This window comes from Pseudomonas sp. GD03903 (genome assembly GCF_029840045.1).
Lineage (GTDB): Bacteria > Pseudomonadota > Gammaproteobacteria > Pseudomonadales > Pseudomonadaceae > Pseudomonas > Pseudomonas pseudonitroreducens.
This window is the reverse complement of the sequence record NZ_JAOCBT010000026.1, coordinates 1-54,964: the sequence shown is the minus strand read 5'-3', so window position 1 is coordinate 54,964 and position 54,964 is coordinate 1. Positions and strand designations below refer to the sequence as shown.

General features: G+C 64.6%; 53 protein-coding genes and 1 pseudogene (1 of these 54 cut by a window edge). 28 read left to right on the top strand and 26 right to left on the bottom strand.

Annotated features, from left to right (window positions below):
- On the top strand, positions 1-548 hold the 3' portion of the coding sequence (ispD, locus tag N5C91_RS28095) for a 2-C-methyl-D-erythritol 4-phosphate cytidylyltransferase (protein WP_279833565.1). It extends 151 nt beyond the left edge of the window; only the last 548 of its 699 coding nucleotides appear in the window; the start codon falls outside the window, past its left edge; its stop codon occupies positions 546-548.
- Positions 549-953: 405 nt separating this feature from the next.
- On the opposite strand, the gene yedF is transcribed toward ispD, so the two are convergent.
- The 3 genes from yedF to N5C91_RS28080 all read right to left on the bottom strand — a co-directional run bounded on the left by yedF (position 954) and on the right by N5C91_RS28080 (position 3,356).
- The gene (yedF, locus tag N5C91_RS28090; RefSeq protein ID WP_279833563.1) at positions 954-1,202 is read right to left on the bottom strand and encodes a sulfurtransferase-like selenium metabolism protein YedF; all 249 of its coding nucleotides are present in this window, start codon (positions 1,200-1,202) and stop codon (positions 954-956) included.
- On the bottom strand, positions 1,168-2,394 hold the full coding sequence (gene yedE / locus N5C91_RS28085; protein ID WP_279833561.1) for a selenium metabolism membrane protein YedE/FdhT: 1,227 nt from the start codon (positions 2,392-2,394) through the stop codon (positions 1,168-1,170). The genes yedF and yedE overlap by 35 nt, the downstream gene beginning before the upstream one ends.
- 68 nt (positions 2,395-2,462) lie before the next feature.
- Positions 2,463-3,356: a LysR substrate-binding domain-containing protein gene (locus tag N5C91_RS28080; RefSeq protein ID WP_279833560.1), complete on the bottom strand. Its 894-nt coding sequence runs from the start codon at positions 3,354-3,356 to the stop codon at positions 2,463-2,465.
- A gap of 216 nt (positions 3,357-3,572) precedes the next feature.
- Here N5C91_RS28080 and N5C91_RS28075 point away from each other — a divergent pair, with 216 nt between their 5' ends.
- From N5C91_RS28075 to rpoS, 8 genes are all read left to right on the top strand, one after another.
- On the top strand, positions 3,573-4,685 hold the full coding sequence (locus N5C91_RS28075) for an S-(hydroxymethyl)glutathione dehydrogenase/class III alcohol dehydrogenase (protein ID WP_279833558.1): 1,113 nt from the start codon (positions 3,573-3,575) through the stop codon (positions 4,683-4,685).
- Between the two features lie 50 nt (positions 4,686-4,735).
- Positions 4,736-5,587, top strand: coding sequence for an S-formylglutathione hydrolase (fghA, locus tag N5C91_RS28070; RefSeq protein ID WP_279833557.1), 852 nt, complete (start codon positions 4,736-4,738; stop codon positions 5,585-5,587).
- Between the two features lie 59 nt (positions 5,588-5,646).
- On the top strand, positions 5,647-6,120 hold the full coding sequence (gene ispF / locus N5C91_RS28065; protein WP_236173075.1) for a 2-C-methyl-D-erythritol 2,4-cyclodiphosphate synthase: 474 nt from the start codon (positions 5,647-5,649) through the stop codon (positions 6,118-6,120).
- Positions 6,117-7,175 carry a tRNA pseudouridine(13) synthase TruD gene (gene truD, locus N5C91_RS28060; RefSeq protein ID WP_279833554.1) on the top strand — a complete coding sequence of 353 codons (1,059 nt, stop codon included), beginning with the start codon at positions 6,117-6,119 and terminating at the stop codon, positions 7,173-7,175. The genes ispF and truD overlap by 4 nt, the downstream gene beginning before the upstream one ends.
- A complete protein-coding gene (surE, locus tag N5C91_RS28055; RefSeq protein ID WP_236173073.1) occupies positions 7,163-7,921 on the top strand; it encodes a 5'/3'-nucleotidase SurE in 759 nt (252 codons plus the stop codon). The genes truD and surE overlap by 13 nt, the downstream gene beginning before the upstream one ends.
- Before the next feature lie 25 nt (positions 7,922-7,946).
- Positions 7,947-8,582, top strand: a complete 636-nt coding sequence (locus tag N5C91_RS28050) for a protein-L-isoaspartate(D-aspartate) O-methyltransferase (protein WP_088418250.1) — start codon at positions 7,947-7,949, stop codon at positions 8,580-8,582.
- A gap of 90 nt (positions 8,583-8,672) precedes the next feature.
- Entirely contained in the window at positions 8,673-9,503 is an 831-nt protein-coding gene (locus N5C91_RS28045; protein ID WP_279833586.1) for a peptidoglycan DD-metalloendopeptidase family protein, read from the top strand.
- Positions 9,504-9,598: 95 nt separating this feature from the next.
- Positions 9,599-10,603 carry an RNA polymerase sigma factor RpoS gene (gene rpoS / locus N5C91_RS28040; protein WP_236173182.1) on the top strand — a complete coding sequence of 335 codons (1,005 nt, stop codon included), beginning with the start codon at positions 9,599-9,601 and terminating at the stop codon, positions 10,601-10,603.
- Positions 10,604-11,037: 434 nt separating this feature from the next.
- On the opposite strand, the gene fdxA is transcribed toward rpoS, so the two are convergent.
- Together fdxA and mutS are read right to left on the bottom strand one after the other, a co-directional pair.
- Positions 11,038-11,361 (bottom strand): ferredoxin FdxA, encoded by a 324-nt coding sequence (gene fdxA, locus N5C91_RS28035; RefSeq protein WP_015476292.1) that lies wholly within the window; start codon positions 11,359-11,361, stop codon positions 11,038-11,040.
- Positions 11,362-11,426: 65 nt separating this feature from the next.
- Entirely contained in the window at positions 11,427-14,006 is a 2,580-nt protein-coding gene (mutS, locus tag N5C91_RS28030) for a DNA mismatch repair protein MutS (protein ID WP_279833552.1), read from the bottom strand.
- A 425-nt stretch (positions 14,007-14,431) separates the two neighbouring features.
- On the opposite strand from mutS, the gene N5C91_RS28025 reads away from it, so the two are divergent.
- The 4 genes from N5C91_RS28025 (at position 14,432) to recX (ending at position 17,419) form a co-directional block, all read left to right on the top strand.
- Positions 14,432-15,127: a CatB-related O-acetyltransferase gene (locus N5C91_RS28025; RefSeq protein WP_279833551.1), complete on the top strand. Its 696-nt coding sequence runs from the start codon at positions 14,432-14,434 to the stop codon at positions 15,125-15,127.
- Positions 15,128-15,295: 168 nt separating this feature from the next.
- Positions 15,296-15,808 (top strand): CinA family protein, encoded by a 513-nt coding sequence (locus N5C91_RS28020; RefSeq protein WP_236173071.1) that lies wholly within the window; start codon positions 15,296-15,298, stop codon positions 15,806-15,808.
- 85 nt (positions 15,809-15,893) lie between these two features.
- Complete coding sequence (gene recA / locus N5C91_RS28015; protein ID WP_236173070.1) at positions 15,894-16,949, top strand: recombinase RecA; 1,056 nt, start codon at positions 15,894-15,896, stop codon at positions 16,947-16,949.
- A gap of 5 nt (positions 16,950-16,954) precedes the next feature.
- A complete protein-coding gene (recX, locus tag N5C91_RS28010; RefSeq protein WP_279833550.1) occupies positions 16,955-17,419 on the top strand; it encodes a recombination regulator RecX in 465 nt (154 codons plus the stop codon).
- Positions 17,420-17,470: 51 nt separating this feature from the next.
- Here recX and N5C91_RS28005 read toward each other — a convergent pair whose 3' ends face one another.
- Both N5C91_RS28005 and N5C91_RS28000 read right to left on the bottom strand, forming a co-directional pair.
- Positions 17,471-18,544: an LOG family protein gene (locus N5C91_RS28005; RefSeq protein ID WP_279833548.1), complete on the bottom strand. Its 1,074-nt coding sequence runs from the start codon at positions 18,542-18,544 to the stop codon at positions 17,471-17,473.
- 166 nt (positions 18,545-18,710) lie between these two features.
- Positions 18,711-20,132, bottom strand: a complete 1,422-nt coding sequence (locus N5C91_RS28000; RefSeq protein ID WP_236173067.1) for an MBL fold metallo-hydrolase — start codon at positions 20,130-20,132, stop codon at positions 18,711-18,713.
- Between the two features lie 125 nt (positions 20,133-20,257).
- Between N5C91_RS28000 and N5C91_RS27995 the strand changes: the two genes are divergently transcribed.
- Positions 20,258-22,663, top strand: coding sequence for a xylulose 5-phosphate 3-epimerase (locus N5C91_RS27995; RefSeq protein ID WP_279833544.1), 2,406 nt, complete (start codon positions 20,258-20,260; stop codon positions 22,661-22,663).
- Positions 22,664-22,703: 40 nt separating this feature from the next.
- Here the strand turns inward: N5C91_RS27995 and N5C91_RS27990 are convergent, their stop codons facing one another.
- Both N5C91_RS27990 and N5C91_RS27985 read right to left on the bottom strand, forming a co-directional pair.
- The gene (locus N5C91_RS27990; RefSeq protein WP_045210039.1) at positions 22,704-22,919 is read right to left on the bottom strand and encodes a DUF3820 family protein; all 216 of its coding nucleotides are present in this window, start codon (positions 22,917-22,919) and stop codon (positions 22,704-22,706) included.
- A gap of 9 nt (positions 22,920-22,928) precedes the next feature.
- On the bottom strand, positions 22,929-23,336 hold the full coding sequence (locus N5C91_RS27985) for a quorum-sensing-regulated virulence factor family protein (RefSeq protein ID WP_236173065.1): 408 nt from the start codon (positions 23,334-23,336) through the stop codon (positions 22,929-22,931).
- Positions 23,337-23,638: 302 nt separating this feature from the next.
- On the opposite strand from N5C91_RS27985, the gene N5C91_RS27980 reads away from it, so the two are divergent.
- The gene (locus N5C91_RS27980) at positions 23,639-24,355 is read left to right on the top strand and encodes a DTW domain-containing protein (protein WP_279833541.1); all 717 of its coding nucleotides are present in this window, start codon (positions 23,639-23,641) and stop codon (positions 24,353-24,355) included.
- Between the two features lie 184 nt (positions 24,356-24,539).
- Here the strand turns inward: N5C91_RS27980 and N5C91_RS27975 are convergent, their stop codons facing one another.
- The gene (locus N5C91_RS27975; protein WP_236173062.1) at positions 24,540-25,424 is read right to left on the bottom strand and encodes a DMT family transporter; all 885 of its coding nucleotides are present in this window, start codon (positions 25,422-25,424) and stop codon (positions 24,540-24,542) included.
- Positions 25,425-25,689: 265 nt separating this feature from the next.
- On the opposite strand from N5C91_RS27975, the gene erdR reads away from it, so the two are divergent.
- Together erdR and N5C91_RS27965 are read left to right on the top strand one after the other, a co-directional pair.
- Positions 25,690-26,340 carry a response regulator transcription factor ErdR gene (gene erdR, locus N5C91_RS27970; protein ID WP_236173061.1) on the top strand — a complete coding sequence of 217 codons (651 nt, stop codon included), beginning with the start codon at positions 25,690-25,692 and terminating at the stop codon, positions 26,338-26,340.
- A gap of 107 nt (positions 26,341-26,447) precedes the next feature.
- A complete protein-coding gene (locus tag N5C91_RS27965; protein ID WP_024765290.1) occupies positions 26,448-26,819 on the top strand; it encodes a diacylglycerol kinase in 372 nt (123 codons plus the stop codon).
- A 96-nt stretch (positions 26,820-26,915) separates the two neighbouring features.
- Here the strand turns inward: N5C91_RS27965 and N5C91_RS27960 are convergent, their stop codons facing one another.
- Complete coding sequence (locus N5C91_RS27960) at positions 26,916-27,842, bottom strand: LysR family transcriptional regulator (protein ID WP_236173060.1); 927 nt, start codon at positions 27,840-27,842, stop codon at positions 26,916-26,918.
- 223 nt (positions 27,843-28,065) lie between these two features.
- Here N5C91_RS27960 and fpr point away from each other — a divergent pair, with 223 nt between their 5' ends.
- Positions 28,066-28,842 carry a ferredoxin-NADP reductase gene (gene fpr, locus N5C91_RS27955; RefSeq protein WP_045210043.1) on the top strand — a complete coding sequence of 259 codons (777 nt, stop codon included), beginning with the start codon at positions 28,066-28,068 and terminating at the stop codon, positions 28,840-28,842.
- Positions 28,843-29,020: 178 nt separating this feature from the next.
- Here the strand turns inward: fpr and N5C91_RS27950 are convergent, their stop codons facing one another.
- The gene (locus tag N5C91_RS27950; RefSeq protein ID WP_279833537.1) at positions 29,021-29,434 is read right to left on the bottom strand and encodes a VOC family protein; all 414 of its coding nucleotides are present in this window, start codon (positions 29,432-29,434) and stop codon (positions 29,021-29,023) included.
- Positions 29,435-29,494: 60 nt separating this feature from the next.
- On the opposite strand from N5C91_RS27950, the gene N5C91_RS27945 reads away from it, so the two are divergent.
- Positions 29,495-29,797 (top strand): putative quinol monooxygenase, encoded by a 303-nt coding sequence (locus N5C91_RS27945; RefSeq protein ID WP_236173058.1) that lies wholly within the window; start codon positions 29,495-29,497, stop codon positions 29,795-29,797.
- An 8-nt stretch (positions 29,798-29,805) separates the two neighbouring features.
- Here N5C91_RS27945 and tsaA read toward each other — a convergent pair whose 3' ends face one another.
- On the bottom strand, positions 29,806-30,504 hold the full coding sequence (gene tsaA, locus N5C91_RS27940) for a tRNA (N6-threonylcarbamoyladenosine(37)-N6)-methyltransferase TrmO (RefSeq protein ID WP_279833533.1): 699 nt from the start codon (positions 30,502-30,504) through the stop codon (positions 29,806-29,808).
- Positions 30,505-30,743: 239 nt separating this feature from the next.
- Positions 30,744-31,517, bottom strand: a complete 774-nt coding sequence (locus N5C91_RS27935) for an SDR family oxidoreductase (RefSeq protein WP_236173057.1) — start codon at positions 31,515-31,517, stop codon at positions 30,744-30,746.
- Between the two features lie 173 nt (positions 31,518-31,690).
- Between N5C91_RS27935 and N5C91_RS27930 the strand changes: the two genes are divergently transcribed.
- Positions 31,691-33,274 carry a glycosyltransferase family 39 protein gene (locus tag N5C91_RS27930; protein WP_279833531.1) on the top strand — a complete coding sequence of 528 codons (1,584 nt, stop codon included), beginning with the start codon at positions 31,691-31,693 and terminating at the stop codon, positions 33,272-33,274.
- Here N5C91_RS27930 and N5C91_RS27925 read toward each other — a convergent pair.
- The 3 genes from N5C91_RS27925 to rimO are packed head-to-tail and all read right to left on the bottom strand — an operon-like array spanning position 33,222 to position 35,435.
- Positions 33,222-33,590: a DUF2784 domain-containing protein gene (locus tag N5C91_RS27925; protein ID WP_236173055.1), complete on the bottom strand. Its 369-nt coding sequence runs from the start codon at positions 33,588-33,590 to the stop codon at positions 33,222-33,224. The two genes, N5C91_RS27930 and N5C91_RS27925, sit on opposite strands and share 53 nt — an antisense overlap.
- Before the next feature lie 7 nt (positions 33,591-33,597).
- The gene (locus N5C91_RS27920) at positions 33,598-34,059 is read right to left on the bottom strand and encodes a DUF1456 family protein (RefSeq protein ID WP_236173054.1); all 462 of its coding nucleotides are present in this window, start codon (positions 34,057-34,059) and stop codon (positions 33,598-33,600) included.
- A 53-nt stretch (positions 34,060-34,112) separates the two neighbouring features.
- Positions 34,113-35,435 (bottom strand): 30S ribosomal protein S12 methylthiotransferase RimO, encoded by a 1,323-nt coding sequence (rimO, locus tag N5C91_RS27915; protein ID WP_236173053.1) that lies wholly within the window; start codon positions 35,433-35,435, stop codon positions 34,113-34,115.
- 244 nt (positions 35,436-35,679) lie between these two features.
- On the opposite strand from rimO, the gene N5C91_RS27910 reads away from it, so the two are divergent.
- Positions 35,680-37,584 carry a potassium transporter Kup gene (locus N5C91_RS27910; protein ID WP_236173052.1) on the top strand — a complete coding sequence of 635 codons (1,905 nt, stop codon included), beginning with the start codon at positions 35,680-35,682 and terminating at the stop codon, positions 37,582-37,584.
- Positions 37,585-37,809: 225 nt separating this feature from the next.
- Here N5C91_RS27910 and N5C91_RS27905 read toward each other — a convergent pair whose 3' ends face one another.
- From N5C91_RS27905 to N5C91_RS27890, 4 genes are all read right to left on the bottom strand, one after another.
- Positions 37,810-38,076: a DUF2790 domain-containing protein gene (locus tag N5C91_RS27905; RefSeq protein WP_236173051.1), complete on the bottom strand. Its 267-nt coding sequence runs from the start codon at positions 38,074-38,076 to the stop codon at positions 37,810-37,812.
- A 271-nt stretch (positions 38,077-38,347) separates the two neighbouring features.
- On the bottom strand, positions 38,348-38,578 hold the full coding sequence (locus N5C91_RS27900) for a cbb3-type cytochrome c oxidase subunit 3 (protein ID WP_279833530.1): 231 nt from the start codon (positions 38,576-38,578) through the stop codon (positions 38,348-38,350).
- Position 38,579: 1 nt separating this feature from the next.
- Positions 38,580-40,007 (bottom strand): cytochrome-c oxidase, cbb3-type subunit I, encoded by a 1,428-nt coding sequence (ccoN, locus tag N5C91_RS27895; protein ID WP_279833528.1) that lies wholly within the window; start codon positions 40,005-40,007, stop codon positions 38,580-38,582.
- Between the two features lie 150 nt (positions 40,008-40,157).
- Positions 40,158-40,592, bottom strand: a complete 435-nt coding sequence (locus N5C91_RS27890; protein ID WP_279833527.1) for an NUDIX hydrolase — start codon at positions 40,590-40,592, stop codon at positions 40,158-40,160.
- A gap of 120 nt (positions 40,593-40,712) precedes the next feature.
- Here N5C91_RS27890 and rluB point away from each other — a divergent pair, with 120 nt between their 5' ends.
- Entirely contained in the window at positions 40,713-42,137 is a 1,425-nt protein-coding gene (gene rluB, locus N5C91_RS27885) for a 23S rRNA pseudouridine(2605) synthase RluB (protein ID WP_279833525.1), read from the top strand.
- Between the two features lie 178 nt (positions 42,138-42,315).
- Here the strand turns inward: rluB and N5C91_RS27880 are convergent, their stop codons facing one another.
- The 5 genes from N5C91_RS27880 to N5C91_RS27860 form a co-directional block, all read right to left on the bottom strand.
- Positions 42,316-43,242 carry a GGDEF domain-containing protein gene (locus N5C91_RS27880; protein ID WP_236198482.1) on the bottom strand — a complete coding sequence of 309 codons (927 nt, stop codon included), beginning with the start codon at positions 43,240-43,242 and terminating at the stop codon, positions 42,316-42,318.
- 266 nt (positions 43,243-43,508) lie between these two features.
- On the bottom strand, positions 43,509-44,252 hold the full coding sequence (locus tag N5C91_RS27875) for a YciK family oxidoreductase (protein WP_236173049.1): 744 nt from the start codon (positions 44,250-44,252) through the stop codon (positions 43,509-43,511).
- A gap of 118 nt (positions 44,253-44,370) precedes the next feature.
- Positions 44,371-45,048 (bottom strand): N-acetylmuramic acid 6-phosphate phosphatase MupP, encoded by a 678-nt coding sequence (gene mupP, locus N5C91_RS27870; protein WP_279833520.1) that lies wholly within the window; start codon positions 45,046-45,048, stop codon positions 44,371-44,373.
- A complete protein-coding gene (ubiG, locus tag N5C91_RS27865) occupies positions 45,045-45,743 on the bottom strand; it encodes a bifunctional 2-polyprenyl-6-hydroxyphenol methylase/3-demethylubiquinol 3-O-methyltransferase UbiG (RefSeq protein ID WP_017517979.1) in 699 nt (232 codons plus the stop codon). Before ubiG ends, mupP begins: the two co-directional genes overlap by 4 nt.
- Positions 45,744-45,875: 132 nt before the next feature.
- Positions 45,876-47,201, bottom strand: coding sequence for a TRZ/ATZ family hydrolase (locus N5C91_RS27860; RefSeq protein ID WP_236173047.1), 1,326 nt, complete (start codon positions 47,199-47,201; stop codon positions 45,876-45,878).
- A gap of 155 nt (positions 47,202-47,356) precedes the next feature.
- Here N5C91_RS27860 and mtnA point away from each other — a divergent pair, with 155 nt between their 5' ends.
- The 6 genes and pseudogenes from mtnA to N5C91_RS31900 all read left to right on the top strand — a co-directional run.
- Positions 47,357-48,433, top strand: coding sequence for an S-methyl-5-thioribose-1-phosphate isomerase (gene mtnA, locus N5C91_RS27855; RefSeq protein ID WP_236173046.1), 1,077 nt, complete (start codon positions 47,357-47,359; stop codon positions 48,431-48,433).
- Between the two features lie 233 nt (positions 48,434-48,666).
- A complete protein-coding gene (gene gyrA / locus N5C91_RS27850; RefSeq protein WP_236198484.1) occupies positions 48,667-51,441 on the top strand; it encodes a DNA gyrase subunit A in 2,775 nt (924 codons plus the stop codon).
- Between the two features lie 14 nt (positions 51,442-51,455).
- The gene (serC, locus tag N5C91_RS27845; RefSeq protein ID WP_236173044.1) at positions 51,456-52,541 is read left to right on the top strand and encodes a 3-phosphoserine/phosphohydroxythreonine transaminase; all 1,086 of its coding nucleotides are present in this window, start codon (positions 51,456-51,458) and stop codon (positions 52,539-52,541) included.
- Complete coding sequence (gene pheA / locus N5C91_RS27840) at positions 52,541-53,638, top strand: prephenate dehydratase (protein ID WP_236173043.1); 1,098 nt, start codon at positions 52,541-52,543, stop codon at positions 53,636-53,638. The genes serC and pheA overlap by 1 nt, the downstream gene beginning before the upstream one ends.
- An 87-nt stretch (positions 53,639-53,725) precedes the next feature.
- Positions 53,726-54,838 (top strand): histidinol-phosphate transaminase, encoded by a 1,113-nt coding sequence (hisC, locus tag N5C91_RS27835; protein WP_236198486.1) that lies wholly within the window; start codon positions 53,726-53,728, stop codon positions 54,836-54,838.
- Positions 54,831-54,964 (top strand): annotated as a pseudogene (locus tag N5C91_RS31900) (prephenate dehydrogenase/arogenate dehydrogenase family protein); the annotation flags it as partial. The gene hisC and the pseudogene N5C91_RS31900, both read left to right, overlap by 8 nt.

The window sequence follows — 54,964 nt, the reverse complement described above, 5'->3', positions numbered from 1 at the left end:
GGCTGGTAGTCTGCCTGGCTGCCGACGATCCCTGGTGGCCGACCCTGCCAAGCGCTTCCAACGAGCGGATCCAGCGCGCCGATGGTGGCCGCGAACGCGCCGATTCCGTGCTCAACGGCTTGTTGCGCCTCACCGAACTGGGCGCCACGCCGGACGACTGGGTGCTGGTGCACGATGCCGCCCGGCCGAACCTTGCGCGAACCGATCTGGATCGCCTGCTGGACGAGTTGGAATTCGACGCCGTAGGTGGCCTGCTCGGTGTACCCGCGCGCGATACCTTGAAGCGTGTTGGTACTGATGGTCGGGTAGTCGAAACCATCGATCGCAGCGTGGTCTGGCAGGCCTACACTCCGCAGATGTTTCGCCTCGGTGCGCTGCATCGTGCGCTCGCCGATGCGCTGGTGGCCGATGCGGCCATCACCGACGAGGCTTCTGCCATGGAGTGGGCGGGCTATGCGCCGCGCATGGTGGAAGGGCGGGTGGACAATATCAAGGTCACCACTCCGGAAGACCTGCAACGCCTGCAGCGCAACTTCGCCAAGCACTGATTCCTGCTCGCCGGCCCTCGACCGTTCGCGGCATATCCAGCCTCTGTAGGCGCGAGCTTGCTCGCGAACAAAGTTTCCGGCGACTTCAGTGCTGGGCAGGTTCGCGAGCAAGCTCGCTCTTTACCGGCTGCGCGCCGGGCTGGACCGTAGGAGCAACTGTCTTTCTCGGGAAGCCCGTGCCGATGCTTTCCCCTCGCCCCTGCCCTCTCCCAGGGGGAGAGGGAGCTGTCCGTGCCGGCTGTTGCCGGCCTTTCACCCTGCACCGAACGGTCCCCTCTCCCCTGGGGTTAGGGTGAGGGCCGCCCCAAGCGCACAAGCGTCTCGTAGGAGCGGACTTTGTCCGCGATTGGCTTCCGGCGCGATTCGGGCTCATCGCGGGCGGAGCCCGCTCCTACAAAAGCACCCTCAGCCCAGCAGCGGGACCTCGATCAGGAAGCGGAACAGCGCGCCATGCTGTTCAACCGCCAGGCAGTGATAGCCATGGCGCTTGGTGTCTTCCGGAATACCATGCACCGACTGCGAGCAGTCGGTGATCACTTCCAGCAGATCGCCTGGCTTGAGCGTCTCCAGGGTTTCCAGGGTGGCGATGGCGTTGTACGGGCAGTGCTCGCCGCGCAGATCAAGCGACAGCGTCGGCGTCTTGGTTTCGGACATCGTTGGCTTTCCGTTTACGAGTGAAGCGCTGTGCGTTGAGCTGCACCAGCAGCATGCACAGGGCGAGGCCGGCGAAGGTAATCAGCAGGCCGCCGCCGGGGCCGAATTCCTGCAGCAGGTTGAGCTTGGGATAGGGCAGGGCAAGGCTGGTGCCGAGCTGGTCCCAGAACACCGCGACCAGTGTGCCGCCGATCACGTTGCCGACGCCGACCACCCAGAAATGCACCTGGCCTTCCATCGAGCGATACATCCAGCCGGTCTCGCAGCCGCCGGCCAGCACGATGCCGATGCCGAACAGCACGCCGCCGATCACGGCGTTCGGACCCATCCAGAAGATCTTCGGCGGCAGGCCGTTGTGGATCGCCGCGAAGGTGCCGACACAAGCAGCAGCCATGCCCAGCAGGATGCCGAATGCTGCCTGGGTCCGGCCGGTGGTCCAGAGATCGCGCGCGGCGCTGGTGAAGCAGATCTGCGCGCGTTCGATCAGGCCGCCGAACAGCAGGCCGAACAGGCAGGCCATGCCCAGCACCAGGGAGACCTCGAAGCGCCAGGCGGCGAACAGCGCAGCGATCGCCAGCACGCCCAGGCCCAGGCGCCACTGCAGTCTGGCGCGATGAGCCAGGGCTTCGGCACTCGGCAGGGCGGCGGCCTTGCCGCCAACCTTCAGCGGAATACGCAGGAACGGCAGCAGGCTGATCTTCACGCCGAACCAGGCGCCGATTACCGTCGAGAACATGAAGGCCCAGGCGTGCACCGAGAACATCGGGATACCGGTGAAGAAAGCCGCCAGGTTGCAACCCATCGCCAGGCGCGCGCCGAATCCGGCGATCACCCCGCCGATAAGGCCCTGCAGCAGGCGGCGCTTGCTGGTAGGCCAGCGCAGGCTGACGTTGCCGGCCCAGAGCGCGCAGGCCAGCGCGCCGAGGAACATGCCAATGATCATCACGCCATCGACACGATCCAGCGGCGTGCCCTGCAGGCCGATGATCTTGAAGTAGCTCCATTCCTGGGGCTGCAGGCCGAACCAGGACAGCACGTGGCCGCCCCAGCGAGTGAATTCACCGGTCACCGCCCAGAAGGTGCCGGTCATGGCGAAGTAGTAAGCCGAGATGACGCCCAGGGCGACCAGGGTCGGCAATGGCGACCAGAAGCGCAGCAAATAGCGCTCGCGGAAGGAAGAAAGGGCTGACATGTCGTCGTCCTTGATCCGAAGGGTGGGAAACCGCCCATTCTAGCCAAGGCCTCGTCCGCGCGCTTGCTTCAGGGCAATGCGGCGGGCTGCAGGAACTGCAGGCCTTGCTTGAGATGATCCACCAGTTGACGGACCTTGGGCGACAGGTGTCGCTGCTGTGGATACAGCGCCCAGACCCCGGTATTGGGCGGTCGATGTGCATCCAGCAGGGATATCAGGCTGCCGCTGCGCAAGTGCTCCAGCACGTAGTAATCCGGCAATTGGCACAAACCGAAGCCACGCAACGCGGCGTCCAGCACCGCCTGGCCACTGTTGCAGCGCCAGTTGCCTTGCACCCGGTGCTGGGTTTCCCGGCCATCCTCGAGAAAACTCCACTGGTCGCTGCTGCCCACCAGGCAATTGTGCTGTGCCAGCTCGCCGGTACCCTGTGGCGTGCCGTGGCGTGCGAGGTACTCCGGCGTGGCACAGAGGTACATCACCCGCGGCGCCAGCCGCGTCGCCACCAGCCGCGAATCACTGAGGCGGCCGAGGCGGATCGCCAGGTCGAAACCTTCGTGAAGCAGGTCGAGCTGGCGGTTGGAGAGTTCGATCTCTACCCGCAGTTGTGGGAACTGCGCCATGAACTCATTGACCAGCGGCACCACGAATCGCTCGCCGTAGGCGACCGCACAAGTCATGCGTAACAGCCCCTTGGGTTCGGCGGACAAGTCGCTGACTGCGCGCAGGGCTTCTTCCCGCGCGTCCTGCAGGCGTCGGCAATGCTGCAGGAAGGTCTGGCCGGCTTCGCTGAGCGTGACTTTGCGGGTGTTGCGGTAGAGCAGGCGGGTCTGCAGTCGCTCTTCCAGTCGTGCGACCTGGCGGCTGACGTGGGACGAAGACACCCCGAGGCGCTCGGCGGCGGCGGTGAACTGACCTGTTTCGGCGACGGCGACGAATTCGTCCAGCCCTTCCCAGCGATGCATCTGGATTGTCCCTGTATGGCAATAATGTTTTGATTATTGCCTGATTATTCCCTGAAACAGGGTTTTCTACACTTCCAAGGCTTTGGGGTGCGCTTCTTACATGCCGTCCCGAACGCTCCCCGACGTGGCCCCGGCCCGTCCCGGTTTCTCGGCCAGCGCGCCGAATCCGTCCGCCACAGGCGGGCGTTGTCGTTTCCTTTGTTCAGGAGTTTCCCGATGATCAAGTCCCGTGCCGCCGTCGCCTTCGCCCCCAACCAGCCGTTGGAAATCGTCGAAGTGGATGTGGCGCCGCCGCAGAAGGGGGAGGTGCTGGTGCGTATCGTTGCCACCGGCGTCTGTCACACCGACGCATACACCCTGTCCGGCCAGGACTCCGAGGGCGTGTTCCCGTGCATCCTGGGGCACGAGGGTGGCGGCATCGTCGAGGCAGTGGGTGAGGGCGTGACATCGCTGAAGGTCGGTGATCACGTGATCCCGCTGTACACCGCCGAATGCCGTGAGTGCAAGTTCTGCAAATCCGGCAAGACCAATCTCTGCCAGGCCGTGCGCGCCACCCAGGGCAAGGGCCTGATGCCCGATGGCACCAGCCGCTTTTCCTACAAGGGCGAGCCGATCTACCACTATATGGGCTGCTCGACTTTCTCCGAGTACACCGTGCTGCCGGAAATCTCCCTGGCGAAGATTCCTGAGGAAGCTCCGCTGGAAAAGGTCTGCCTGCTCGGCTGCGGCGTCACTACCGGCATCGGCGCTGTGCTGAATACCGCCAAGGTGGAAGAAGGCGCTACCGTCGCCATCTTCGGCCTGGGCGGCATCGGCCTGGCGGCGATCATCGGTGCGAAAATGGCCAAGGCTTCGCGCATCATTGCGGTGGACATCAACCCGGCGAAGTTCGATATCGCCAAGGAACTGGGTGCTACCGATTTCGTCAATCCGAAGGACCATCAGAAGCCGATCCAGGAAGTGATCGTCGAAATGACGGATGGCGGCGTGGACTATTCCTTTGAGTGTGTGGGCAACGTCCAGTTGATGCGTGCGGCGCTGGAGTGCTGCCACAAGGGCTGGGGCGAATCCACCATCATCGGCGTCGCTGGCGCCGGCCAGGAAATCAGTACGCGTCCGTTCCAGCTGGTCACCGGTCGCGTCTGGCGCGGTTCCGCCTTTGGCGGCGTGAAGGGCCGCACCGAGCTGCCGAGCTATGTGGAGAAGGCGCAGAAGGGCGAGATTCCGCTGGATACCTTCATCACCCACACCATGGGCCTGGAGAAGATCAACGAAGCCTTCGACCTGATGCACGAAGGCAAGAGCATCCGCTCCGTCATCCATTACTGATCGCGTGGCCGGGGCTTCGTGGCCCCGGCTTCACGGAAAAGGAGGACTCCATGACGGATTCCATCGAACTGATCAGCAGCCAGAAAAGCTTTGGCGGCTGGCACCAGCGTTACCGCCACCGTTCCGAAACCCTCGGCTGCGAGATGGTATTCGCGGTCTACCTGCCGCCCCAGGCCGAGCCTGAAGCGGGCTTGCCGGTACTGTACTGGCTGTCCGGCCTGACCTGCACCGACGAGAATTTCATGCAGAAGGCCGGCGCTCAGCGCATGGCTGCCGAGCTGGGACTGGTGATCGTCGCGCCGGACACCAGCCCGCGCGGGCCGGAAGTGCCGGGTGACCCGGATGGTGCGTGGGATTTCGGTCTCGGTGCGGGCTTCTACGTCAACGCCACCCAGGAGCCCTGGGCGCGGCACTACCGCATGCACGATTACGTGGTGCAGGAACTGCCGGCGCTGATCGAGGCGAACTTCCCGGTTTCCCGCAAGCGCGGCATCAGCGGGCACTCCATGGGTGGCCATGGTGCCCTGATCTGCGCCCTGCGCAATCCGGGGCGTTACCTGTCATTGTCGGCCTTCGCGCCGATCACTCATCCGAGCGACTGTCCGTGGGGCCAGAAGGCACTGGGCCGTTTCCTGGGAGAGGACCCGGCCGCCTGGCGCGAATGGGATGCCGTGGAGCTGCTGGCGGGTGCCGTAGAGCGCCTGCCGATACTGGTGGATCAGGGCGATCGCGACGACTTCCTCGCCGTCCAGCTCAAGCCCGAAGCCTTGCACGAAGCCGCCGCTGCGGTCGGTCACCCGCTGCAACTGCGCCTGCAGCCTGGCTACGACCACAGTTATTACTTCATTGCGAGCTTCATCGAAGATCACCTGCGCCACCACGCCGCAGCGCTCTGTGGCTGACACCCTCGGTGCGGTGATCCGGTAGAATCGACGCCCTGACATCTACAGGGCGTTTTTTCATGCGTATCGGACATGGTTACGACGTGCACCGCTTCGGCGAGGGCGATTTCATCACCCTTGGCGGCGTGCGTATTCCCCACAAGTTCGGGCTGATTGCCCACTCCGACGGCGACGTGCTGTTGCACGCGCTCGCCGATGCCTTGCTGGGCGCCTGCGCGCTGGGCGATATCGGCAAGCACTTCCCCGACACCGACCCGCAGTTCAAGGGGGCCGACAGTCGCGCCTTGCTGCGCCACGTGCTGTCGCTGGTGGAAGCCAAGGGCTGGAAAGTGGAAAACGTCGATACCACCATCATCGCCCAGGCGCCGAAGATGGCGCCGCACATCCAGAGCATGCGCGAGGCCATCGCCGCCGACCTGAAGGTTGAGCTGGAGCAGGTCAATGTCAAGGCCACCACCACCGAGAAGCTTGGCTTCACCGGCCGTGAAGAGGGCATTGCGGTCCACGCCGTCGCTTTGCTGGGGCGCGCATGACCGAGTTGGAACTGCTGGGCCCGCGCGCCCATGGCGATGCTTGCGGAAGCGCTGTGCTCAAGGCAGTGGCGGAAGACTTCCAGGTCGACGAAGTGCTGGACATCCCGCTCTCCGGTGATGGCGAACACCTCTGGCTGTGGGTCGAGAAGCGTGGCCTGAACACCGAGGAAGCCGCCCGCCGTCTGGCGCGCGCTGCCGGTGTGCCGGTAAAGATGATCAGCTACGCCGGGCTCAAGGACCGCCAGGCGCTGACCCGCCAGTGGTTCAGCCTGCACCTGCCTGGCAAGTCCGATCCGGACCTGGCCGCCGCCGAGGACGACAGCCTGCGTATTCTCGAACGCAACCGCCACCGCCGCAAACTGCAGCGGGGCGCGCATTCGGCCAACGGCTTCACCTTGCGCCTGACTGAGTTGAAGGCGGATCACGAACAGCTCGAGGCGCGCTTGAAAGCGATCACGGCCCTGGGCGTACCGAACTACTTCGGCACCCAGCGCTTCGGCCATGACGGTGGCAACGTCTTTGACGCCCGGGGCTTCGCCGAGCGCGGCAAGCTGCCGGAACATCGCAACATGCGTTCGCGGTTGCTTTCGGCGGCGCGTAGCTACGTTTTCAACCAGGTACTGGCACGCCGCGTGGCAGAAGGAACCTGGAACCAGGCGCAGGTCGGCGATCTGCTGGCGTTCACCGACAGCCGCAGTTTCTTCCCCGCTGGCGAAGCAGAATGTTCTGATCCACGCCTCGCGGCGCTGGATCTGCATCCCACCGGGCCGATGTGGGGCGAGGGCGATTCCCCGGCGACGAACCATCCCGGAGACATGGAGCGCGCTGTCCAGCAGGCTGAGATGGCGCTTTGCCAGTGGCTCGCCGGTGCGGACATGGCGCACGAACGGCGCATTCTGCGCCTCCCCATCCCGGGCCTTACATGGCATTATCCCGCCCCTGACATTCTGCAACTGGAATTCGTCCTGCCGGCTGGCTGCTTCGCCACCGTGGTAGTGCGCGAGCTGATCGACCTCGTGCCGGCAGGGCAGACGGAAAGCCCATGCGCATATTGATTGCCAACGACGACGGGGTCACTGCACCCGGTATCGCCGCGCTTCACGACGCGCTGTCCGATTATGCGGACTGCATCGTGATCGCCCCGGAAGCCGATCGTAGCGGAGCGAGTAGTTCGCTGACGCTGGATCGGCCGCTGCATCCCCATCGCCTGGGCAATGGTTTCATCAGCCTCAACGGTACCCCGACCGACTGCGTGCACCTGGGCCTCAACGGCCTGCTCGAAGAAGTGCCGGAAATGGTCGTCTCGGGTATCAACCTCGGTGCCAACCTGGGCGATGACGTGCTCTATTCGGGTACCGTTGCAGCGGCCCTGGAGGGGCGCTTCCTGTCCCGCCCGGCCTTCGCCTTCTCGTTGTGCTCGCGCCTGACGGACAATCTGCCGGCCGCGATGCACTTCGCCCGCCTGCTGGTGGAGTCCCACGAGAAGCTCGACCTGCCGCCGCGCACCGTGCTCAACGTGAATATCCCCAACCTGCCGCTGGAGCGCATCAAGGGCATCCAGATGACTCGCCTGGGGCACCGTGCTCGTGCCAAACCGCCGGTCAAGGTGGTCAATCCGCGCGGCAAGGAAGGCTACTGGATTGCCGCTGCCGGCGATGCCGAAGACGGCGGCGAGGGCACTGATTTCCACGCCGTCATGCAAGGCTACGTGTCGATTACGCCGCTGCAGATGGACCGGACCTTCCGGGAGGCGTTCAATGTCCTTGGCGACTGGCTCGGAGGGCTCGACCATGGCCAATGAATTGTCGCGCCGCGGCGGCATCGGCATGACCTCCCAGCGTACCCGTGAGCGGCTGATCCAGCGTCTGTACGAAGAGGGCCTGTCCAACGCCCACGTACTCGAAGTGATCCGCCGTACACCGCGTCACCTGTTCGTCGACGAGGCGTTGTCGCACCGCGCCTATGAAGACACCGCGCTGCCCATCGGGCACAACCAGACCATCTCGCAGCCCTTCATGGTGGCGCGGATGACCGAATTGCTGCTGGCCGCCGGCCCGCTGGACAAGGTGCTGGAGATCGGCACCGGCTCTGGCTACCAGACCGCCGTATTGTCGCAGCTGGTGGAGCGGGTGTTCTCCGTCGAGCGCATCCAGGCCCTGCAGGACCGCGCCAAGGAACGACTTGCGGAGCTAAACCTGAGAAATGTTGTCTTTCGTTGGGGCGATGGCTGGGAAGGCTGGCCCGCCCTGGCGCCTTACAACGGCATCATCGTCACTGCGGCAGCGGCCGAGGTCCCGCAGGCATTGCTGGACCAGTTGGCGCCAGGGGGGCGACTGGTAATTCCGGTCGGTGGCGGCGAGGTGCAGCAGCTGATGCTGATTGTCCGCACCGAGGATGGCTTCCAGCGCCAGGTGCTGGACTCCGTACGCTTCGTACCGCTGCTCAACGGTCCGCTAGGCTGAGAGCAAGCGGGCAAGACTGCGGTAACTGCCGGCCAGTGAGGCTGGACGTCAATTCATGGATAAGGGGGATGGGTGAGCTTGACAGCGACCCTGTATCAACGGAACTGGATCAAGGGCCTGGGCCACGCTGTGGTGGCGATTGCCGTCTGTTCCCTGCTGGCGGCCTGTTCTTCGACTTCGCGCAGCACCACGACCGTGGTGGACCGCAACGCCCAGCAGAAGCCGACTGTCACCAGCGGCCAGTACGTGGTGCGTCCCGGTGACACGCTCTATTCCATCGCTTTCCGTTACGGCTGGGACTGGAAAGCCCTTGCCGCGCGCAACAACATCTCGGCGCCGTACACCATTCGCCCGGGTCAGGCCATCCGCTTCGATGGCGGCTCGTCGACAACGCCATCCGTCGCGAAAAACACAACGCCTGTCGCTCCGGTAGTCGTCAACAAACCGACATCCACGCCTGCGACCGCCAGCAAACCGACCACTCCCGTCGTTACTACTCCCGCGCAGCCGCCCGCCACTGGCGGAACTCCGGCAGTGGCAGGAGGGGCTGCGGGGGGCTGGATATGGCCAACCAATGGCACTCTGATTGGGCGTTTTGCATCAAACGGCAGTTTGAATAAAGGGATTGATATAGGCGGGCAATTGGGCCAGCCTGTCCTGGCTGCGTCTAATGGCACGGTGGTGTACGCCGGTAGTGGTTTGCGGGGCTACGGCGAACTCGTGATCATCAAGCACAGTGATACCTACGTAAGCGCCTACGGTCACAACCGGAGGTTGCTGGTGCGGGAAGGGCAGCAGGTCAAAGTCGGGCAGAACATTGCCGAGATGGGCTCCACAGGGACTGACCGGGTGAAGCTGCACTTTGAGATTCGCCGCCAGGGTAAACCTGTAGATCCGCTGCAATACCTGCCAAGTCGTTGATGCTGGCTGTTCCCCTGCGTGGGTGAGCGGGCCTAGGTGTCCTAAGGATAAGGACGCACCTGGGCTTGTTGTCGAACTCAGCAAGGGATAACGACATGGCACTTAAAAAAGAAGGGCCGGAGTTTGACGTAGATGATGAAGTGCTCCTGCTGGAGCCTGGCATCATCCTTGAAGAGTCGCTTGCCGAAGAGCAGGTATCGCTTCGAGTCACTCCTAAAGCCACCTCACTCTCCTCTCTCAAGCAACACAAGCACATCGACTACAGCCGCGCGCTCGACGCGACCCAGCTGTATCTGAATGAAATCGGTTTCTCGCCGCTCCTGACTCCGGAAGAGGAAGTCCACTTTGCGCGTCTCGCGCAGAAGGGCGACCCAGCCGGTCGGCGGCGAATGATCGAAAGTAACCTGCGTCTGGTGGTGAAGATCGCGCGACGTTACGTCAACCGCGGCCTCTCCCTGCTCGACCTGATCGAAGAGGGTAACCTCGGGCTGATCCGCGCGGTGGAGAAATTCGATCCCGAGCGTGGTTTCCGCTTCTCCACCTACGCAACCTGGTGGATTCGTCAGACCATCGAACGGGCCATCATGAACCAGACCCGCACCATCCGTTTGCCGATCCACGTGGTGAAGGAGCTCAACGTCTATCTGCGGGCTGCTCGCGAGCTGACCCACAAGCTGGACCACGAGCCGTCGCCCGAGGAAATCGCCAATCTGCTCGAGAAGCCGGTCGACGAGGTGAAGCGGATGCTCGGTCTGAACGAGCGGGTCACTTCGGTGGATGTCTCTCTCGGTCCGGATTCGGACAAGACCCTTCTCGATACCTTGACCGATGACCGTCCCACCGACCCCTGTGAGCTACTGCAGGACGACGATCTCAGCGAGAGCATCGACCTGTGGCTGTCGGAACTGACCGACAAGCAGCGCGAGGTGGTGATTCGCCGCTTTGGTCTGCGCGGCCACGAAAGCAGCACCCTGGAGGAGGTCGGCCAGGAAATCGGTCTGACCCGCGAGCGGGTCCGGCAGATTCAGGTCGAAGCCCTCAAGCGTCTGCGTGAGATCCTCGAGAAGAATGGCCTGTCGAGCGACGCACTGTTCCAGTAGCGCGCTGGCCGACAATAAAAGAGCCCGGATGATTCCGGGCTTTTTTATGCGTCGCGATGTAAGCATTCGCTTACACAGTGTGTGAGTGTTCAGCTTGAAATGTCGCCAGCCTCGGCGACTAGTATCTATATCATGTTGTTTTTTAAGGATTTTATTTTATATCGGAGGCGCGGAGATGGTCGGGTGCGCGGAAGTGACCCAGTTGCCGTGGCACGGCAGGCGGGTAATATCACCCCTGCGTACACGGAAAGACGCAGGCCGGTAAGGATGTCGGCCAGGACCCACCGCAGGAAGCGGTTCATCAGGACGATGAAGAAGGGAAGAAAGAGTGGGCGGGTTATCCCGCCCCTTTTTTTGCCCGCAGAAAAGTGAAATCCCAGATGCAGAAAGGCCCGCACCAGGCGGGCCTTTTCTATTTCTGGAGGCAGTAGAACTCAGCGCTCCAGGTACTGCATCTTGTTCGGCTTGCCATCCCACTCTTCGGCGTCCGGCAGGGAATCCTTCTTCTCGGTGATGTTCGGCCATACATCGGCCAGATCCTTGTTCAGCTCGATGAACTCCTGCATACCATCCGGGACTTCGTCTTCGGAGAAGATCGCCTGTGCCGGACATTCCGGTTCGCACAGGGCGCAGTCGATGCACTCATCCGGGTGGATGACCAGGAAGTTCGGGCCTTCGTAGAAGCAGTCCACCGGGCATACTTCCACGCAGTCGGTGTATTTGCACTTGATGCAGTTGTCGGTGACGACGAAGGTCATTTCTAATTTTCTCCTCAGGCGGGCGGCTAAGCGCGCGCGATTCTAGCAGCTTGTCCCGCGGTCCGTCAGACCCGCATCTTCCATGCATATAACAATTCGAGAGCTTGACGCGGTGTCAGGTCATCAGGGCTGACACGCATCAGCTCTTCGACGATCGGATGCGGCAGGCTGGCGAACAGGTCACTTTGCAGTGGTGCCGGGCTTTTCGGGTCGGTCGAGCGTGGTGACTCGTGGGGTAGGCTGGTGGTTTCCAGGCGGGACAGATGCTCGCGGGCGCGCTGAATTACCGCACCCGGTACGCCTGCCAGTTGCGCCACTGCCAGGCCGTAACTCTGGCTGGCCGGGCCGGGCAGAACGTGGTGCAGGAAGACGATGCGCTCGTTGTGCTCGGTGGCGTTCAGGTGAACGTTGGCCACTGCCGGTTCGCTTTCGGGGAGAACGGTCAGCTCGAAATAGTGAGTTGCGAACAGGGTAAAGGCACGCAGCTTCGCCAGATGCTCGGCGGCGGACCAGGCGAGCGACAGTCCGTCGAAGGTGCTGGTGCCACGGCCCACTTCGTCCATCAGCACCAGGCTGCGGTCGCTGGCGTTGTGCAGAATATTCGCGGTTTCACTCATTTCCACCATGAAGGTGGAGCGGCCGCCGGCAAGGTCGTCGGAGGAGCCGATGCGGGTGAAGATGCGGTCCACCAGGGACAGCTCACAGCGTGCGGCCGGGACGAAACTGCCGATATGTGCCAGCAGCACGATAAGCGCTGTTTGCCGCATATAGGTCGATTTACCGCCCATGTTCGGACCAGTAATCACCAACATGCGGGTGTCTTCGTCGAGGTTCAGGTCGTTGGCGACGAAGGGCGTATTCAGTACTTGCTCGACCACCGGGTGGCGGCCCTGCTCGATGAGAATGCCGGACTCTTCGACGAAGCGGGGGCGGTTCAGGTCGAGATTCAGTGCACGTTCGGCGAGGTTGGCCAGCACGTCCAGTTCGGCCAGTGCGGCAGCCGTGTCCTGCAGTGGCGCCAGTTGGCCGATCAGCAGTTCCAGCAGTTCTTCGTAGAGTTGCTTCTCACGGGCGAGGGCGCGGCTCTGGGCCGATAGCGCCTTGTCCTCGAAAGCCTTCAGCTCCGGCGTGATGAAGCGCTCAGCGCCCTTCAGGGTCTGGCGGCGGATGTAGTCAGCGGGAGCCTGTTCGGCCTGCACGCGGGGCAGTTCGATGTAGTAACCGTGGATGCGGTTGTAGCCAACCTTCAGGTTCGGCAGGCCAGTACGAGCCTTTTCGCGGGTTTCCAGGTCCATCAGGTACTGGCCGGCGTTCTCGCTGAGCATCTGCAGCTCGTCCAGCTCGGCGTCGTAGCCGCGGGCGATGACGCCGCCGTCTCGGATCACCGCTGGCGGGTTCTCGATCACGGCCCGGGCCAGCAGGTCGGCCAGCTCCGGGTAGGTGCGGATGCTGCTGGCCAGTTCGCCCAGGTGCGGGGCTTCGAGTTCAAGCATGCCGTTCTGCAGTTGCGGCAGCGCGGCGAGGGCGTCGCGCAGTCGGGCGAGATCACGCGGGCGGGCGTTGCGCAGGCCGATTCGGGCAAGGATCCGCTCGACATCGCCGATTTCCTTCAGCTGTGGCTGGAGGGTCTCGAAGCGGTAGCGCTCCAGCAAGCAGGCGATGGAGTCCTGGCGGGCTTCGAGGACGGCGCGGTCGCGCAATGGGCGATTCAGCCAGCGGGTCAGCAGGCGGCTGCCCATGGCGGTCTGGCAGCGATCGACTACCGATTGCAGGGTATTGTCGCGGCCGCCGGCAAGGTTGGTATCCAGTTCCAGGTTGCGGCGGCTGGCGCCATCGAGGATCACGGTGTCGTCGATGCGCTCATGACGCAGGCTGCGCAGGTGCGGCAGGGCGGTACGCTGGGTTTCCTTGGCGTAGGTCAGCAGGCAGCCCGCGGCACCAATGGCCAGTGTCAGTTCCTGGCAGCCGAAGCCCTTGAGGTCCTGCACGCCGAATTGCTGGCACAGGCTCTTTTTCGCCGTGTCGCGATCGAAGTCCCAGGGCGCGCGGCGATGCGAGCCACGGCGTTTCTCCGCCGGCAGGCCCTGGGGCCAGTCGTCGGGGATCAGCAGCTCGGCGGGATTCAGGCGCTCCAGCTCGGCCAGCAGGGTTTCCCAGCCTTTTATTTCCTGGACGTTGAAACGGCCGCTGGTGATGTCCAGCACGGCCAGGCCGAACAGGCGCTCATCGCCCAGCACGGCGGCAATCAGGTTGTCGCGGCGCTCGTCGAGCAGCGCTTCGTCGCTGACTGTACCGGGAGTCAGGATGCGTACGACCTGGCGCTCCACTGGCCCCTTGCTGGTGGCCGGATCACCGATCTGTTCGCAGATCACTACCGATTCGCCGAGCTTCACCAGCTTGGCCAGGTAGCCCTCTGCAGAATGGAAGGGGATGCCGGCCATGGGAATGGAATTGCCGGCGGACTGCCCGCGTGCGGTCAGGGTGATGTCCAGCAGCTTGGCGGCCTTCTTGGCGTCCTCGTAGAACAGCTCGTAGAAGTCGCCCATGCGATAGAACATCAGTTGGTCCGGGTGCTGGTTCTTCAGCCTCCAGTACTGCTGCATCATCGGGGTATGGCTGGATAGGTCGATTTTTTCGTGCTGCATCAGTGAGTTAGGCGCTTGTGCATGAATGTATGGGGTGCAGAGATGGCGGGCCGATGGCCTTGCCGAATGGCTTTGACGTCCGGTGCTTGCATCCATTCGCACAGTACTGGCCATTCTCGGTAGGCTCAGGCCTGGCAGATTCGTCTGCATCGAGATGGGCGCAAGGTTATCACGTGCGGGGGGCTGGCCTGCCAGGCAACGTGAACATCCGGCTTGCTGCCGGTAAAGGCTGCTGGTGGATGATTGTCTGGGGCCAAGGGGGCGCACAGGGATACATGGGACAGTGATGTCAATATGGTTACCAAGTTGACACAAACTGAATAAGATGCGGCGCAAACAGCAATCCAGAACGACTATTTCCGGCCATGGATAACGCATCCACCCTATCCCGCACCCATCTGAGCGAACCAATGACGCAAGCGCAAATGCTGACCTACCTGGCAACTGCCAGGACAGCAGTGAGCGTCAGACTGCTGCGGCTGCTGCTTGGCCCCAAGGCAGCGAAAAAGCGAACGGCGACCTTGACCAAGCGCCTGGTGCGGAAGCTGCCGAAGGTCGAGAGGGGGAGGGCCGAGTTCCTGGCGCGCTACCCTCGCTACGAGGTGGGGCCGGGCACTTATGGGATGCCGATCATTCAGTCCTACAAGGGTGACCCGCACTTGCGCATCGGCGCGTACACCTCGATAGCCGGGACTGCCAGGATCCTGCTGGGTGGGCGCCACCGTGCCGACTGGATGACCAGCTATCCCTTCAATGTGTTCGAACCCACCCTGACGCATATCGAGGATGGTTGTGGCCAGGGCGATGACGTGATCATCGGGAATGACGTCTGGCTTTGTACCGCCTCCACGATTCTGGGCGGAGTCACCATTGGTGATGGTGCTGTGGTTGCCGCCGGGGCGGTGGTGACCAGGGATGTGCCTGCCTACGCGATTGTTGCCGGCGTCCCCGCCAAGGTCGTCAGCTGGCGTTTCCCCGAGGAAGTACGCGCCGGATTGCAGGAGTTGGCCTGGTGGAACTGGCCCTACGCGAAAATCGTGAAGCATGGTGCCGAGCTTTGCCAAGGGGAGTTTGGCACGCTGCTGGCGGCAGCACGTGGCGAAGGGCTGGGCGAGACCTGATAGGCATCTCTTGATGCACCGGCGAGCTGTTGGTTCGGGCGTCCGTACACAACGTTCCCGGCGATGATGAGTGGATCGTCGTAGCCTGGATTCCGGGCGTTTGTCTTCAACTGGGCAAAACTCCTGGTGTACGGTATCCGCCTGGTCTCATTGATCCCGGAGCGCCCTGTGCCCGTTACCGACTCCCTCATTACCGATCTCTCGGCGCGCTTGGGTGCCCGGCTTGCTGCCAACGGCCTGCGCGTTACGACTGCCGAATCCTGCACGGGGGGCGGGATTGCCGAAGCAATCACGCGCATCTCCGGCAGTTCGGCCTGGTTCGAAGCAGGCTATGTCACCTACTCCAACCGTCAGAAAACACATCAGCTGGATGTGCCGGCAGGGTTGTTCCCGAAGGTCGGTGCAGTGAGCCGCGAAGTGGTTGAGGCCATGGTTGCCGGCGCCTTGCCTCGCAGTGGGGCGGATATTGCCGTAGCCGTCAGCGGTATTGCCGGACCGGACGGCGGTTCTGCCGAGAAGCCGGTGGGCACCGTCTGGCTGGCCTGGAGGAAAGGAGAACAGGTGTTCAGCGAACGGCGTCTGTATGCCGGTGATCGGGAAGCTGTACGCCGGCAGACCGTGGCAACCGCTCTGGAAGGGCTGTTGCGACTGGCGGACGGGGAAAATCCGCTTCAGGGGTAGGCGAGCGGCTTGCCCTGTGGAATAATACTGTCTACTTATACAGTTGTTCGTGGCCGCCCGGCCGCCTGACTTCGCGAGGACTTCAATGGACGACAACAAGAAGCGCGCCCTGGCCGCGGCCCTGGGACAGATCGAACGCCAATTCGGCAAAGGCGCGGTCATGCGCATGGGCGACCATGAGCGCCAGGCTATCCCCGCCATCTCCACCGGCTCGCTGGGTCTGGATATCGCGCTGGGTATCGGCGGTCTGCCGCGTGGCCGTATCGTTGAAATCTACGGCCCGGAATCCTCGGGTAAGACCACCCTGACCCTGTCCGTCATCGCCCAGGCGCAGAAAATCGGTGCCACCTGTGCCTTCGTCGACGCCGAACACGCCCTGGACCCGGACTATGCCGGCAAGCTGGGTGTCAACGTTGACGATTTGCTGGTTTCCCAGCCGGACACCGGCGAACAGGCCCTGGAAATCACCGATATGCTGGTGCGCTCCAATGCCGTTGACGTGATCATCGTCGACTCCGTGGCGGCCCTGGTACCCAAGGCCGAAATCGAAGGCGAAATGGGCGATCAGCACGTCGGCCTGCAGGCCCGCCTGATGTCCCAGGCGCTGCGCAAGATCACCGGCAACATCAAGAACGCCAACTGCCTGGTCATCTTCATCAACCAGATCCGCATGAAGATCGGCGTGATGTTCGGCAACCCGGAAACCACTACCGGTGGTAACGCGCTGAAGTTCTACTCCTCCGTCCGCCTGGATATCCGCCGTACCGGCGCGGTGAAGGAAGGCGACGAGGTGGTCGGTAGCGAAACCCGCGTCAAGGTCGTGAAGAACAAGGTCGCTCCGCCGTTCCGTCAGGCCGAGTTCCAGATCATGTACGGCCGCGGCATCTACCGCACCGGCGAGATCATCGACCTGGGTGTACAGCTGGGCCTGATCGAGAAGTCCGGTGCCTGGTACAGCTATCAGGGCAGCAAGATCGGTCAGGGCAAGGCCAACGCCGCCAAGTTCCTGGAAGACAATACCGAGATCTGCAACACCCTCGACAAGGCCATTCGCGAGCAACTGCTGACCAACCAGACGCCGCCGACCAAGGCCGAGCTCGCTGCGGCGGAAGCCGAAGCAGAAGCTGAAGCCGATCTCTGATCGCGATGGCCGTTGAGCTCGATAACCCCGTCGCCGTGCGACGGGTGGCCATGGACCTGCTGGCAAGACGCGAGCATGGCCGGGCAGAGCTCTCGCGCAAGCTGCGGCAACGCGGCGCCACGCAGGATCTGATCGACCCCGCCCTCGACCGTCTGGCCGAGGAGGGGCTGCTCAATGAAAGCCGCTATCTGGAGAGCTACATCGCCAGCCGTGCGCGGGCCGGTTACGGTCCGATGCGGATTCGCGAAGAGCTGTCGCAGCGCGGTTTGCCGCGCGGCGAGATCGACGCTGCACTGAGTGAGTCGGGCGTCGACTGGAGCGAAAACCTGCGTGAGGTCTGGCGCCGCAAATTTGCCCGACTGCCACAGGACGCTCGCGAGAGGGCCCAGCAGGGGCGGTTTCTGAGCTATCGAGGCTACTCGATGGAGGCCATCAGCCGGCTGCTGAGTGGTCGACGATCCGATGATTGAAACGAACAAGGCACCCAATCGGGTGCCTTGTTCGTTTTCCGGGCCGGGAAATCAGCGCTCCCAGTTTTCCGGCTGGTTGATGAAGTTCAGCAGCTCCCGCAAACGCCCCTGAGCGCGGCCATTGAAGGCGAAGGCCAGGCGGGTGAGATGGGAGAATTCCGGCTCGTCCAGTTCCGACTCACTGTAGGGCTGCTGGTGAAATCCGCCGCTCACGCACAGATTGCCGAACTCGCGCTCCAGCAACTGCAAGGCACGGACGCTCAGTGGGTGGTTCAGGCGGATCACGAAGCGATCCTTGAGCCAGCGGCTGGAGTGGAAGTTGCTGTAGAACTGGGCGATTTCCTCGGCGGCTTCCTCGGCGCTGTGCACCAGCGTCATCAGGCTCATGTCGCTGGGCAGGATGTAACCGTTGTCTTCGAGTTGCTCCTTGATGAACTCCAGGGCGTGGTCCCAGTAATGCCCGCCCGGCTGGTCGAGAAGGACCACCGGCACCAGCGGGCTCTTGCCGGTCTGGATCAGGGTCAGCACTTCCAGCGCTTCATCCAGCGTGCCGAAGCCGCCGGGGCAGAGCACCAGGGCATCGGCTTCCTTGACGAAGAACAGCTTGCGCAGGAAGAAGAAGTGGAACGACAGCAGATTGCTGGTTCCGTCCACGGTGCGGTTGGCGTGCTGCTCGAAGGGCAGGGTGATGTTGAAACCGAGGCTGTTTTCCAACCCGGCACCCTCGTGAGCCGCGGCCATGATGCCGCCACCGGCACCGGTGATGACCATCAGGTCGTAGCGCGCCAGGGTTTCGCCCAGCTCGCAGGCCAGGGCATAGACGGGATGATTGGCCGGCGTGCGTGCCGAGCCGAATACGGTGACTTTGCGGCGACGCTTGAACTGCTCCAGGGTGCTGAAGGCGTGCTCCATTTCGCGCAGGGTCTGCAGCATGATCTTGGCGTCCCAGCGGTTGCGGTCGGCCTGGGCCATGCGAGCGACAGTGGTGAGCATTTCGCGGTACAGCGGCAGGTTCTGACTGTTGCCAGGTGCAGCCAGTTCGGCCAGTTCCTCGATCTTTTGTGCGAGGTCAGTGCCGCTGGTCTGGAAATGTCTGGAGAGGTAGTCGTCGGGCTCATAGGGCATGTTGATACTCCTTGTTCATCAACCCCTGATCGCCTGTCCATGGGCGGCGCCGGCCACGCGAGGTGGCTCTGGCAGGGATGCATTGGCGCTTCGCCGCACGCACAGGGTTCAGCAGCAGGCCCGCCCAGTCTGGCACACGGGGTGTGACAGTCGGTGGGCCTCGATATCAGATGGCGATCCGGTCTCCGGGCTCCGGAATATTGGCCGTCCAGTTCAGGCGATCCTGGAGTGCACCCTTGAGTACATCCATCTTTTCTCGCTCGCCATGTATCAGGTATAGCTCGGGTTTGTGCTCGAAGTGGCCAACCCACTGAATTAATTGTGATTGTCCCGCGTGCGCAGAGAATCCGCCGAGGGTGTGTATCTGTGCTTTCACGCTGATGCGCTGGCGCAGGATACGTACGCTTTCGGCGCCATCGACGATGGCGCGGCCCAGTGTGCCCTTGGCCTGGAAGCCGGGGAAGACGATGTGGCATTCCTTGCGCCAGAGGTTGTGCTTGAGGTGGTGGACGATGCGCCCGCCAGTGCACATGCCGCTGCCGGCGATGATGATGGCTCCGCTCTTGATGCGGTTCAGCGCCATCGATTCATCGGCGCTCTGGGTCGTGTGCAGGATCGGCAGCCAATCGCCGACTTTGGCGGTGCCGGTGCCGCGCATGTATTCACGGTCGACGTCGGCGATCTCGCCGATGTGTTGCAGGTAGATGTTGTTGGCCCGGGCCGCCATCGGGCTGTCGAGGTAGACGACCTGCTGCGGCAGGCGGCCTTCCTGGTAGAAGCGCCCGAGGTAGTAGATCAGGTCCTGGGTACGGCCTACGGCGAAGGACGGGATCAACACGTTGCCGCCCTCGTTCTGCGCGCGCTGCAGGATGCCGGCTAGTTCCAGCAGGGTTTCGTTGGCGTCACGGTGATCGCGGTCGCCGTAGGTGGACTCCAGCAGGACTACATCGGCGCGAGTCAGCGGCGTCGGCGTGCGCATCAGCGGTGAACAGGTACTGCCCAGGTCACCCGAGAAAACCAGGCGGCGGGTCGAGCCGAATTCATGGATCTCCAGTTCGACGATGGCCGAGCCGAGGATGTGTCCGGCGTTGTGGAAGGTCACGCGAATACCGCGTGCGACATCCACCGTGCTGCCGTAGCTGACGCGGCGGCGCTGGTTCAATGCACGGGAAGCATCTTCGATGGTGTACAGCGGCTTGACGGGCGGCTTGCCCAGGCGCGAGCGCCACTTGTTCTCCCACTCGGCGTCCTTTTCCTGGAGGTGCGCCGAGTCCATCAGCATCAGCTCCAGCAGGTCGCAGCAGGATTCGGTGGCGTAGATCGGCCCCTTGTAGCCTTCCTTCGCCAGGCGTGGCAGCAGGCCGCTGTGGTCCAGATGGGCGTGGGAGAGAACGACCGCGTCGAGTTCCTTCGGGTCGAAGGGGAATGGCGTGCGGTTGCTCGCCTCGTTGTCGCGGGTGCCCTTGTTGCCGCTGCGCCCCTGGCGCATCCCGCATTCGAGCAGCACGCGGACGCCGTCGCGGGTCTCCAGGAGGTAGCAGGAGCCGGTGACTTCCTGGATCGCGCCGATGAAGGTGAGAAGCGCCATGTCATCTCCTTGTCGGAATTCTCTTTCAGCCTTGCCCGAATGGTCGGGGCGGTCGTTGATACATGTCAGCGCCCGTCCGATCTGTGGCGACCTAGACTTTCTGCCATAGCCAAGGGAGAGCCGATATGTCACAGATCCTGCCAAGCCCCGAGGAGCTTGCCGCCCATGCGGCAGCCGAGCCCGAATATGCCGGCTGGCTGCGCGGCCGTGGTCCGCTTCAGCATAGCGTGCAGACCCAGGCGGCGGTCTTTCGTGTTGCTCATCAATTGGTCCAGTACGGCCTGCAGCCGGACCTGGCCAGTGTCTACCGGCTGTTTGGCGCGCTGGATCGGCTGACCTGCGCCGGCCTCTGGCTGGTGGCCCACATGACCTACGCCAGACGTGTGCGCCTCGATGGCGCGCCCTTGCAGGCCGAGGACTTCAAGTCCCAGCCGGAAGGGCATACCGGCGGTGCGCTGAACATGGTGCCAGCCTATGCCGGCTACCTCGCCCTGAATGCCCTGAGCGGCAAGACCCGCGGTTGGCTGATGGGGCAGGGGCATTGTGTGGCGGCGATCGATGCGCTCAATGTGCTGACCGGCAATCTGCATCCGGAGCAGGCCGCTGCCTACGGAAACGGCGAGGCCGGGCTGGACCGGCTGGTGCAGGATTTCTACAGCTACGCCCAGGCGCCTGAAGGCAAGGTTGCCGCGCCACTGGGCAGCCATGTCAATCCGCACACTGCCGGCGGTATCGCCGAAGGCGGTTATCTCGGTTTCGCCGAACTGATGTATGCACACATGCCATTGCCGGGCGAAACCCTGGTGGCCTTCCTCTCCGACGGCGCCGCCGAGGAACAGCGTGGCAGTGACTGGATTCCCCGCTGGTGGCGTGCCGAGGATTGCGGCACGGCGTTGCCAGTGATGATCGCCAATGGCCGGCGCATCGAGCAGCGCACCGAGTTGGGCACCCACGAAGGGCTGGAGGGCTTCAAGCTGCACCTGCGGCGCTGCGGCTTCGACCCGGTGAGCTTCGACGGTCGCGATCCGGCGGCCTTCGTCTGCGCCCTGTGGGAAATGGAAGAGCGCCTGCAACACCGCGTCGATGAGAAGGAGCGCGGCATCCTGCGTTATCCGCTGCCGATTCCCTACGGCATAGCCGAGACCACCAAGGGTTATGGCTTCTACGGCGCCGGCAGTAACGCTGCTCACAACCTGCCGTTGCCCGGTAACCCCAGCGACGACGCCGAGGCGCGCGAGTTGTTCAACCAGCATGCGGCGCCGCTGTGGGTCGAACCGGAAGAGCTCGCCGAAGCCTGCGGTCTGTTCGCCGCTTCGCGCAGCGGCCGGGTGCTGGAGCGGGACAACCCGCTGGCCGTGCGGCGGCCCATCGAACCTTCGATTCCACCGTTGCATTACCGTAATGACGAGTGCTCGCCCATGGCGGCGCTGGATCGCTTCTATGTCGACCTCTGCAACGCCAACCCGGACCTGCGCGCCCGCGTCGGCAACCCGGACGAGTTGGCGAGCAACCGCCTGGGCGGCGTACTGAAGGCGCTGCGGCACCGGGTGAGCGAGCCGGAAAGCGAACTGGAGGCGGTGGATGGCCGGATCATCACCGCGCTCAACGAGGAGGCGGTGGTCTCCGCCTGCCTGGCCAACCAGGGCGGACTGAACCTGGTGGCCAGCTACGAGGCCTTCTGCGTGAAAATGCTCGGGGCGGTGCGCCAGACGCTGATCTTCGCCCGCCAGCAAAAGGAAGTCGGGCGCCCGGCGGGATGGCTCGGCTGGCCGCTGGTGGCGACCTCGCACACCTGGGAGAACGGCAAGAACCAGCAGTCGCACCAGGACACCACCTTCTGCGAAGCGCTGCTGGGCGAGATGAGCGACATGGTACGGGTGGTCTTCCCGGCTGATCACAACAGCCATCTCGCCCTGCTGCCGGATATCTACCGCAGCCGTGGGCAACTGGCTTGCATCGTCGCGCCCAAGCGCGAGCGGCCAGCGGTATTCACCCAGGCCCAGGCTGAGCAGTTGGCGCGTGATGGTGCGATCCTGATGGACGAACACCCAGGCGCCGAGCCGCTGCTGCTGATCGCCAATGGCAGCTACCAGTTGGCCGAGATGCGTCGCGCCGCGTTGCGTCTGGAGGAAGCCGGCTACCCATACCGACTGGTCTATCTACAGGAGCCCGGCCGCTTCCGTGCGCCGCGCGATAACTGGGAGTTGCAGGCGCTGGCGGACGAGTCCATCGCCATGCGGCTGTTCCCCGATCATTATGAGCGCCGCGTGCTGCTCACCCACATGCGCCCGGAAGTGGCGCGTGGGCACCTCTGGCCGATCCTGCCGGATGCACTGAAGACGGCAGTCCTGGGGTATCGCAACCAGGGCGGGACGCTGGACGAGGCTGGCATGCTGTTCGCCAACCGCTGCAGTTGGGCCCATGTGCTGGCGGCCTGCGCGCGGCTGCTGGATGTGCCCCGTAGCGCCCTGCTGACGCCGGACGAAGCGGCGGCAGTGGCCGGCAAGGAAAACCCCGCAGTGCTGCGTTGATCGACGCTGGCGCAACCGCCTCAGGGCGGTTGCACGGGCCTCAGCGCTTGAGAGCCTTGATCAGGTCGTCGAGGCCGTCGATCTTCAGTTCCAGGGTCAGTTGCATCAGACGGCCCAGTTCGCCGGCCGGGAACTGGCCCTTCTTGTGGAACCACAGCAGGTACTCGTCCGGCAGGTCCACCAGCATGCGTCCCTGGTACTTGCCGAAGGGCATCGGCGTGCGCGCGATCTTCAGCAGCATTTCCTTGTCGAGCATCGGCGCGGCTTATTTCTTCAGCTTGATCTTGCAGCTGCCGGCGTCGAAGCGCTCGGTGGCGACCGGAGCGTTGGTCTTGTACTCGGTGAAGCTGTAAGTGAGGATCGCGCCCTCGGCCAGCAGTTGGCGGTAGGCGGTGTTACTGCAGACGCTGTCGCCCAGTTGGCTGCGTACGCTGTCGGGATTCTCGCGCATGCGCTCGGCATGGCTGGCGCGCACGCTCAGGTGGTTGATCAGCTGCGGACCGTCGACGGTGTAGCCCTGGTCGAGGATGTCTTCGTTGATGGCGCGCGGGGTGCCTTCGCTGCTTTCCTTGGCGACCTTTTCCAGGGTCTGGGTCAGTTCGAAGTCCTTCTTCGACGCGGCGTGCGCGACGGGAAGAACGAGGCAGAGGGCGAGGGCGGTGAGGCGCAGCATGGGCATCTCCTGACAATGGTGCCGATTCGACCGTGGCGAGCCTTCCGGGTTCGCTGGTCATTACAGCCGACTATTGTCCCCGAAAATGGCTCTCCTGCCGAGATTCCATTGCCGCAGGCCGCTGCCCGGCTTGCCGGGCGGCCAACCTCGTCAATGGATGGCGCAAAGGTTTCGAAGCTTTTATCGCCACTCGAGCGCGCGCAGGGAGGCAGATTGTGGCTCTGGTACAATCGGCGGTCCGCAACCGCCGTCCCAATCGAGCCTTCGATGTACCGTCCGACTTTCCATTTTCCGGTGGCCCGATGAGCCACGCCGTCGCCCGCCTGCGCGATGCACGCCTGGCGCGCTGCCTCAAGCCGTTCTTCGCCCGTGGTTCACGTTCGCCGCGCTGCCCTGGTTGCCGTCTGCGGCCGAACTACTGCATGTGCAGCCTGCGCCCGCAGGTCGAGTCAAACTCGGCGATGTGCCTGGTGATGTTCGATACCGAGCCGCTCAAGCCCAGCAATACGGGTTGGCTGATTGCCGAAACCGTGCCCGAGACCTGGGCCTTCGGCTGGTCGCGGATCGAGGTCGACCCGGCGCTGCTGGCGCTGCTCGACGATCCGCAGTGGCAGCCCTATGTGGTGTTCCCCGGTGAATTCGTCCAGCCAGAGCGCGTAGTCACCACGGTGGCGCCGCAGGGCGGCAAGCGCCCGCTGTTCATCCTGCTCGACGCCACCTGGAACGAGGCGCGCAAGATGTTCCGCAAGAGCCCCTATCTGGACCGCTTCCCGGTGCTGAGCATCACTCCCGATGCCCTGTCACGCTATCGCCTGCGCCGTTCCAAGTTCGACGAGCATCTGTGCACCGCCGAAGTCGCGGCGCTGTGCCTGGGGTTGGCCGGCGACCGCCGCGCCGGCGATGCGCTGGATGCCTATCTGGACGTGTTCAGCGAGCGCTACCTGGGTTCCAAGCGCCAGCAGCCGCTGGACGAGCAGAGCCCGGCGCACCAGGCGTTGAGGCCGTTTACCCAGCGCTGAATTCACTGACACGCTTTTCCAGGGTTACTCCGGCAATGGGGCGATCGTAGGAGCGGACTTCGTCCGCGATAGGGTGGGGCTGGCACCAACTGGTTGGTCGGAGCGGGGTTGAGTCGATCGCGGACAGAGTCCGCTCCTACGACAGTCGACACGTACGTGCTTCGTGTGTAGGAGCGGGGGCGCTTCAGACCGCCTTCACCTCGGCCTTCTTCGGCCAAAGCTGTGCGACCAGCATGCCCGCCAGCATCAGCGCGCAGCCGAAGTAACCGCGCAGATGCAGCGTCTCGTCGAGGAACAGTGCGCCAGCGATGGCGGCGAATACCGCTTCCAGCGAGAGGATGATCGCCGCGTGGGAGGCGATGGCGTGCTTCTGCGCGATGACCTGCAGGGTGAAGCCGGTGGCGACGCCGAACAGGCCGCCGTAGATCAGCGCGGGAGCCGCCTGGACGATGGCATCGAGGTGGATTTCCTCGAACACCAGCGCCAGGATCATGCTCACCACCGCGCAGGTAACGAACTGCAGGAAGGCCAGGCGGATCGGGTCGTAGCGGCTGGCGAACAGGCCCACCAGCAGCACGTGGCCGCCCCAGACGAAGGCGCCGGTCAGTTGCAGCCAGTCACCTGAGGCGACGTGGAAGCCCGGGCCGATGCTCAGCATCGCCATGCCGGTCACGGCCAGCGCCGCGCCCAGCCAGGTGCCCATGCCGGCGCGATGGCCGATCAGCAGGCCGAGCAGCGGCACGATGATCACGTACAGGCCGGTGATGAACCCGGAGTTGGTCACGCTGGTGAACATCAGGCCGACCTGTTGCAGGTTGATCCCCACGGTCAGCGCGGTACCGATGGCCAGCCCTGCGAGGAGCATGCCGCGGTTGAACGGCTGGGCACCGCGCTTGCTCGACCAGGCCAGCAGCGGCAGCAGCGCCACGGCGCCGAGGGTAAAGCGCAGGCCGGTATAGAGGAACGGGCCGATGGCATCCATCCCGAGGCGTTGCGCGACGAAGGACACCCCCCAGATCATCGCGGTGAACAGCATCAGGAAATCGGCGCGCAGCGCATGGCTTTTCATCTTGTTCTCGTAACGGGCAGGAAAAAAAGCGGAACTCTGCCGTAACGCCGGGCCTTTGGAAAGGGGCGCGGACTGTCGGCGGGCACAGTGGCAAGGGCGTTCAGGCCACGCTGTAAGTACTGTCCGGCGATGTATTCGCGGCGGACACCAGGGCTGGTCTTTGCGTACAATGCGTCGAGTAGTGCTCTATCCGTGCTCCGACCTTTCCTGCGCAAGTCTGGCTGTTATCCACGGCGGACTTCGGCGCGGCCTTCAAGGAAAATTCATGGCTTCCTACGAGATCCTGATCGCTGACGATCACCCGCTGTTCCGCAGTGCCCTGCACCAGGCCCTGACCATTGGTCTCGGCCCCGAGGCGCGACTGTCGGAGGCCGCGAGTATCGCGGAGCTGGAGGCGCGCCTGAACGAGAAGGCCGACTGGGACTTGGTGCTGCTGGACCTGAATATGCCCGGCGCCTACGGCTTCTCCGGGCTGGTGCTGCTGCGCGGGCAGTACCCGCAGATTCCGGTGGTGATGGTCTCCGCCCAGGAAGACGCCGCCGTGGTGCAGCGCTCCCGTGAGTTCGGCGCCAGTGGTTTCATTCCCAAGTCCAGCGAACTGAGCGTGCTGCAGCAGGCTGTGCGCGCGGTGCTCGATGGCGATGTCTGGTGGCCGCCGCAGGTGGACGCGGTGACCGAGATGAGCGAAGACGTGCGCGCCGCCAGCGCCGGTCTGGCCAGCCTCACTCCGCAGCAGTTCCGCGTGCTGACCATGGTCTGCGAAGGCCTGTTGAACAAGCAGATCGCCTTCGAGCTGAGCGTTTCCGAAGCCACGGTGAAGGCCCACGTGACGGCGATCTTCCGCAAGCTGAATGTGCGCACCCGCACCCAGGCGGCGCTGCTGCTGGCGCAGATGGAATCGGTGCCGGGGGCCTGAGGCCGTCACAACCCGGATCAGAGGCTGTCACATTCTGTAATGGCCTTGACTCCTTTTTGACGATCGCTGGTATAGAGTGCCGCGACCTTTGCCTGTGAGAACCACACGTGTCCGCCTCCCCCTTCAAGGGCCAGACCGGCCTGAAACGCATCTTCAACGCCGCCGGCTACTCCCTGGCCGGTTTCGCCGCCGCCTTCAAGGGTGAAGCGGCCTTCCGCCAACTGGTGCTGATCAACGTCATCCTGATCCCGCTGTCGTTCTTCTGCGACGTGACCCGTGGCGAGCGCGCGCTGATGATCGCAGTGTGTCTGCTGGCGCTGATCGTCGAACTGCTCAACTCCGCCATCGAGGCGGTGGTGGATCGCGTCTCGCTGGAACGCCATCCCCTCTCGAAGAATGCCAAGGACATGGGCAGTGCGGCCCAGTTCGTCGCGCTGACCATCATCACCGTGACCTGGGCGGGCATCCTGCTCGGCTGACGGCCTGTAGGAGCGAGCTCGTTCGCGAACCGCCTGACACTGTTGTCGCCGGCGTGAAGCGTTCGCGAGCAAGCTCGCTCCTACTAAAAGCCCAACTCAGGGAATCATCGGCAGGACGATATCGTCGCTGCGCGTCACCCCGGCGGTTTCGCTGCGGCACAGTTCGAGGAACTCGCGCATGGTCGCGGTCTGGTACTTCTGCCGGTGCCAGATGAAGTAGAACTGCCGACGCAGGTCCAGGTCCGGGGTTTCCACCGGCACCAGGCTGCCGCGGCGGAACGCGTCGCGCAGGGCCAGGCGCGAGATGCAGCCGATCCCCAATCCCGACTCCACCGCGCGCTTGATCGCCTCGGTGTGCTCCAGCTCCAGCCGTACGTTCAGCGGTTCCACGTGGTGGCGCATGGCCTGGTCGAAGGTCAGGCGCGTGCCCGAGCCCTGTTCCCGCAGGATCCAGGCTTCCTCCGTCAGCCGTTCCAGGCTCGCGCGGCCTTCACGGGCGAGCGGATGTTGCGGCGCGCAGAACACCACCAGTTCGTCTTCCATCCACGGCTGCACCTCGATGTCCGGGTGCTGGCAGTCGCCCTCGATCAGCCCCAGGTCCAGTTCGTAGTGCGCCACGCGCTGCACCACGTGGGCGGTGTTATGCACATGCAGGCGCACCCGGCAGTCGGGCTGGCGCTGCATGAAGGTGCCGATCAGCAGGGTGGCGAGGTAGTTGCCGATGGTCAGCGTGGCGCCCAGGTCCAGCGAGCCGAAGGCACTCTTGCCGTTGAGCATGTTCTCGATCTCGCTGCCGCGGTCGAGCAGGGCCACGGCCTGGGGTAGCAACTGGCGGCCAAGGGCGTTGAGGGTCAGGCGCTTGCCGGAGCGGTCGAACAGCTTGCAGTCGAACTGTCGCTCAAGCTCGCCCAGCGCCGTACTGGTGGCCGATTGCGACATGGACAGCCCCGCAGCGGCGCGGGAGACGCTTTCCTGCTGGGCGACGGCGACGAAGACTTCGAGCTGGCGCAGGGTGAATTTCATGGACGATGGCTCCGAAAAGGCTGCGCGACATTTCGTCGCCCCGGTGCTGAAATGCGCGGAAGGTATCCTTTTGCGGCGACATGATGCGGCCTTATCTGCGTTTTGGATTAGCAATATCCAGATAATTTATTTTGCGGATATTGTCGCCGCCTATAAAATGTCGCGCAATTGCGCTACGTCCGGGATCTGCTGGGGTGCGCCACGTTTCTCCTAGGAGTCCTTGATGAGCAACCTGTACACCGAGCGCGTTCTCAGCGTGCACCACTGGAACGACACCCTCTTCAGCTTCAAGACCACCCGTAACCCGGGTCTGCGCTTCAAGACCGGTCAGTTCGTGATGATCGGTCTGGAAGTCAACGGTCGTCCGCTGATGCGCGCGTACAGTATCGCTAGCCCGAACTACGAAGAGCACCTGGAGTTCTTCAGCATCAAGGTCCCGGACGGTCCGCTGACTTCGCGCCTGCAGCACCTGAAGGAAGGCGACGAGCTGATGGTCAGCCGCAAGCCCACCGGCACCCTGGTGCTGGACGACCTCAAGCCCGGCAAGCACCTGTACCTGCTGAGCACCGGCACCGGCATGGCGCCGTTCCTCTCGGTGATCCAGGACCCGGAAGTCTATGAGCGCTTCGAGAAGGTCATCCTGGTCCATGGCGTACGTTGGGTCAGCGAACTGGCCTACGCGGACTTCATCACCAAGGTTCTGCCGGAGCACGAGTACTTCGGCGACATGGTGAAAGAGAAGCTGATCTATTGCCCGCTGGTCACCCGTGAGGAATTCCACAGCATGGGCCGCCAGACCGACCTGATGCGCAGCGGCAAGCTGTTCGCCGACATCGGCCTGCCGCCGATGAACCCGCAGGACGACCGCGCGATGATCTGCGGCAGCCCGAGCATGCTCGACGAGACCAGCGAAGTGCTGAACGGCTTCGGCCTGCAGATCTCCCCGCGCATGGGCGAGCCTGGCGACTACCTGATCGAGCGCGCCTTCGTCGAGAAGTAAGCCGAGCAGTCAGCAGCGCCGTTCAAACCAAGAACGCCGCGATTCCCCAAGGGATCGCGGCGTTTTTTGTGCCTGGATTCCACCCTGAGATGCGGCTCTTTGTAGGAGCGAGCTTGCTCGCGAACCTGCAAGGCACGGAGCGTCTGCGTTCGCGAGCAAGCTCGCTCCTACAGGTGCCTCATGCCAGGCGCTGGCCCGACACCGCCGGGTGATACAGCGGCTGCACTTTGTTCCCCGCCGGGTCCAGCAGGTGGAAGCTGCGCGTGCCGTCGCCATGGTCGAAGGGGCGGTCCAGCAGCGTCACGCCGCGTGCCTTGAAGTATTGGTACCAGGCATCCAGCTCTTCCACGCTGTCCACCACGAAACCGTAGTGATCCATGGTCTGCAGCCCGTTGGCGGCACCGAAGCCGCGGCCCAGCGAGAGGTTGTCGTTGCCGCAGGTGAGGTACACCAGGTCCTCGTTGGCACGGTTCAGCACTTTCATGCCGAGCACATCGACGTAGAAGTGCTCGCGCTCTTCCAGGTTCGGCACCAGCAGGGCTAGATGGCGCAGGCCGTTGAGGCGACCGGGGCGGGCGGGGAGATCGGACATGGACGCGGTTCCTTTTTTGTATACAATTTGATTTCAAATTTAAAACAAAAGGAACGCCCTGTGTACAGTCTGTTCATCAAGACCCGTGTGAAGCCCGGCACCGCCGAGGATTTTCTCCACGCCATCAAGGCCAATGCCGCCGCTTCCGTGTCCAGCGAGCCGGGCTGCCTGGTCTTCGATGTGTCCCAGGATCGCCTCGATCCGGACGTGATCTACCTCTACGAGATCTACCGCGACGACGCGGCCTACGAGGCGCACACGCAGACCGCGCACTTCCGCGACAGCCGCCCGCTGGTGGAGCCGCTGATCGTCGAGCAGGAGTGTTTCGAGAGCGACGTGATCGCCCTCAACCCGGTGGACTGAAGCAGGTTTCAGTCGGCGGCGCGCTGCACATCCAACACGCAGATTTCGCCGTCGGTGGGGTAGTGCCAGTGCACATCCAGGTCCCACAGGCGCACGCCGTAGCGGCGCTCGGGCGGCGGCTTCTGGTAGGCTGGGCGCGGGTCCTGGGCGAGGCACTGCTCGACCAGTTCGGCTACCGGCTGGCCAAGACGCAGGCCGTGTTCATGGGCCTGGCGCAGGGCTTCGTCGTTCCAGTGCACGGCGATGGGGGCGGGCGGGGCGTCGGCGATGGCGTTGCGTGCATCGACCACGATGTCCGCGTAGGGCACGTACGGCTTGATGTCGATCACCGGCGTGCCATCGAGCAGGTCGATGCCGGACAGCCAGAGCCGGCCGGGCTCGACCTTTTCCAGCTTCACCACGGATTGGCCGAGGCCGTTGGGGCGGTGGGTGGCGCGGGTGGCGAAGACGCCCATCGACTGGTTGCCGCCCAGGCGCGGCGGTCGCACCTTCAGCCGTGGCTTGTGTTCCAGCGCCTGGTGGAAGAGGAAGATCAGCCAGACGTGGCTGACCTGCTCCAGGCCCTCCACCGCGTCGCCCGTGTCGAACGGCGGCAGCAGTTGCAGTACGCCGGTCGCGGCCGGAGCCAGTTGCGGCTGGCGCGGGATGGCGAACTTCTCCTTGAAGCAGGAGCGGACGTAGCCGATGGGCGAGAGGGTGTGGGACATGGCGGCACAGGCTGTTGCAGGGGCCGCCATGGTAACCGAATCCTCGGGTATCCGAGCTTGTGCAATACCTAGAACAGAGCAAGGCGCAACGACCAACGGGAGTAACAGCCGCAGGCTGGCCCGAAGGGTAAGCGCCAGCGAATCAAGCCGGCAATGGCGTGCAGTCTACCTGTCGCAAATGAGCAGTCAGCGCCGGCTTTCAACGCGCCATGACGACGCGCAGCAGGTTCAGGACAGGCTCAGCCGAGGTGGAAGCCACCATCGATGGGGATGATGTTGCCGGTCATGTAGGCGCCGGCGGCGCTGGCCAGGCTGATCGCCAGGGCGGACATTTCCTCTTCACGACCCCAGCGGCGCATGGGGATTACGGCGGTATCCTCGGCCATGGCCTGCTCATCGTTGGCGATGTGGCGGGTCATCTTGCTGGGGAAGCGACCGGGGGCGATGACGTTGACGTTGATGTGGTCTTGCACCAGTTCGCGGGCCAGCATGCGCGACAGCTGGTGCAGTGCGGCTTTGCTCGGACCATAGGCATAGGCGTTCTCGCCGTGGGAGGTGACGCCGGCCACCGAGCCGATGTTGATCACCCGCGCCGGGCTCTGCGCGCTGCCGGCCTTCTTCAGCAGTGGCAGCAGTTGCTGGATGCAGCTGAACACGGCGGTGACGTTGAGCTGCATGACCTTTTCCCAGCCCGCGGCCGGGTAGCTTTCCAGCGGCGCGCCCCAGGTGGTACCGGCGTTGTTCACCAGGATGTCGAGGTGGTCCAGGCGCTCGTTCAGCTCCAGGGCCAGGGCACGGGCGCCTTCCTCGGTGGCGAGGTTGGCCGGCAGGCCGATGCACTCGCCGTACTGCGACAGTTCGGCAGCAGTGTCGGCGCAGGCGGCGCCGTCACGGGCGCAGATGATCACTTTGGCGCCGGCTTCGAGCAGGCCCTGGGCGATCATCCGGCCGATGCCGCGGGTGCCGCCGGTGACCAGCGCGGTCCGTCCGGCGAGGGAAAAGTACGGGTGCATGAGCCTCTCCTGGCTGGTTTTTCGCCACACCCTAGCGGGATCGCCGAGGCACTCCGAGCATTATCCAATCGGGAAATGCCGGCGCATTACGCGATGGCTGCATTTTCTTAACCTGCACATAACCATCGCTGCCCTAGTGTCCCGCGCACGTTCGAGAGGCCGGGGGCTGGGTGATGCTGGGTTGGAGCAAAGATCGCAAGGCGTTGGTGCTATTGCTGGGCGTCACGCTGGTGCTACTGCTGTTCGGGCTGGGCTGGCGCGAGGTCTGGGGCCCGGAGGTGCGCTGGGCAGATATCTCGCTGCAGATGCTGCAGTCGGGCGACTACTTCGATCCCTACTTGCGCGGTGCGCCGTATTACGACAAGCCACTGCTGTCGTACTGGCTGATCACCGCGCCGGCCAGCCTGTTCGGCCTCAATCACTGGACCTTGCGCATCAGCACCGTGCTGGCGGGCCTGGGCAGCGTCTGGCTGACCTGGTGGCTGGGCGAGCGCCTGCTGCGCAAGGGCACCGGGTTGCTGGCCGGCTGGCTGCTGGCGACCACCTTCTATTTTCTGTTCTGGGCGCGGGTGGCGACGGCGGACATGCTCACGGTGTTCGGCGTGCTGGCGGCGCTGGCCTGGTACTGGCGCGACCCGCACGACACGCGATTCAGGAGCTACCTGGGCTTCTTCCTGATCCTGTCGCTGACCTCGCTGTGCAAGGGGCTGATCGGTTTCGTCCTGCCGGGGCTGGTGCTGCTGCCGCACCTGCTCAGCGAGGGGCGCTGGCGCCGACATTTGAACCTGCGGCTGTTGGCGGCGCTGGTGGTGGCCGGCGGCGTGTATGCGATTCCCTTCGTGCTGTCGCACTTCTATGGCCAGCCCAGCTATGGCGAGAGCGGACTGGCACTGGTATTCCGCGAGAACGTGGTGCGCTTCTTCCAGCCCTTCGACCACGAGGGGCCGATCTATACCTACCTGCTTTACCTTCCCGCCTACACGCTGCCCTGGGCGCCGTTATGGGTACTTGGCCTGTGGTTCGCAGCGCGCCGCTGGAAGCAACTGCAGCCCAATGCGCGCTGGCTGGTCTGGGCGTTGTTGCTGCTGTTCGCGTTTTTCACTGCCAGCGGTGGCCGGCGCAGTTACTACGTGCTTCCGCTGGTGCCGTTCGCGCAATTGCTGGGTGCGTGGTGGGTGATCGAGCGGCGGCATGAGCGCGGGCTCGCCGGCCTGGGGCGCGTCTGGCCGCGGGTGGTGGGGGCGGGCGCAGGCGTGATGCTACTGGTGCTGGGCGTGGCCTATCCGTGGAGCAATGGCGGCGGCGGGGTTCCGCTGTTTGCCAGGGAGGTGCGCGCCGCGGCAGAACAGGTCGCGCCCTGGTCGCAGTGGCGGGTGCTGATTCTCGGCGATGACGATGCACGTCTGCCGATGTACCTGGAACGTCGTGGCGAACGGCAAGCGCATCCGTTCCTCTATATCCACTCCGGTTATCCACAGGGCGACAGCGACGCTCTGTTCGCCTGGCTGCGTCAGCGTACCGGCGAGGACTGGGACCCGGCGCGCACGCTGATCATTTCCCAGGTGACGCACGACGGCGCACAGCCGCTGAACTGGCTGACGGCAGATCACCGGCTGATCGAATCGAAGCTCAATAATGGCCAGCGCCTGGGCCACGCGAAGAACAAGGAAGCAAGCCTGGCCTACCTGCCGACGGGCCAGTCGCTCAGCGCGAGCGCAGTGCCCGGCGCAGCAGAAGCAGGTAAGGCGGCAGATTGACCGCCACCACCACGAGGCCGAGGACGACCTGGGTCGCCTCGGTCAGGCCGGCAGGGTAGATCAGCGGGATCAGGTAATGCTCGATGAAGCCGCCGCTGTAGCCGTGGTCGCCGGCCAGGGTGCGGAAGTGATTCTCCAGCGGCGTGAGCGGGCAATAGAGATGGAGGAATTCCACCGCCATGCCCCAGGCCGCCGCCGGCAGGTGCAGCCAGGCCAGGCGCGGCCAGCGCAACACCAGCAGGCCGCCGAGCAGCACGAAGAGGATGAAGCCCAGATGAAACAGGACAACGGCGTCGGCTGCCAGGCGATAGAGCATGTCGATCTCAGCGCTGCTGGCGCTGCGTCAGGCCCTTGAGGAAGTTGCGCAGCAACTGGTCGCCACAGGGGCGGTAGTTGTTGTGGCCGGGCTTGCGGAACAGCGCGCCCAGTTCCGTCTTGGTGACGATGAAGCTGACGCTGTCGAGGATCGCGAGGATGTCGTCGTCGCGCAGTTCGAAGGCCACGCGCAGTTTCTTCAGGGTGATGTTGTTGGTCAGCGGCAGTTCCACCGGCGGCAGCGGGCGCGATTCGTCGCGGCCACGGCGATACACGATCAGGCCGTCGAGAAAGTGCGCCAGCACGCGGTCGCTGCACGGCCTGAAGTCCGGTTCGTCGTCGCGGGCGAGGAAGGCGCCGACCTCTTCGGTGCTGAGGTTGAAACCGGCCAGCGCGGTGATCTCGGCGACCTGCGCATCGCGGATGTCCAGCAGGTAGCGCAGGCTGCGCAGTACGTCGTTGTTGGTCATGGGCTTTCCAATAGCAGAAATGAAAAGCCCCGCATCAGCGGGGCTTTTGCGGATCAGACCAGTTCGGCCCAGAGGTCGTACTCGTCGGCGTCGGTGATGCGCACACGCACCTTGTCGCCCGGCTTCACGTCGAAGCTGTCGATGTACACGGCGCCGTCGATTTCCGGGGCGTCGGCGTAGGAGCGGCCGACCGCGCCTTCGTCATCCACTTCGTCGATCAGCACGTCGATTTCCTTGCCGATCTTCAGCTGCAGGCGGGCGGCGGAGATGGCCTGCTGGTGCGCCATGAAGCGCTCCCAGCGGTCCTGTTTCACATCGTCCGGCACCACGTCCAGGCCCAGGTCGTTGGCCGGGGCGCCTTCCACCGGGGAGTACTGGAAGCAGCCAACGCGGTCGAGCTGGGCTTCGGTCAGCCAGTCCAGCAGGTATTGGAAGTCTTCCTCGGTCTCGCCGGGGAAGCCGACGATGAAGGTCGAGCGGATGGTCAGCTCGGGGCAGATCTCGCGCCACTTCTTGATGCGCGCCAGGGTCTTGTCCTCGAAGGCGGGGCGCTTCATGGACTTGAGCACTTTCGGGCTGGCGTGCTGGAAGGGGATGTCCAGGTAGGGCAGCAGCTTGCCCTCGGCCATCAGCGGGATCACGTCATCGACGTTGGGGTAGGGATAGACGTAGTGCAGGCGCACCCACACGCCCATCGAGGAGAGCGCCTGGCACAGCTCCAGCATGCGGGTCTTCACCGGCTGGCCGTCCCAGAAATCCATCTTGTACTTCAGGTCCACGCCGTAGGCGCTGGTGTCCTGGGAGATCACCAGCAGTTCCTTCACGCCGGCTTTCACCAGGCGCTGGGCTTCGCTGAGCACGTCGCCCACCGGGCGGCTGACCAGCTTGCCGCGCATCGACGGGATGATGCAGAAGCTGCAGCTGTGGTTGCAGCCTTCGGAAATCTTCAGGTAGGCGTAGTGGCGCGGGGTCAGCTTGATGCCCTGCGGCGGCACCAGGTCGATCAGCGGGTTGTGCTCGGCCTTGGGCGGGATCACCTCGTGGACGGCATTCACCACCTGCTCGTACTGTTGCGGACCGGTGACGGCCAGCACGCTGGGGTGAACGTCGCGGATGCTGTCTTCGGCAACACCCATGCAACCGGTGACGATCACCTTGCCGTTCTCGGCGATGGCTTCACCGATGGCGTCCAGGGATTCGGCCTTGGCGCTGTCGATGAAGCCGCAGGTGTTCACCACCACCACGTCTGCGTCCTGGTAGGTGGGGACGATTTCGTACCCTTCCATGCGCAGTTGGGTGAGGATGCGTTCGGAATCGACAGTCGCTTTCGGGCATCCGAGCGAGACGAATCCTACTTTGGGTGTGGCGGTGGACATGTGCGGCTAACCTCGAAGGGCGCGCTGGCGGCGCCTCTGATCAAAAAGTGCGCAATTCTAGCGGCGTCCCGCGCACTTGACCAGCCTCTCTGGGACAAGCTGTCGCACGCCGCCGGACGGCCCGGTTCGCCCGGTAATTCCGGGCAACAGGCTCTATAGTCAATCAGAACCATCGAACCCGGCTCTTGCATCGACGAAAGGGTCGGAGCAGGATGCGCCGAATTTTTTTGAGGAATTTTGTTACATGTCCGATGCAAGCGCCGGCACCGTTGAGCATGAGCAGCCCCATTCCAGCTCCGCCGTCGGCCTGATGGTCGGTGCCGTGGGCGTGTGCTACGGCGATATCGGCACCAGCCCGCTGTATACCCTCAAGGAAGTGTTCGTCGGCGGATACGGCGTGCAGGCCAACCACGATGGTGTTCTGGGTGTGCTGTCGCTGATCTTCTGGTCGCTAATCTGGGTGGTGTCGATCAAGTACGTGATCTTCGTGCTGCGCGCCGACAACCAGGGCGAGGGCGGGGTGATGGCGCTTTCCGCACTGGCCCGTCGCGCCGCCACCGGCCGCCACAAGCTGCAGGCAATGGTGGTGATCGCCGGCCTGATCGGCGCGGCGCTCTTCTATGGCGACAGCATGATCACCCCGGCGATCTCGGTGCTGTCCGCCATCGAAGGCCTGGAGATCGCCTTCGACGGCCTGGAGCACTGGGTCGTACCGCTGTCGCTGATCGTGCTGGTCGGTCTGTTCCTGATCCAGAAGCACGGTACCGCACGCATCGGCATCCTCTTCGGCCCGGTGATGGTGGCCTGGTTCCTCGCCCTGGCCGCATTGGGTATCTATGGCGTGGCCCAGCAACCCGAAGTGCTGAAGGCGATGAACCCGGGCTGGGCAGTCAACTTCTTCATCTCCCATCCGGGCATTGGCGTGGCGATCCTCGGCGCCACCGTGCTGGCGCTGACCGGCGCCGAGGCGCTCTATGCCGACATGGGCCACTTTGGCCGCAAGCCCATCGCCCGCGCCTGGTTCGCCCTGGTGCTGCCGGCATTGGTGCTCAACTACTTCGGCCAGGGTGCGACCATCCTGGTCAACGCCGAAGCGGCGCGTAACCCCTTCTACCTGACGGCGCCGAGCTGGGCGCTGGTGCCTCTGGTGGCGCTGTCCACCGCGGCCACGGTGATTGCTTCGCAGGCGGTGATTTCCGGGGCCTTCTCCCTGACCCGCCAGGCCATCCAGCTCGGCTACGTGCCGCGCATGGTGATCCAGCACACCTCCAGCCACGAGCAGGGGCAGATCTACATCGGCATGGTGAACTGGGCGCTGATGGTCGGCGTGGTGCTGCTGGTGCTGGGCTTCGAATCCTCCGCTGCACTGGCCTCGGCCTACGGCGTGGCGGTAACCGGCACCATGCTGATGACCACCCTGCTGATGGGCGTGGTGATCTGGCTGATGTGGAAGTGGCCGCTGTGGCTGGCGATCCCGTTCTTCCTGATGATGCTGTTCGTCGACACCCTGTTCTTCGCCGCCAACCTGCCCAAGGTCGTCCAGGGCGGTGCCTTCCCGGTGATCGCCGGTATCGGCCTGTTCATCCTGATGACCACCTGGAAGCGCGGTCGCCAACTGCTGGTGGATCGCCTGGACGAAGGTTCGTTGCCGCTGCCGCTGTTCATTTCCAGCATCCGCTCGCAGCCGCCGCACCGTGTGCAGGGCACCGCGGTGTTCCTCACCGCGCGCACCGACGCCGTGCCCCACGCGCTGTTGCACAACCTCCTGCACAACCAGGTGCTGCACGAGCAGGTCGTCCTGCTCACCGTGGTCAACGAAGACAGCCCGCGGGTTGCCCCGGACCGCCGCTTCGAGGTGGATGCCTACGGCGAGGGCTTCTTCCGCGTGGTGCTGCACTTCGGCTTCATCGAGGATCCGGACATTCCGCAGGCGCTTAAGCTGTGCCACCTCAACGAGCTGGACTTCAGCCCGATGCGCACCACGTACTTCCTCAGCCGCGAGACGGTCATCCCGTCGAAGCTGATCGGCATGGCGCGCTGGCGCGAGGCGCTGTTCGCCTTCCTGCTGAAGAACGCCAACGGCAACCTGCGCTACTTCAACCTGCCGCTGAACCGGGTGATCGAGTTGGGGACGCAGGTGGAAATCTGATCTGCCGCTGCAGGAAAAAGCGCGCCATTGGGCGCGCTTTTTCGTTGGCGCGGCGTACACCATGTAGGAGCGAGCTTGCTCGCGAACCGGCCCAGCGCTGGTGCTGCCGGGGAATCCGTTCGCGAGCAAGCTCGCTCCTGCATGTGGACTCTGGATCGCCCCCGGCCGCCACCACTGGCTCGCGGGGTTTGGCCAAGACGGCCGGGAGGCGATGTTCGCTGGCGGTCAGCCCTGGCTGGTGCTGCCGCCCCATTCGAGGAAGCGGACCTTGTGGGTCTGGCCTTCGTGATCCTGGTAGACCATGTACGCCGGCACGATGCCGACCTTGCCGGAGTTGTCGGTGCGGTGCAGGACCTTGTCGACGTCCAGGGACATGCCGTAGTGGTATTCGGTGGCCGGCAGATCGGCGCCGGGGTTCTTGATTGCGTCCTGGGCAAAAGCCATCGGGGCGAGGCTGGAGATGACAGCCGACACGACAGAGGCAAGCTTCATTCTTTATTCCCTCGATAAAACGCTCGGTGAAGGACCCGGTCAGGGATCCTTGAGTGGGATGGAAAGCCCCACCGGGGAGCACTGGCATCGATGATGTCTGTCCTGGGGTCCAGACAGGACAGGGGACGATGCTTCAGGCGTCCATCAGGTGGCGGGGCACGGGAGTGATATTCCTCCTCGTGGTCGCCGCCGGGAAATTGATGTGCTTGCTAATGAAAATTGACGAGGGTGATGTGGCGCTCTGTCGCAGGCATGCCCGCAAAGTGCCGCGCTAGGGCTGCCAGTCGCGCCAGTGCTCGCAGTCGCCGCGGCACTGGCCGGGGCAGGCGCAGCCAGTTCGGCTGCGCCCGGTGGCTTTCTCCATGCGCCGGGCCGCGTCGTCGTCATCGGCGAAGGGCAGCATGCTGGCCTCTTCGATGCCGCGCTGGCGGTGCGCCCGCAGGCTCCAGCCGACGCCGAAGTACAGCGCCAGCAGGCCGATCAGTCCCAGCCACAGCGTCATCTCAGACCATCCGCTCGGCGACGCGCATGGCTTCCGGGCGCGCCTGGCGCACGGTGGCCCAGGTGTTCCAGGCCATCAGCAGCATGCCGCTGAGGAACATCAGCCCGCCGGTCATCCGCACCACAAAGCCGGGATGGCTGGCCTGCAGTGCCTCGACGAAGGAGTAGGTAAGCGTGCCGTCGGCGTTCACCGCCCGCCACATCAGGCCCTGGGTGATGCCATTGACCCACATCGAGGCGATGTAGAGGACTGTGCCGATGGTGGCCAGCCAGAAGTGAGCGTTGATCAGACCGATGCTGTGCATCTGTTCGCGACCGAAGACCTTGGGAATCAGGTGATAGAGCGAGCCGATGGAAATCATCGCCACCCAGCCCAGTGCGCCGGCATGGACGTGGCCGATGGTCCAGTCAGTGTAGTGAGACAGGGCGTTGACGGTCTTGATCGCCATCATGGGGCCCTCGAAGGTCGACATGCCGTAGAACGCCAGGGAGACCACGAGGAAGCGCAGGATCGGGTCGGTGCGCAACTTATGCCAGGCGCCGGAGAGGGTCATCATACCGTTGATCATCCCGCCCCAGCTCGGCGCCAGGAGGATCAGTGACATCACCATGCCCAGGCTCTGCGCCCAGTCGGGCAGGGCGGTGTAGTGCAGGTGGTGCGGGCCGGCCCAGATGTACAGGGTGATCAGCGCCCAGAAGTGGACGATGGACAGCCGGTAGGAATACACCGGGCGCCCGGCCTGCTTGGGCACGAAGTAGTACATCATCCCGAGGAAACCGGTGGTGAGGAAGAAGCCCACCGCGTTGTGCCCGTACCACCACTGCACCATGGCGTCGGTGGCGCCGGAGTAGACCGGGTAGGACTTGAACCAGTCCACCGGAATGGCCAGGTGGTTGACGATGTGCAGCATTGCCGTGACCAGGATGAAGGCGGCGAAGAACCAGTTGCCCACATAGATGTGCGGCGTCTTGCGCTTCATCAGCGTGCCGAAGAACACCACCGCGTAGGCGACCCAGACAATCGCCATCCACACCGCGCCGGTGAACTCGATCTCGGCGTATTCCTTGGTGGTGGTGTAGCCCAGCGGCAGGCTGATCATCATCACCACGATCAGCGCCTGCCAGCCCCAGAAGGTGAAGGCCGCGAGGCTGTCGGAAAATAGCCGTGTCTGGCAGGTGCGCTGCACCGTGTAGTAGCTGGTGGCGAACAGCGCGCAACCGCCGAAGGCGAAGATCACCAGGCTGGTGTGCAGCGGGCGCAGGCGCCCGAAACTGGTCCATGGCAGGTCCAGGTTCAGTTGCGGCCAGACCAGTTGGGAGGCGATCAGTACCCCCATGGCCATGCCGACGACGCCCCAGACCACCGTCATGATGGCGAATTGGCGAACCACCTTGTAGTTGTACGCCTGCTCCGTGCTTCTCGTGTTCATGCTGGATTCCCGCTTGTGACAGAACGTCCGGGCGCAGCGCTGGAGAAAAACCAGGGCGCCCCGGTGAGCGGGCAATCTAGGAAAATGCGGGCGGGGGAAACAGATTCAGATGGGCCGCTCAAATGCGTATCAGCGGCCCGGCGCGCGGATTCAGGCGATGTCCATGCGGCCTGCGAGGAAATGCCGCAGGCGCTCCTGCAGGTAATCCACCGCCTGTTCCTCGGCGAGGTATTCGCTGACGCGCATCAGGCGCCAGTACTGGCCTTCATCGCCGAAACGGATGGCCTCGAACTCCGCCTGCTGCAGCCGCGCCACCAGGAACCAGGCCCAGGGCGCCGGGCCGTGGGTGGCGGGGTAGCGGCGCTGCCATTCGATGCGTCGTTCGTCCAGGCGCAGGGAGAATTCCTCCTCCAACTCGCGCAGCGCGCATTGCGCCGGAGTTTCGCCGGCCTCGCGGCCGCCGCCGGGGAAGTCCCAGCAGCCGGGGTAGGGAATGCCGGGCTTGTCGTCGCGCTTGTAGACCACCAGTTGACCGGCGTGGAACAGCGCGAGCTTGGCGCCGGTGAAGTCGTCTTCGTGCTGCATGGCTTCATTCCCCTGTAAGTCGACTAGTCTTTCCCGACTGCGGGCGGTGCTTTGCCGCGCACAAGCGCGTATGATGCGCGACCTTTTTCTTCGTTGCACGACACACCGGGAGGTGCCGAGATGAACGACCAGCACGAAAACACCGAACTGACCCCCGCTCCGGAAGGCGAAAAGCTGCAGAAGGTCCTGGCCCGCATGGGCGTGGGCTCGCGCCGCGACGTCGAGGCCTGGATCGAGGAAGGCCGGGTCAAGGTCAATGGCGCCGTCGCCACCCTTGGCCAGCGCGTGGGCGACCGCGATGCCATCGCCGTCGATGACCGCCTGCTCAAGCGCGAGAAGATCGAAGAGCATGTGCGCCGCGTCCTGATCTACAACAAGCCCGAGGGCGAAGTCTGCACCCGCGACGATCCGGAAGGCCGTCCGACCGTGTTCGACCGCCTGCCGCGTCTGCGCAGTGGCCGCTGGATCAACGTCGGCCGCCTGGACATCAATACCACCGGCCTGCTGATGTTCACCACCGACGGTGAGCTGGCCAACCGCCTGATGCACCCGTCTTACGAGATGGACCGCGAATACGCTGTGCGCGTGCGCGGCGAAGTCGACGAAGAGATGATCGAACGCCTGAAAGCCGGCGTGATGCTCGAAGACGGCCCTGCCAAGTTCAGCGACATCCAGGAAGCGCCCGGCGGCGAAGGCTTCAACCACTGGTACCACGTGGTGGTGATGGAAGGCCGTAACCGCGAGGTTCGTCGCCTGTGGGAATCCCAGGGCGTGATCGTCAGCCGCCTGAAGCGCGTGCGCTTCGGACCGGTGTTCCTGACCTCCGAGCTGACCATGGGTCGCTACCGTGAAATGGGCCAGCGCGAGCTGGACATCCTCAGCGAGGAAGTCGGCCTGACCCCGGTCGCCCTGCCGGCCGTTTCCACCAAGACCAAGGAAAAGGTCGAGCGCCAGGAGCGCAAGCTCGGCAAGAAGCTCGCGCCCAGCGAGCGTCCCGGCCGTGGTTCGCGCACCCACACCGAGCGCGCCGAAGGCGAGCGGCCGCAGCGTGCTCCGCGCCCGGCAGCTGGTGAGCGTCCGGCTCGTGCCCCGCGTGATGGTGATGAGCGTCCGGCCCGCGCTCCGCGTGATGCCGGTGATCGTCCGGCCCGTGGCCCGCGCAGCGATTCTGCTGACAGCCGTGCCCCGCGCAAGCCGCGTGACGCCGGTGGTGAGCGTCCCGCTCGCGCTCCGCGTGATGCCGGTGACCGTCCGGCCCGTGGCCCGCGCAGCGATTCGGCCGACAGCCGCGCCCCGCGCAAGCCGCGTGATGCGGGTGGTGAGCGTCCTGCTCGCGCACCGCGCGACGGTGCTGATCGTCCGGCCCGTGGCCCGCGTAGCGATGCCGGTGAAGGCCGCGCGCCGCGCAAGGCGCCGAGCGACCGTCCGGCGCGTGAGAAGGGTGCCCCGCTGGCTGAGCGTCCCGGCAAGCCGGTGCGCAAGCCGATCGCCAAGCGCCGCCCGCAGGCTGCCGGTGACGGCATGCGTCCGGGCTTCAAGCGTTAAGCGTCAGCGCTAAAGAAAAAGGGCTCCTCGGAGCCCTTTTTTCTTGCCTGCGATTTACCGGAAGTCTTCTGTAGGAGCGAGGGGGACGCCTAGTTATTGCTCGCGAACCCGCTTGACGCCAGAGCTGCCGGGAAGTCCGTTCGCGAGCAAGCTCGCTCCTACGGGGGCTTTCGATGGCTCAGCTGGCGCAGGCCAGGCGGTTGCGGCCGTCGCGCTTGGCTTCGTAAAGCGCGCTGTCGGCGCGGCGCAGCAGGTCATCCACCGACTCGCCGCCATTGAGCGTCGCGCAGCCCAGGCTGATGGACAGCGGCAAGCGCTTGCCGCCGGCGGCCAGGTTCAGCTCCTCCACGGCAGTGCGCAGCCGTTCGCCCACCTGCACCGCGGCGGCGCCGGGGGTGTTGGAGAGCAGTACGAGGAATTCCTCGCCGCCGAAGCGGAACACCATGTCGACGTTGCGCAGGCTGTTCTTCAGCGCCGTGGCCACGGCGCGCAAGGCGTCGTCGCCGACGCTGTGGCCGTGCTCGTCGTTGATCAGTTTGAAATGGTCGAGGTCGAGCATGAGGATCGACAGCGGCAGCAGATGGCGTCGCGCGACTTCGACCTCGCGGCCGAGGGTCTGGTCCATGGCAATGCGGTTGCCGGTGCCGGTCAGCGCGTCGCGCAGCGCCGACTGTACGGCGGCGCGATAGAGCAGGGCGTTGCGCAGTGGGTAGAGCAGGCAGGCCATCAGCGATTCAAGCTGTGCAAGTTCACCTTCGGAGAAGCGTTGCGCGCGGCGGAAGCTGATTTCGCCGAGGTATTCGCTGGCGTGCGTCAGGCGGTAGTCGGCGCAATGCTTGGCTGCTTCGCCGAACTCCAGGCGCAGGTCGGCGCCAGCGTGGAAATAGGCCAGGTACTCCACCGGCAGCATCTGCTGGATCTCGCGGAAGAACACCGCAAGGATGCGGTCAGCCTCCAGGCTCACCTGCAATTGCAGGTTCAGCTGTTGGCGCAGCTCCAGCAGGTCCAGCGGGCTCCGCGAAAGAGTGCGGCTGTCCTGGCTGGCTGCGCGCTGGAGCTTGGCAGCATCGAAATCGATGGTGTTGGACTGCTTGGGAGGAACCATGGCGGTGACCATTTTTACGGCGTTTGCAGGGACAGAGCGATTTCCGTGCCAGGGCGCGGAAAGGCCTGAAAAGACGCGGTATTGACCGACCGATGGTGGTCAGGGTTCCCGGGAGGGGGAAGGTTTCGCCAGAAGTCTGGCGAAATAGTGGCACTTTGCCGGAAGGGGAGACGAGGTGGAGCCAGAAAAATGGCGGGAGGCGGCGTCGTTGCTGGGCTGCAGGCCGACACCGCTGGCACGTCAGTACCGCATGTGCGGGGTCGAAATCAGTCCTGCGCGTTGAAGGCCTGGCCGTTCACGCCCTTGCTGTCCGGTCCCATCAGATACAGGTAGACCGGCATGATGTCTTCGGGCAGCGGATTATTGAAGGCGTTCTCGCCAGGGTAGGCGTGGGCGCGCATCGCGGTACGGGTGGCGCCGGGGTTGACGCTGTTGGCGCGTACGCGGGTGATGTCCTCGCACTCGTCCGCCAGCACCTGCATCAGGCCCTCGGTGGCGAACTTCGACACGGCGTAGGCGCCCCAGTAGGCGCGACCCTTGCGCCCGACGCTGCTGGAGGTGAAGACCACCGAGGCATCCTCGGAGAGCTTGAGCAGTGGCAGCAGGGTGTGGGTGAGGCTGAACATGGCGTTGACGTTCACCTGCATGACGCGGGTGAAGTTGTCGGTGGAAATCTGCTCGATGGGTGAGCGCAGGCCGAGGATCGAGGCGTTGTGCAGCAGGCCGTCGAGCTTGCCGAACTCCTGCTCGACCATGGCCGCCAGCTCGTCGTACTGGTGCGGCAGGGTGGTTTCCAGGTTCAGCGGGATCACTACCGGTTCCGGGTGGCCGGCGGCGACGATCAGGTCATAGACCTCGTTGAGGTAGTCCTCGGTCTTGCCCAGCAGCAAAACGGTGGCGCCGTGGGCGGCGAAGGCCAGCGAGGCGGCCCGGCCGATACCGCGGCCGGCGCCGGTCACCAGGATCACGCGACCCTTGAGCAGGTCGGGGCGGGCGGAATAATCGAACATGGGGGCTCCTTCGGAGGGCTGCAGGCTTTAGGCTTCAGGCTGCAGGTTTATAGAAAATACGGGACATCATTCTGGCCTGCCGCCTGCCGCCTGCCGCCTGCCGCCTGCCGCCGCTGCGCTAGCAGCTGCAGAGCGCGCGGTCGAGAACCGCCAGCAGGTCGCGGGGATGGTCGACGATGACGTCGGCGCCCCAGTGCGCAGGGTTGTCGTCCGGGTGGATGTAGCCGTAGCGCACCGCCGCGGTCTTGGTCCCGGCGGCACGGCCCGATTCGATGTCGCGCAGGTCGTCACCGATGAACAGTACTTCGGACGGGTCGATATTCAGCTGGCTGCAGGCCAGCAGGAGCATTTCCGGGTCCGGCTTGCTCTTCGTCACGTGGTCCGGGCAGACCAGTACCGCGGAACGCTCGGCCAGGCCCAGCTGTTCCATGATCGGCGCGGCGAAGCGCACCGGCTTGTTGGTCACCACTCCCCAGATCAGGCGCGAGTGCTCGATGCTCTCAAGCAGTTCCGCCATGCCGTCATAGGGGCGGGTAAAGACGGCGCAATGCTCCTGGTAGCGGTCGAGGAACTCCTGGCGCAGGGTCTCGAAGCCAGGCGCCTCCGGGTCCATGTCGAAGGTCGCGGCGACCATGGCGCGGGCGCCGCCGGAGACCACGTCCTGGATGCGCTGGTCGTCGATCGGTGCACGGCCGTGGGCGACGAGCATCGCCTGGCACACAGCGACGAAGTCCGGTGCGGTGTCCAGCAGGGTGCCGTCCATGTCGAAGAGAACCGCTCTGAGCATGCGATTCACTCCTCTCGCAGGGTCTGGATCATGTAGTTGACGTCGACGTCGTTGGCCAGCTTGTAGTGCTTGGTCAGCGGGTTGTAGGTCAGGCCGATGATGTCCTTGACTGCCAGGCCGGCATCACGCGACCAGGCGCCCAGCTCGGAGGGGCGGATGAACTTCTTGAAATCGTGGGTGCCGCGCGGCAGCAGGCGCATCACATATTCCGCACCGACGATGGCGAACAGGTAGGCCTTCGGGTTGCGGTTGATGGTGGAGAAGAACACCTGGCCGCCGGGCTTGACCATCCTGTAGCAGGCGCGGATCACCGAGGCGGGGTCCGGCACGTGCTCGAGCATTTCCAGGCAGGTCACTACATCGAACTGCTCGGGCATCTCCTCGGCCAGTTCTTCGGCGGTGATGCGGCGGTATTCCACCGGCACGCCGGACTCCAGTTGGTGCAACTGGGCGACCGCCAGGGGCGCTTCGCCCATGTCGATTCCCGTGACGGTGGCGCCGCGCTGGGCCATGGCTTCGCTGAGGATGCCGCCACCACAGCCGACGTCGAGCACCTTCTTGCCGGCGAGGCTGACGCGCTCGTCGATCCAGTTGACCCGCAGCGGGTTGATGTCGTGCAGGGGCTTGAACTCGCTTTCGCGGTCCCACCAGCGGTGGGCGAGGGCCTCGAATTTGGCGATCTCGGCGTGGTCGACGTTGCTCATGGTGTCCCTATTGATCAAAAAGCCGGAAACGAAGACTGACTATGATGCCAGCTTCATGGAATGGATGGGGCGCGGCATGACAGATTGTCGCAGCGGCGGCCCGAGCCGGCGCTGCGAAAGCAGGGCCAGGGCTCAGGCGCCGGCGATCCTGCGGCCCCACTCGCCGGCCACGGCGATCAGTCGTTCTTCGTCCAGGCGGGTGAGCTTGCCGTTGTCCAGCAGTTGCTTGCCGCCGACCCAGACGTGGCGCACGCAGTCGCGGCCGCTGGCATAGATCAGCTGGGAAACTGGCTCGTACACCGGTTGCTGGGCCAGACCAGAGAGGTCGAAAGCCGTGAGGTCGGCGGACTTGCCCAGCTCCAGGCTGCCGGTTTCCTGCTCCATGCCCAGCGCGCGGGCGCCGTTCAGGGTGGCCATGCGCAGGGCGCGGTGGGCATCCAGCGCGGTGGCCTGGCCGGCCACGGCCTTGGCCAGCAGGGCGGCGGTGCGTGTTTCGCCGAGCAGGTCGAGGTCATTGTTGCTGGCCGCGCCGTCGGTGCCGATGGCGACGTTGACACCGGCCTGCCACAGGCGCTCCACCGGGCAGAAGCCGCTGGCCAGCTTGAGGTTGGATTCCGGGCAGTGCACCACCGAGCTGTTGGTTTCCACCAGCATGGCCAGGTCCTCGTCGTTCACCTGGGTCATGTGCACGGCCTGGAAGCGCGGGCCGAGCAGGCCCAGGCGGTGCAGGCGGGCTAGTGGGCGTTCGGCGTGCTTCTCCAGCGCCTGCTGGACTTCGAAGGCGGTCTCGTGGACGTGCATATGAATGCCGGCGTCCAGTTCCTCGGCGAGCATCAGGATGTTTTCCAGCTTGTCGTCGCTGACCGTGTAGGGCGCGTGCGGGCCGAAGGCGACCTTGATGCGTGGGTGGTGCTTGAGGTCGTCGCGCAGCGCCAGGCCCTGGCGGATGGCGTCATCGGCATCGCGGGCGCCGGGCACCGGGAAGTCCAGCACGGGCACGCTGATCTGCGCGCGAACTCCGGCCTTGTGCACGACCTCACAGGCAACCTGCGGGAAGAAGTACATGTCCGAGAAGCAGGTGATGCCGCCCTTGAGCTGTTCGGCGATGGCCAGCTCCGTGCCGTCGCGAACGAAGTCCTCGCCGACCCACTTGGCCTCCGCCGGCCAGATGTGCTCCTGCAGCCAGGTCATCAGCGCGAGGTCGTCCGCCAGGCCGCGGAACAGGCTCATTGCCGCGTGGCCGTGGGCATTGATCAGGCCCGGGGAGAGCAGCATGCCCGGCAGCTCGCGGGTCTCCGTCGCGGGGTGGCGCATGGCTTCGTCACGCGGGGCGAGCAAGGCGATGCGGCCATCGCGGATGCCCAGGCCATGATCGCGCAGGACGATGCCGGCGGGTTCCACGGGGACGATCCAGGTGGGGAAGAGCAGCAGGTCGAGCGGGACTTTGGCGGTGGGCATGAAGCGCATCCTGGGCGCGATGATAAAGGGCCCGAGTATAGCCGAGCGCCACCGCCACAGGCTCGGTATACTCGGCTGTTTTCCCCGCCTGGGCGGGGCGATGTCCTGGGGGCCGGGATAGGCCCGCGATTCCATTCGAATTGAAGAGGTGTTCCATGCGTGAGCGACTGTTGGCGGCCGAACGGGTAACGGCCATTGATTGGCGCAAGGGCACTCTCCGACTGCTGGACCAGCGCCTGCTGCCGCTGGAGGAAACCTGGCTGTCCTATGAAACCGCCGACGGCGTTGCCGATGCCATCCGCCAGATGGTCGTGCGCGGCGCGCCGGCCATCGGTATTGCCGCTGCCTACGGCCTGGTGCTGGGGCTGCGCGCCCGCGTGGCCGCCGGCGGCGACTGGCGCACGGCGCTGGAAGAAGACTTCACCGTGCTGGCCGAATCGCGGCCGACGGCGGTCAACCTGTTCTGGGCGCTGAATCGCATGCGCGACCGCCTGGAGCGCCTGAAGCCCGGTGAAGACCCTCTGCCGCTGCTGGAGGCCGAGGCCGTGGCGATCCACGAAAGCGACCGCGAGGCCAATCTGACCATGGCGCAGCTGGGCGTGGACCTGATCCGCAAACACCACGGCGGCCCGCAGAAGATCCTCACCCACTGCAACACCGGCGCCCTGGCCACCGGCGGCTTCGGCACCGCGTTGGGCGTACTGCGCGCGGCGCATCTGGAAGGGCTGATCGAACGCGTCTACGCCGACGAAACCCGCCCCTGGCTGCAGGGCGCGCGCCTCACCGCCTGGGAACTGGCGAACGAGGGCGTACCGGTCACTCTGAATGCGGACGCCGCTGCAGCGCACCTGATGAAGACCGAAAGCATCACCTGGGTCATCGTCGGCGCCGACCGCATTACCGCCAACGGCGACGTGGCCAACAAGATCGGCACCTACCAGCTGGCGGTGAACGCCATGCACCACGGGGTGCGCTTCATGGTGGTGGCGCCCAGTTCGACCATCGACATGGGGCTGGAAAGCGGCGAGGACATCCCGATCGAGGAGCGCGACGGTCGCGAACTCCTGGAAATCGGTGGCAAACGCATCGCCGCTGATGTGGATGCCTACAACCCGGTGTTCGATGTGACCCCCGCGGACCTGATCGATGCCATCGTGACCGAGCGCGGTGTCGTCGAGCGTCCGGACACCGAGCGCATGGCCCAGCTGATGAGCCGCAAGCGCCTGCATTGACGGGGCCTGCGGCAATTCATCGAGGGGCTTGGGCGAGGGTAGGGTTTGACCCTGGCTTGTGGTAAGCTCCGACGGTTCTTGATGGGGCATTTTTCCGGCCCCCACAGCATCGCGGATCAACGGCCAAGTCGTTGATTTGTAGAGAGTCGGTGGCGCTTTGATAGCGCACCGCGCTCCGCCAGGCCCAGGACGGGCATGACGGAGACCCATTTGAAAAAGGAACCAGGCTTCTCATGGGCGAACTGGCCAAAGAAATCCTCCCGGTCAACATCGAAGACGAACTCCGACAGTCCTACCTCGATTACGCCATGAGCGTGATCGTCGGTCGTGCCCTGCCCGATGCACGCGATGGCTTGAAGCCCGTGCACCGCCGCGTCCTGTACGCCATGAGCGAACTGGGCAACGACTGGAACAAGCCCTACAAGAAATCCGCCCGTGTGGTCGGTGACGTGATCGGTAAGTACCACCCGCACGGCGACACCGCGGTGTACGACACCATCGTCCGCATGGCCCAGCCCTTCTCGCTGCGCTACATGCTGGTCGACGGCCAGGGCAACTTCGGTTCGGTGGACGGCGACAACGCCGCGGCCATGCGATACACCGAAGTGCGCATGTCCAAGCTGGCCCACGAGCTGCTGGCCGACCTGGACAAGGAAACCGTCGACTGGGTGCCCAACTACGACGGCACCGAGCAGATCCCGGCGGTCATGCCGACCAAGATCCCGAACCTGCTGGTCAACGGTTCCAGCGGTATCGCCGTGGGCATGGCGACCAACATTCCGCCGCACAACCTCACCGAGGTGATCGACGGCTGCCTGGCGCTGATGGACAACCCCGAGTTGTCCATCGACGACCTGATGCAGTACATCCCCGGTCCGGACTTCCCGACCGCCGGCATCATCAACGGCCGTGCGGGCATCATCGAGGCCTACCGCACCGGTCGTGGCCGCATCTATATCCGTGCCCGCGCCACCATCGAGGACATGGAAAAGGGCGGCAACCGCCAGCAGATCATCATCACCGAGCTGCCCTACCAGCTGAACAAGGCCCGCCTGATCGAGAAGATCGCCGAGCTGGTGAAAGAGAAGAAGATCGAAGGCATCACCGAGCTGCGTGACGAGTCCGACAAGGACGGCATGCGCGTGGTCATCGAGCTGCGCCGCGGCGAAGTGGGCGAGGTCGTGCTCAACAACCTCTACGCCCAGACCCAGCTGCAGAGCGTCTTCGGCATCAACGTGGTGGCCCTGGTCGATGGCCAGCCGCGCACGATGAACCTCAAGGACATGCTCGAGGTGTTCATCCGTCACCGCCGTGAAGTGGTGACCCGCCGGACCGTCTACGAACTGCGCAAGGCCCGCGAGCGCGGCCACATCCTCGAAGGCCAGGCGGTCGCCCTGTCGAACATTGACCCGGTGATCGAGCTGATCAAGACCTCGCCGACCCCGGCCGAGGCCAAGGAGCGCCTGATCGCCACCGGCTGGGAATCCAGCGCGGTGGAAGCCATGGTCGAGCGCGCTGGCGCCGATGCCTGCCGTCCGGAAGACCTGGATCCGCAGTACGGCCTGCGTGACGGCAAATATTTCCTGTCGCCGGAACAGGCCCAGGCCATCCTGGAATTGCGCCTGCACCGCCTGACCGGCCTGGAGCACGAGAAGCTCCTGTCCGAGTACCAGGAAATCCTCACCCTGATCGGCGAGCTGATCCGCATCCTGACCAACCCCGAGCGCCTGATGGAAGTCATCCGCGAGGAGCTGGAGAAGGTCAAGGCCGAGTTCGGCGATGCCCGCCGCACCGAGATCGTCGCGTCGCAGATGGACCTGACCATCGCCGACCTGATCACCGAAGAAGAGCGCGTGGTCACCATCTCCCACGGCGGCTACGCCAAGTCCCAGCCGCTGGCCGCCTACGAGGCCCAGCGTCGCGGTGGTAAAGGCAAGTCGGCCAGTGGCGTGAAGGACGAGGACTACATCGAACACCTGCTGGTCGCCAACAGCCATGCCACCCTGCTGCTGTTCTCCAGCAAGGGCAAGGTCTACTGGCTGCGCACCTTCGAGATTCCGGAAGCCTCGCGTACCGCCCGTGGCCGTCCGCTGGTGAACCTGCTGCCGCTGGACGAAGGCGAGCGCATCACCGCGATGCTGCAGATCGACCTGGAAGCCGTGCGCGCCCAGTTCGCCGGTGACGAGAACGACGATGACGACGTGGTCGCCGAGCAGGTCGCCGAAGTGGTGGAAGCCGAAGAGGCCGAAGAGGGCGACGACGCCGACTTCAGCCAGGATGAGCCGACCGGCGCGTACATCTTCATGGCCACCATGAAAGGCACCGTGAAGAAGACCCCGCTGATCCAGTTCACCAAGCCGCGTTCCAACGGCCTGATCGCCCTGAAGCTGGAAGAGGGCGATTCGCTGATCGCCGCCGCCATCACCGACGGTTCGAAGGACGTGATGATGTTCTCCGACGCCGGCAAGGTGATCCGCTTCAAGGAAAGCAAGGTGCGCATCATGGGCCGTAACGCCCGTGGCGTGCGCGGCATGCGCCTGGGCGAAGGCCAGCGGATCATTTCCATGCTGATCCCCGAGTGCCGCGAAGCGCAGATCCTCAGCGCCTCCGAGCGCGGTTACGGCAAGCGCACCCCGCTGGCCGACTACCCGCGTCGCGGTCGTGGCGGCCAGGGCGTGATCGCCATGGTGATCAACGAGCGTAACGGCAACCTGGTAGGCGCCGTGCAGGTGCTGGACGGCGAGGAGATCATGCTGATCTCCGACCAGGGCACCCTGGTGCGTACCCGTGTCGACGAAGTCCGCGGTGCGGGCCGTAACACCCAGGGCGTGATCCTCATCAAGCTGGCTGCCGACGAAACCGTCGTAGGCCTGGAGCGGGTGCAGGAGCCGACTGTCGTGGAAGACGACGTCATCGATGGCGAGATCGTCGACGGCGAAGTGGCGGACGAGAACCAAGAAGCAGGCGAAGCTGCGGCTGAAGAAGCCCCGCAGGCCAGCGAAGACTGATAGCGAGAGTGGATGTGAGCAAGCGAGCCTTTAACTTCTGCGCCGGTCCCGCGGCGCTTCCCACCGAGGTACTGGAGCGCGCCCGCGCCGAACTGCTGGATTGGCAGGGCAAGGGCCTGTCGGTCATGGAGATGAGCCACCGTAGCGACGACTACGTGGCCATCGCCGAGAAGGCCGAGCAGGACCTGCGCGACCTGATGGGCGTGCCGTCGAACTACAAGGTGCTGTTCCTGCAGGGCGGCGCCAGCCAGCAGTTCGCCGAGATTCCGCTGAACCTGCTGCCCGAAGACGGCGTGGCGGACTACGTGGAAACCGGCATCTGGTCGAAGAAGGCCATCGAAGAGGCTCGTCGCTACGGCAACGTCAACGTCGCCGCCAGCGCATCCAAGTACGACTACTTCGCGATCCCCGGCCAGAACGAGTGGAACCTGTCCAAGGACGCGGCCTACCTGCACTACGCGTCCAACGAGACCATCGGCGGCCTGGAATTCGACTGGATTCCGGAAGTCGGTGATGTCCCGCTGGTGGTGGACATGTCCTCGGACATCCTCTCCCGCCCGATCGACGTGTCGAAGTTCGGCCTGATCTACGCCGGCGCGCAGAAGAACATCGGCCCGTCCGGCCTGGTGGTCGTCATCGTTCGCGAAGACCTGCTGGGCCGCGCCCGCAGCATCTGCCCGACCATGCTCAACTACAAGGTCGCTGCCGATAACGGCTCCATGTACAACACCCCGGCAACCTATTCCTGGTACCTCTCCGGCCTGGTCTTCCAGTGGCTGAAGGAGCAGGGCGGCGTCGATGCCATGGAGCAGCGCAACCGTGCCAAGAAGGACATGCTGTACGGCTTCATCGACAGCAGCGACTTCTACACCAACCCGATCCAGCCCAGCGCCCGCTCCTGGATGAACGTGCCGTTCCGCCTGGCCGACGAGAAGCTCGACAAGGCCTTCCTCGAAGGTGCCGACGCGCGCGGCCTGCTCAACCTCAAGGGCCACCGCTCGGTGGGCGGCATGCGTGCCTCCATCTATAACGCCCTGGGCCTGGACGCCATCGAAGCCCTGGTCGGCTACATGGCCGAGTTCGAGAAGGAGCACGGCTGATGAGCGACGCTGACCAGCTCAAGGCGTTGCGCGTACGCATCGACAGCCTCGACGAGAAGATCCTCGAGCTGATCAGCGAACGTGCGCGCTGCGCCACCGACGTGGCGCGCGTGAAGATGGCCGCCCTGCCCGAAGGCGAGAAGCCGGTGTTCTACCGGCCCGAGCGTGAGGCGTGGGTGCTCAAGCACATCATGGAGCTGAACAAGGGCCCGCTGGACAACGAGGAAGTCGCGCGTCTGTTCCGCGAGATCATGTCCTCCTGCCTGGCCCTGGAGCAGCCACTCAAAGTGGCCTACCTCGGCCCGGAAGGCACCTTCACCCAGGCTGCGGCGCTCAAGCACTTCGGCCACGCGGTGATCAGCACACCGATGGCCGCCATCGACGAAGTGTTCCGCGAAGTTGCCGCCGGTGCGGTGAACTTCGGCGTGGTGCCGGTGGAGAACTCCACCGAGGGTGCGGTCAACCACACCCTCGACAGCTTCCTCGAGCACGATCTGGTGATCTGTGGCGAGGTGGAGCTGCGCATCCACCACCACCTGCTGGTGGGCGAGAACACCAAGACCAACAACATCACCCGCATCTATTCCCATGCCCAGTCCCTGGCCCAGTGCCGCAAGTGGCTGGACGCGCACTATCCGAACGTCGAGCGCGTGGCGGTCTCCAGCAACGCCGATGCCGCCAAGCGGGTGAAGAGCGAGTGGAACAGCGCGGCGATTGCCGGCGACATGGCCGCCAGCCTTTACGGCCTGGACAAGCTGCACGAGAAGATCGAGGACCGCCCGGACAACTCCACGCGCTTCCTCATGATCGGCAACCAGGAAGTGCCGCCCACCGGCGATGACAAGACTTCCATCATCGTCTCCATGCGCAACAAGCCGGGCGCGCTGCACGAGCTGCTGGTGCCGTTCCACAGCAACGGTGTCGACCTGACCCGCATCGAGACCCGTCCGTCGCGCAGCGGCAAGTGGACCTACGTGTTCTTCATCGACTTCGTCGGCCACCACAAGGACCCGCTGATCAAGGACGTGCTGGAAAAGATCAACAGCGAAGCCGTTGCCCTGAAGGTGCTGGGCTCGTATCCGAAAGCGGTTCTTTAATTACGGCGGCCGGCTCCAGGCTGCGGGCTACAGGCGGTGAAGAGCGTCTAAGCCTGCAGCCTGAGGCCTGTAGCCTGAGGCCTTGATATGTCGTGTGATTTCCTTGCCCTGGCCCAGCCGGGCGTGCAGAAGCTTTCCCCCTACGTGCCGGGCAAGCCGGTCGATGAACTGGCCCGCGAGCTGAAGCTCGACCCCGCCGGCATCGTCAAGCTGGCCAGCAACGAGAACCCGCTGGGCCCGAGCCCCAAAGTCCTCGACGCCATCCGCGCCGAACTGGCCGAACTGACCCGCTACCCCGACGGCAACGGCTTCGAGCTGAAGTCGCGCCTGGCTACCCGTTGTGGCGTCGAAACCGCGCAGGTCACCCTGGGCAACGGCTCCAACGACATTCTCGACCTGGTTGCCCGTGCCTATCTGGCGCCTGGCCTGAATGCCGTGTTCAGCCAGTACGCCTTCGCCGTCTACCCGATCTCCACCCAGGCCGTCGGCGCCCAGGGCAAGGTCGTGCCGGCGAAAGACTGGGGCCATGACCTGGAAGCCATGCTGGCGGCCATCGACGCCAACACCCGCGTGGTCTTCATCGCCAACCCGAACAACCCCACCGGTACCTGGTTCGGCCCGGACGCGCTGGAGCGCTTCCTGTCGCAGGTGCCGGAGAGCGTCCTGGTAGTACTCGACGAGGCCTACATCGAGTACGCCGAAGGTGAAGAGCTGCCGGACGGCCTGAAGTACCTGGCCCGCTACCCGAACCTGCTGGTCTCGCGCACCTTCTCCAAGGCTTACGGCCTGGCGTCCCTGCGCGTTGGCTACGCGATCTCCTCGGCGCAGGTCGCCGACGTGCTCAACCGCGTACGCCAGCCGTTCAACGTCAACAGCCTGGCCCTGGCCGCTGCCTGCGCCGCGCTGGACGACGCGCAGTACCTGGCCGAAGGCAAGCGGATCAACGACGAGGGCATGGCCCAGCTGGAAAGCGGCCTGCGCGCCCTGGACCTGCACTGGATTCCCTCCAAGGGCAACTTCATCGCCGTGGACCTCAAGCGCGATGCCGGCCCGATCTACCAGGCGCTGCTCGCCGAAGGCGTGATCGTCCGCCCGGTGGGGGGCTACGGCATGCCACAGCACCTGCGCATTTCCATCGGCCTGCCGGCCGAGAACGCTCGCTTCCTCGAAGCGCTGGCGAAGGTGCTCGCCCGTGCCTGATGTTCAGCCGCACAAGCTTCGCCGCCTCGTCGTGGTGGGGCTCGGCCTGATCGGCGGCTCCTTCGCCAAGGGTATCCGCGAGAAGGGGCTGTTCGAAGAAGTGGTCGGCGTCGACCGTGACCCGCA

What these genes read in the sequence shown, in the direction of transcription:
- yedF (WP_279833563.1), bottom strand. Translation starts at nt 1,202, where the DNA reads ATGTCCGAAACCAAGACGCCGACGCTGTCGCTTGATCTGCGCGGCGAG.
- yedE (WP_279833561.1), bottom strand. Translation starts at nt 2,394, where the DNA reads ATGTCAGCCCTTTCTTCCTTCCGCGAGCGCTATTTGCTGCGCTTCTGG.
- N5C91_RS28080 (WP_279833560.1), bottom strand. Translation starts at nt 3,356, where the DNA reads ATGCATCGCTGGGAAGGGCTGGACGAATTCGTCGCCGTCGCCGAAACA.
- N5C91_RS28075 (WP_279833558.1), top strand. Translation starts at nt 3,573, where the DNA reads ATGATCAAGTCCCGTGCCGCCGTCGCCTTCGCCCCCAACCAGCCGTTG.
- fghA (WP_279833557.1), top strand. Translation starts at nt 4,736, where the DNA reads ATGACGGATTCCATCGAACTGATCAGCAGCCAGAAAAGCTTTGGCGGC.
- ispF (WP_236173075.1), top strand. Translation starts at nt 5,647, where the DNA reads ATGCGTATCGGACATGGTTACGACGTGCACCGCTTCGGCGAGGGCGAT.
- truD (WP_279833554.1), top strand. Translation starts at nt 6,117, where the DNA reads ATGACCGAGTTGGAACTGCTGGGCCCGCGCGCCCATGGCGATGCTTGC.
- surE (WP_236173073.1), top strand. Translation starts at nt 7,163, where the DNA reads ATGCGCATATTGATTGCCAACGACGACGGGGTCACTGCACCCGGTATC.
- N5C91_RS28050 (WP_088418250.1), top strand. Translation starts at nt 7,947, where the DNA reads ATGACCTCCCAGCGTACCCGTGAGCGGCTGATCCAGCGTCTGTACGAA.
- rpoS (WP_236173182.1), top strand. Translation starts at nt 9,599, where the DNA reads ATGGCACTTAAAAAAGAAGGGCCGGAGTTTGACGTAGATGATGAAGTG.
- fdxA (WP_015476292.1), bottom strand. Translation starts at nt 11,361, where the DNA reads ATGACCTTCGTCGTCACCGACAACTGCATCAAGTGCAAATACACCGAC.
- mutS (WP_279833552.1), bottom strand. Translation starts at nt 14,006, where the DNA reads ATGCAGCACGAAAAAATCGACCTATCCAGCCATACCCCGATGATGCAG.
- N5C91_RS28025 (WP_279833551.1), top strand. Translation starts at nt 14,432, where the DNA reads ATGCTGACCTACCTGGCAACTGCCAGGACAGCAGTGAGCGTCAGACTG.
- recA (WP_236173070.1), top strand. Translation starts at nt 15,894, where the DNA reads ATGGACGACAACAAGAAGCGCGCCCTGGCCGCGGCCCTGGGACAGATC.
- recX (WP_279833550.1), top strand. Translation starts at nt 16,955, where the DNA reads ATGGCCGTTGAGCTCGATAACCCCGTCGCCGTGCGACGGGTGGCCATG.
- N5C91_RS28005 (WP_279833548.1), bottom strand. Translation starts at nt 18,544, where the DNA reads ATGCCCTATGAGCCCGACGACTACCTCTCCAGACATTTCCAGACCAGC.
- N5C91_RS28000 (WP_236173067.1), bottom strand. Translation starts at nt 20,132, where the DNA reads ATGGCGCTTCTCACCTTCATCGGCGCGATCCAGGAAGTCACCGGCTCC.
- N5C91_RS27995 (WP_279833544.1), top strand. Translation starts at nt 20,258, where the DNA reads ATGTCACAGATCCTGCCAAGCCCCGAGGAGCTTGCCGCCCATGCGGCA.
- N5C91_RS27990 (WP_045210039.1), bottom strand. Translation starts at nt 22,919, where the DNA reads ATGCTCGACAAGGAAATGCTGCTGAAGATCGCGCGCACGCCGATGCCC.
- N5C91_RS27985 (WP_236173065.1), bottom strand. Translation starts at nt 23,336, where the DNA reads ATGCTGCGCCTCACCGCCCTCGCCCTCTGCCTCGTTCTTCCCGTCGCG.
- N5C91_RS27980 (WP_279833541.1), top strand. Translation starts at nt 23,639, where the DNA reads ATGAGCCACGCCGTCGCCCGCCTGCGCGATGCACGCCTGGCGCGCTGC.
- N5C91_RS27975 (WP_236173062.1), bottom strand. Translation starts at nt 25,424, where the DNA reads ATGAAAAGCCATGCGCTGCGCGCCGATTTCCTGATGCTGTTCACCGCG.
- erdR (WP_236173061.1), top strand. Translation starts at nt 25,690, where the DNA reads ATGGCTTCCTACGAGATCCTGATCGCTGACGATCACCCGCTGTTCCGC.
- N5C91_RS27960 (WP_236173060.1), bottom strand. Translation starts at nt 27,842, where the DNA reads ATGAAATTCACCCTGCGCCAGCTCGAAGTCTTCGTCGCCGTCGCCCAG.
- fpr (WP_045210043.1), top strand. Translation starts at nt 28,066, where the DNA reads ATGAGCAACCTGTACACCGAGCGCGTTCTCAGCGTGCACCACTGGAAC.
- N5C91_RS27950 (WP_279833537.1), bottom strand. Translation starts at nt 29,434, where the DNA reads ATGTCCGATCTCCCCGCCCGCCCCGGTCGCCTCAACGGCCTGCGCCAT.
- tsaA (WP_279833533.1), bottom strand. Translation starts at nt 30,504, where the DNA reads ATGTCCCACACCCTCTCGCCCATCGGCTACGTCCGCTCCTGCTTCAAG.
- N5C91_RS27935 (WP_236173057.1), bottom strand. Translation starts at nt 31,517, where the DNA reads ATGCACCCGTACTTTTCCCTCGCCGGACGGACCGCGCTGGTCACCGGC.
- N5C91_RS27930 (WP_279833531.1), top strand. Translation starts at nt 31,691, where the DNA reads ATGCTGGGTTGGAGCAAAGATCGCAAGGCGTTGGTGCTATTGCTGGGC.
- N5C91_RS27925 (WP_236173055.1), bottom strand. Translation starts at nt 33,590, where the DNA reads ATGCTCTATCGCCTGGCAGCCGACGCCGTTGTCCTGTTTCATCTGGGC.
- N5C91_RS27920 (WP_236173054.1), bottom strand. Translation starts at nt 34,059, where the DNA reads ATGACCAACAACGACGTACTGCGCAGCCTGCGCTACCTGCTGGACATC.
- rimO (WP_236173053.1), bottom strand. Translation starts at nt 35,435, where the DNA reads ATGTCCACCGCCACACCCAAAGTAGGATTCGTCTCGCTCGGATGCCCG.
- N5C91_RS27910 (WP_236173052.1), top strand. Translation starts at nt 35,680, where the DNA reads ATGTCCGATGCAAGCGCCGGCACCGTTGAGCATGAGCAGCCCCATTCC.
- N5C91_RS27905 (WP_236173051.1), bottom strand. Translation starts at nt 38,076, where the DNA reads ATGAAGCTTGCCTCTGTCGTGTCGGCTGTCATCTCCAGCCTCGCCCCG.
- N5C91_RS27900 (WP_279833530.1), bottom strand. Translation starts at nt 38,578, where the DNA reads ATGACGCTGTGGCTGGGACTGATCGGCCTGCTGGCGCTGTACTTCGGC.
- ccoN (WP_279833528.1), bottom strand. Translation starts at nt 40,007, where the DNA reads ATGAACACGAGAAGCACGGAGCAGGCGTACAACTACAAGGTGGTTCGC.
- N5C91_RS27890 (WP_279833527.1), bottom strand. Translation starts at nt 40,592, where the DNA reads ATGCAGCACGAAGACGACTTCACCGGCGCCAAGCTCGCGCTGTTCCAC.
- rluB (WP_279833525.1), top strand. Translation starts at nt 40,713, where the DNA reads ATGAACGACCAGCACGAAAACACCGAACTGACCCCCGCTCCGGAAGGC.
- N5C91_RS27880 (WP_236198482.1), bottom strand. Translation starts at nt 43,242, where the DNA reads ATGGTTCCTCCCAAGCAGTCCAACACCATCGATTTCGATGCTGCCAAG.
- N5C91_RS27875 (WP_236173049.1), bottom strand. Translation starts at nt 44,252, where the DNA reads ATGTTCGATTATTCCGCCCGCCCCGACCTGCTCAAGGGTCGCGTGATC.
- ubiG (WP_017517979.1), bottom strand. Translation starts at nt 45,743, where the DNA reads ATGAGCAACGTCGACCACGCCGAGATCGCCAAATTCGAGGCCCTCGCC.
- N5C91_RS27860 (WP_236173047.1), bottom strand. Translation starts at nt 47,201, where the DNA reads ATGCCCACCGCCAAAGTCCCGCTCGACCTGCTGCTCTTCCCCACCTGG.
- mtnA (WP_236173046.1), top strand. Translation starts at nt 47,357, where the DNA reads ATGCGTGAGCGACTGTTGGCGGCCGAACGGGTAACGGCCATTGATTGG.
- gyrA (WP_236198484.1), top strand. Translation starts at nt 48,667, where the DNA reads ATGGGCGAACTGGCCAAAGAAATCCTCCCGGTCAACATCGAAGACGAA.
- pheA (WP_236173043.1), top strand. Translation starts at nt 52,541, where the DNA reads ATGAGCGACGCTGACCAGCTCAAGGCGTTGCGCGTACGCATCGACAGC.
- hisC (WP_236198486.1), top strand. Translation starts at nt 53,726, where the DNA reads ATGTCGTGTGATTTCCTTGCCCTGGCCCAGCCGGGCGTGCAGAAGCTT.